The 55,740-nt window shown below is 66.7% G+C and carries 62 protein-coding genes and 2 pseudogenes (2 of these 64 running past the window's edge); 35 read left to right on the top strand and 29 right to left on the bottom strand.

What is annotated here, in order from left to right; translation table 11 throughout:
* The 3 genes from G341_RS0118205 to G341_RS0118215 all read right to left on the bottom strand — a co-directional run.
* A protein-coding gene (locus G341_RS0118205; RefSeq protein ID WP_187329191.1) for an extracellular solute-binding protein crosses the window boundary here: on the bottom strand, positions 1-979 show its 5' portion. The gene continues 467 nt to the left of window position 1, outside the view; the window shows 979 of its 1,446 coding nt (coding positions 1-979); its start codon is at positions 977-979; the stop codon falls past the left edge of the window.
* Positions 980-1,192: 213 nt separating this feature from the next.
* Positions 1,193-1,681 carry a YflT domain-containing protein gene (locus tag G341_RS0118210; RefSeq protein WP_018180603.1) on the bottom strand — a complete coding sequence of 163 codons (489 nt, stop codon included), beginning with the start codon at positions 1,679-1,681 and terminating at the stop codon, positions 1,193-1,195.
* 126 nt (positions 1,682-1,807) lie between these two features.
* Positions 1,808-2,134 (bottom strand): hypothetical protein, encoded by a 327-nt coding sequence (locus G341_RS0118215; RefSeq protein ID WP_155827063.1) that lies wholly within the window; start codon positions 2,132-2,134, stop codon positions 1,808-1,810.
* 271 nt (positions 2,135-2,405) lie between these two features.
* Here G341_RS0118215 and G341_RS22515 point away from each other — a divergent pair, with 271 nt between their 5' ends.
* Both G341_RS22515 and G341_RS0118225 read left to right on the top strand, forming a co-directional pair.
* A complete protein-coding gene (locus tag G341_RS22515; protein ID WP_018180605.1) occupies positions 2,406-3,545 on the top strand; it encodes a lytic transglycosylase domain-containing protein in 1,140 nt (379 codons plus the stop codon).
* 58 nt (positions 3,546-3,603) lie between these two features.
* Complete coding sequence (locus tag G341_RS0118225; protein WP_026303857.1) at positions 3,604-4,749, top strand: Mrp/NBP35 family ATP-binding protein; 1,146 nt, start codon at positions 3,604-3,606, stop codon at positions 4,747-4,749.
* A gap of 31 nt (positions 4,750-4,780) precedes the next feature.
* On the opposite strand, the gene G341_RS0118230 is transcribed toward G341_RS0118225, so the two are convergent.
* From G341_RS0118230 to sigE, 7 genes and pseudogenes are all read right to left on the bottom strand, one after another.
* On the bottom strand, positions 4,781-4,978 hold the full coding sequence (locus tag G341_RS0118230) for a type II toxin-antitoxin system antitoxin (protein ID WP_018180607.1): 198 nt from the start codon (positions 4,976-4,978) through the stop codon (positions 4,781-4,783).
* Between the two features lie 104 nt (positions 4,979-5,082).
* The gene (locus G341_RS0118235) at positions 5,083-5,964 is read right to left on the bottom strand and encodes an SPFH domain-containing protein (protein WP_018180608.1); all 882 of its coding nucleotides are present in this window, start codon (positions 5,962-5,964) and stop codon (positions 5,083-5,085) included.
* Between the two features lie 89 nt (positions 5,965-6,053).
* Positions 6,054-6,536: a Sec-independent protein translocase protein TatB gene (tatB, locus tag G341_RS0118240; protein WP_018180609.1), complete on the bottom strand. Its 483-nt coding sequence runs from the start codon at positions 6,534-6,536 to the stop codon at positions 6,054-6,056.
* 4 nt (positions 6,537-6,540) lie between these two features.
* Positions 6,541-7,824 carry a lipase family protein gene (locus tag G341_RS0118245; RefSeq protein ID WP_018180610.1) on the bottom strand — a complete coding sequence of 428 codons (1,284 nt, stop codon included), beginning with the start codon at positions 7,822-7,824 and terminating at the stop codon, positions 6,541-6,543.
* Positions 7,821-9,299 (bottom strand): S1C family serine protease, encoded by a 1,479-nt coding sequence (locus tag G341_RS0118250; protein ID WP_018180611.1) that lies wholly within the window; start codon positions 9,297-9,299, stop codon positions 7,821-7,823. Before G341_RS0118250 ends, G341_RS0118245 begins: the two co-directional genes overlap by 4 nt.
* Positions 9,300-9,450: 151 nt before the next feature.
* A complete protein-coding gene (locus tag G341_RS24000) occupies positions 9,451-9,897 on the bottom strand; it encodes a hypothetical protein (protein ID WP_018180612.1) in 447 nt (148 codons plus the stop codon).
* 125 nt (positions 9,898-10,022) lie between these two features.
* A pseudogene (gene sigE, locus G341_RS0118260) lies at positions 10,023-10,622 on the bottom strand (RNA polymerase sigma factor SigE); the annotation flags it as partial.
* Between the two features lie 240 nt (positions 10,623-10,862).
* Here sigE and G341_RS0118265 point away from each other — a divergent pair.
* Positions 10,863-11,537 (top strand): O-methyltransferase, encoded by a 675-nt coding sequence (locus tag G341_RS0118265; protein WP_018180614.1) that lies wholly within the window; start codon positions 10,863-10,865, stop codon positions 11,535-11,537.
* A gap of 11 nt (positions 11,538-11,548) precedes the next feature.
* Here the strand turns inward: G341_RS0118265 and G341_RS0118270 are convergent, their stop codons facing one another.
* The 4 genes from G341_RS0118270 to rfbD form a co-directional block, all read right to left on the bottom strand.
* The gene (locus tag G341_RS0118270) at positions 11,549-12,325 is read right to left on the bottom strand and encodes an SGNH/GDSL hydrolase family protein (RefSeq protein WP_043452073.1); all 777 of its coding nucleotides are present in this window, start codon (positions 12,323-12,325) and stop codon (positions 11,549-11,551) included.
* Between the two features lie 49 nt (positions 12,326-12,374).
* Positions 12,375-13,460 (bottom strand): mannose-1-phosphate guanylyltransferase, encoded by a 1,086-nt coding sequence (gene manB / locus G341_RS0118275; RefSeq protein WP_018180616.1) that lies wholly within the window; start codon positions 13,458-13,460, stop codon positions 12,375-12,377.
* Between the two features lie 10 nt (positions 13,461-13,470).
* Positions 13,471-14,340, bottom strand: a complete 870-nt coding sequence (locus G341_RS0118280; RefSeq protein ID WP_018180617.1) for a glycosyltransferase family 2 protein — start codon at positions 14,338-14,340, stop codon at positions 13,471-13,473.
* 89 nt (positions 14,341-14,429) lie between these two features.
* A complete protein-coding gene (gene rfbD, locus G341_RS0118285) occupies positions 14,430-15,311 on the bottom strand; it encodes a dTDP-4-dehydrorhamnose reductase (protein ID WP_043452075.1) in 882 nt (293 codons plus the stop codon).
* A gap of 92 nt (positions 15,312-15,403) precedes the next feature.
* Here rfbD and G341_RS0118290 point away from each other — a divergent pair, with 92 nt between their 5' ends.
* On the top strand, positions 15,404-16,927 hold the full coding sequence (locus G341_RS0118290; protein WP_018180619.1) for an LCP family protein: 1,524 nt from the start codon (positions 15,404-15,406) through the stop codon (positions 16,925-16,927).
* 92 nt (positions 16,928-17,019) lie between these two features.
* Positions 17,020-17,721 (top strand): TIGR03089 family protein, encoded by a 702-nt coding sequence (locus G341_RS0118295; protein ID WP_018180620.1) that lies wholly within the window; start codon positions 17,020-17,022, stop codon positions 17,719-17,721.
* A gap of 13 nt (positions 17,722-17,734) precedes the next feature.
* Here the strand turns inward: G341_RS0118295 and G341_RS0118300 are convergent, their stop codons facing one another.
* Positions 17,735-18,895 carry an acyl-CoA dehydrogenase gene (locus G341_RS0118300; protein ID WP_018180621.1) on the bottom strand — a complete coding sequence of 387 codons (1,161 nt, stop codon included), beginning with the start codon at positions 18,893-18,895 and terminating at the stop codon, positions 17,735-17,737.
* Positions 18,896-19,096: 201 nt separating this feature from the next.
* Between G341_RS0118300 and G341_RS0118305 the strand changes: the two genes are divergently transcribed.
* From G341_RS0118305 to G341_RS0118315, 3 genes are read left to right on the top strand one after another with little or no spacing between them, the layout of a single operon-like run.
* Positions 19,097-19,474 (top strand): nitroreductase family deazaflavin-dependent oxidoreductase, encoded by a 378-nt coding sequence (locus G341_RS0118305; RefSeq protein ID WP_018180622.1) that lies wholly within the window; start codon positions 19,097-19,099, stop codon positions 19,472-19,474.
* 7 nt (positions 19,475-19,481) lie between these two features.
* Positions 19,482-20,312 carry a dienelactone hydrolase family protein gene (locus G341_RS0118310; protein WP_018180623.1) on the top strand — a complete coding sequence of 277 codons (831 nt, stop codon included), beginning with the start codon at positions 19,482-19,484 and terminating at the stop codon, positions 20,310-20,312.
* 1 nt (position 20,313) lies between these two features.
* The gene (locus tag G341_RS0118315) at positions 20,314-21,009 is read left to right on the top strand and encodes a GNAT family N-acetyltransferase (protein WP_018180624.1); all 696 of its coding nucleotides are present in this window, start codon (positions 20,314-20,316) and stop codon (positions 21,007-21,009) included.
* Between the two features lie 23 nt (positions 21,010-21,032).
* Here the strand turns inward: G341_RS0118315 and purE are convergent, their stop codons facing one another.
* Positions 21,033-21,569: a 5-(carboxyamino)imidazole ribonucleotide mutase gene (purE, locus tag G341_RS0118320; RefSeq protein WP_245557052.1), complete on the bottom strand. Its 537-nt coding sequence runs from the start codon at positions 21,567-21,569 to the stop codon at positions 21,033-21,035.
* A complete protein-coding gene (locus tag G341_RS0118325; protein ID WP_018180626.1) occupies positions 21,562-22,788 on the bottom strand; it encodes a 5-(carboxyamino)imidazole ribonucleotide synthase in 1,227 nt (408 codons plus the stop codon). The genes purE and G341_RS0118325 overlap by 8 nt, the downstream gene beginning before the upstream one ends.
* Before the next feature lie 142 nt (positions 22,789-22,930).
* On the opposite strand from G341_RS0118325, the gene G341_RS0118330 reads away from it, so the two are divergent.
* Positions 22,931-23,488 carry a GtrA family protein gene (locus G341_RS0118330; RefSeq protein WP_026303863.1) on the top strand — a complete coding sequence of 186 codons (558 nt, stop codon included), beginning with the start codon at positions 22,931-22,933 and terminating at the stop codon, positions 23,486-23,488.
* An 82-nt stretch (positions 23,489-23,570) separates the two neighbouring features.
* On the opposite strand, the gene G341_RS0118335 is transcribed toward G341_RS0118330, so the two are convergent.
* The 3 genes from G341_RS0118335 to G341_RS0118345 are packed head-to-tail and all read right to left on the bottom strand — an operon-like array spanning position 23,571 to position 26,186.
* Positions 23,571-24,845 carry a sensor histidine kinase gene (locus G341_RS0118335; RefSeq protein WP_245557053.1) on the bottom strand — a complete coding sequence of 425 codons (1,275 nt, stop codon included), beginning with the start codon at positions 24,843-24,845 and terminating at the stop codon, positions 23,571-23,573.
* A 39-nt stretch (positions 24,846-24,884) separates the two neighbouring features.
* Positions 24,885-25,568 (bottom strand): response regulator transcription factor, encoded by a 684-nt coding sequence (locus G341_RS0118340; RefSeq protein WP_018180629.1) that lies wholly within the window; start codon positions 25,566-25,568, stop codon positions 24,885-24,887.
* A 36-nt stretch (positions 25,569-25,604) separates the two neighbouring features.
* Positions 25,605-26,186: a PH domain-containing protein gene (locus G341_RS0118345; RefSeq protein ID WP_018180630.1), complete on the bottom strand. Its 582-nt coding sequence runs from the start codon at positions 26,184-26,186 to the stop codon at positions 25,605-25,607.
* 93 nt (positions 26,187-26,279) lie between these two features.
* Here G341_RS0118345 and G341_RS0118350 point away from each other — a divergent pair, with 93 nt between their 5' ends.
* Positions 26,280-26,918 carry a DUF6069 family protein gene (locus G341_RS0118350; protein ID WP_018180631.1) on the top strand — a complete coding sequence of 213 codons (639 nt, stop codon included), beginning with the start codon at positions 26,280-26,282 and terminating at the stop codon, positions 26,916-26,918.
* Between the two features lie 111 nt (positions 26,919-27,029).
* Here the strand turns inward: G341_RS0118350 and G341_RS0118355 are convergent, their stop codons facing one another.
* Positions 27,030-27,818, bottom strand: coding sequence for a biotin--[acetyl-CoA-carboxylase] ligase (locus G341_RS0118355; RefSeq protein WP_018180632.1), 789 nt, complete (start codon positions 27,816-27,818; stop codon positions 27,030-27,032).
* An 82-nt stretch (positions 27,819-27,900) separates the two neighbouring features.
* Here G341_RS0118355 and G341_RS0118360 point away from each other — a divergent pair, with 82 nt between their 5' ends.
* The 8 genes from G341_RS0118360 (at position 27,901) to G341_RS0118395 (ending at position 35,099) form a co-directional block, all read left to right on the top strand.
* Entirely contained in the window at positions 27,901-29,538 is a 1,638-nt protein-coding gene (locus G341_RS0118360; protein WP_026303865.1) for an acyl-CoA carboxylase subunit beta, read from the top strand.
* Positions 29,539-29,555: 17 nt separating this feature from the next.
* Entirely contained in the window at positions 29,556-29,816 is a 261-nt protein-coding gene (locus G341_RS0118365) for an acyl-CoA carboxylase subunit epsilon (RefSeq protein ID WP_018180634.1), read from the top strand.
* Between the two features lie 26 nt (positions 29,817-29,842).
* Positions 29,843-30,457: a Maf family protein gene (locus G341_RS0118370; protein ID WP_018180635.1), complete on the top strand. Its 615-nt coding sequence runs from the start codon at positions 29,843-29,845 to the stop codon at positions 30,455-30,457.
* A 49-nt stretch (positions 30,458-30,506) separates the two neighbouring features.
* Positions 30,507-31,409, top strand: a complete 903-nt coding sequence (locus G341_RS0118375; RefSeq protein ID WP_018180636.1) for a sulfurtransferase — start codon at positions 30,507-30,509, stop codon at positions 31,407-31,409.
* Positions 31,406-31,849, top strand: coding sequence for a SufE family protein (locus tag G341_RS0118380; RefSeq protein WP_018180637.1), 444 nt, complete (start codon positions 31,406-31,408; stop codon positions 31,847-31,849). Before G341_RS0118375 ends, G341_RS0118380 begins: the two co-directional genes overlap by 4 nt.
* 186 nt (positions 31,850-32,035) lie before the next feature.
* On the top strand, positions 32,036-33,826 hold the full coding sequence (locus tag G341_RS0118385; RefSeq protein ID WP_018180638.1) for an acetyl/propionyl/methylcrotonyl-CoA carboxylase subunit alpha: 1,791 nt from the start codon (positions 32,036-32,038) through the stop codon (positions 33,824-33,826).
* A 6-nt stretch (positions 33,827-33,832) separates the two neighbouring features.
* Positions 33,833-34,777, top strand: a complete 945-nt coding sequence (locus G341_RS0118390) for a patatin-like phospholipase family protein (protein ID WP_018180639.1) — start codon at positions 33,833-33,835, stop codon at positions 34,775-34,777.
* On the top strand, positions 34,764-35,099 hold the full coding sequence (locus tag G341_RS0118395; protein WP_018180640.1) for a hypothetical protein: 336 nt from the start codon (positions 34,764-34,766) through the stop codon (positions 35,097-35,099). Before G341_RS0118390 ends, G341_RS0118395 begins: the two co-directional genes overlap by 14 nt.
* Positions 35,100-35,152: 53 nt before the next feature.
* Here G341_RS0118395 and G341_RS0118400 read toward each other — a convergent pair whose 3' ends face one another.
* The 7 genes and pseudogenes from G341_RS0118400 to G341_RS0118430 form a co-directional block, all read right to left on the bottom strand.
* Positions 35,153-36,046 (bottom strand): LLM class flavin-dependent oxidoreductase, encoded by an 894-nt coding sequence (locus G341_RS0118400; protein WP_018180641.1) that lies wholly within the window; start codon positions 36,044-36,046, stop codon positions 35,153-35,155.
* A 58-nt stretch (positions 36,047-36,104) separates the two neighbouring features.
* Positions 36,105-36,203: pseudogene (locus G341_RS23880) on the bottom strand (acetaldehyde dehydrogenase (acetylating)); the annotation flags it as partial.
* Positions 36,204-36,233: 30 nt separating this feature from the next.
* Positions 36,234-36,992, bottom strand: coding sequence for an SDR family NAD(P)-dependent oxidoreductase (locus tag G341_RS0118410; RefSeq protein WP_018180643.1), 759 nt, complete (start codon positions 36,990-36,992; stop codon positions 36,234-36,236).
* A 33-nt stretch (positions 36,993-37,025) separates the two neighbouring features.
* Positions 37,026-38,480 carry an aldehyde dehydrogenase gene (locus tag G341_RS0118415; protein ID WP_026303866.1) on the bottom strand — a complete coding sequence of 485 codons (1,455 nt, stop codon included), beginning with the start codon at positions 38,478-38,480 and terminating at the stop codon, positions 37,026-37,028.
* A complete protein-coding gene (locus G341_RS0118420; RefSeq protein ID WP_018180645.1) occupies positions 38,477-38,674 on the bottom strand; it encodes a tautomerase family protein in 198 nt (65 codons plus the stop codon). The genes G341_RS0118415 and G341_RS0118420 overlap by 4 nt, the downstream gene beginning before the upstream one ends.
* A gap of 54 nt (positions 38,675-38,728) precedes the next feature.
* Positions 38,729-39,517, bottom strand: coding sequence for a 2-keto-4-pentenoate hydratase (locus G341_RS0118425; RefSeq protein ID WP_018180646.1), 789 nt, complete (start codon positions 39,515-39,517; stop codon positions 38,729-38,731).
* Positions 39,507-40,313: a 2-keto-4-pentenoate hydratase gene (locus tag G341_RS0118430; RefSeq protein WP_018180647.1), complete on the bottom strand. Its 807-nt coding sequence runs from the start codon at positions 40,311-40,313 to the stop codon at positions 39,507-39,509. The genes G341_RS0118425 and G341_RS0118430 overlap by 11 nt, the downstream gene beginning before the upstream one ends.
* Positions 40,314-40,451: 138 nt before the next feature.
* Here G341_RS0118430 and G341_RS0118435 point away from each other — a divergent pair, with 138 nt between their 5' ends.
* From G341_RS0118435 to G341_RS0118445, 3 genes are read left to right on the top strand one after another with little or no spacing between them, the layout of a single operon-like run.
* Complete coding sequence (locus tag G341_RS0118435) at positions 40,452-41,396, top strand: fumarylacetoacetate hydrolase family protein (protein WP_222836612.1); 945 nt, start codon at positions 40,452-40,454, stop codon at positions 41,394-41,396.
* Complete coding sequence (locus G341_RS0118440) at positions 41,393-42,559, top strand: oxidoreductase (RefSeq protein WP_018180649.1); 1,167 nt, start codon at positions 41,393-41,395, stop codon at positions 42,557-42,559. Before G341_RS0118435 ends, G341_RS0118440 begins: the two co-directional genes overlap by 4 nt.
* Positions 42,556-43,428, top strand: coding sequence for a VOC family protein (locus G341_RS0118445; RefSeq protein ID WP_018180650.1), 873 nt, complete (start codon positions 42,556-42,558; stop codon positions 43,426-43,428). The genes G341_RS0118440 and G341_RS0118445 overlap by 4 nt, the downstream gene beginning before the upstream one ends.
* Positions 43,429-43,485: 57 nt before the next feature.
* Here G341_RS0118445 and G341_RS0118450 read toward each other — a convergent pair whose 3' ends face one another.
* On the bottom strand, positions 43,486-44,244 hold the full coding sequence (locus tag G341_RS0118450) for a GntR family transcriptional regulator (protein ID WP_081622627.1): 759 nt from the start codon (positions 44,242-44,244) through the stop codon (positions 43,486-43,488).
* A gap of 103 nt (positions 44,245-44,347) precedes the next feature.
* On the opposite strand from G341_RS0118450, the gene G341_RS0118455 reads away from it, so the two are divergent.
* The 14 genes from G341_RS0118455 to G341_RS23195 form a co-directional block, all read left to right on the top strand.
* Positions 44,348-44,815, top strand: a complete 468-nt coding sequence (locus G341_RS0118455) for an SRPBCC family protein (RefSeq protein WP_018180652.1) — start codon at positions 44,348-44,350, stop codon at positions 44,813-44,815.
* Positions 44,816-44,879: 64 nt separating this feature from the next.
* Entirely contained in the window at positions 44,880-45,290 is a 411-nt protein-coding gene (locus tag G341_RS0118460) for a nuclear transport factor 2 family protein (RefSeq protein ID WP_018180653.1), read from the top strand.
* A complete protein-coding gene (locus G341_RS0118465; RefSeq protein WP_018180654.1) occupies positions 45,287-45,952 on the top strand; it encodes a class II aldolase/adducin family protein in 666 nt (221 codons plus the stop codon). Before G341_RS0118460 ends, G341_RS0118465 begins: the two co-directional genes overlap by 4 nt.
* Positions 45,949-46,860, top strand: coding sequence for a VOC family protein (locus G341_RS0118470; protein ID WP_018180655.1), 912 nt, complete (start codon positions 45,949-45,951; stop codon positions 46,858-46,860). Before G341_RS0118465 ends, G341_RS0118470 begins: the two co-directional genes overlap by 4 nt.
* Before the next feature lie 45 nt (positions 46,861-46,905).
* The gene (locus G341_RS0118475; protein WP_018180656.1) at positions 46,906-47,676 is read left to right on the top strand and encodes an SDR family NAD(P)-dependent oxidoreductase; all 771 of its coding nucleotides are present in this window, start codon (positions 46,906-46,908) and stop codon (positions 47,674-47,676) included.
* Between the two features lie 75 nt (positions 47,677-47,751).
* Positions 47,752-48,186 (top strand): RidA family protein, encoded by a 435-nt coding sequence (locus G341_RS0118480; RefSeq protein ID WP_026303867.1) that lies wholly within the window; start codon positions 47,752-47,754, stop codon positions 48,184-48,186.
* Positions 48,187-48,400: 214 nt separating this feature from the next.
* Entirely contained in the window at positions 48,401-49,027 is a 627-nt protein-coding gene (locus G341_RS0118485) for an FMN-dependent NADH-azoreductase (RefSeq protein WP_026303868.1), read from the top strand.
* 68 nt (positions 49,028-49,095) lie between these two features.
* On the top strand, positions 49,096-49,986 hold the full coding sequence (locus G341_RS0118490) for an alpha/beta hydrolase (RefSeq protein WP_043452000.1): 891 nt from the start codon (positions 49,096-49,098) through the stop codon (positions 49,984-49,986).
* Between the two features lie 51 nt (positions 49,987-50,037).
* Positions 50,038-51,108 carry a hypothetical protein gene (locus tag G341_RS0118495; protein WP_026303869.1) on the top strand — a complete coding sequence of 357 codons (1,071 nt, stop codon included), beginning with the start codon at positions 50,038-50,040 and terminating at the stop codon, positions 51,106-51,108.
* Positions 51,101-51,565, top strand: coding sequence for a nuclear transport factor 2 family protein (locus G341_RS0118500; protein WP_018180661.1), 465 nt, complete (start codon positions 51,101-51,103; stop codon positions 51,563-51,565). Before G341_RS0118495 ends, G341_RS0118500 begins: the two co-directional genes overlap by 8 nt.
* A 44-nt stretch (positions 51,566-51,609) precedes the next feature.
* Entirely contained in the window at positions 51,610-52,326 is a 717-nt protein-coding gene (locus tag G341_RS0118505; protein WP_018180662.1) for a DUF6081 family protein, read from the top strand.
* 60 nt (positions 52,327-52,386) lie between these two features.
* The gene (locus G341_RS0118510; protein ID WP_018180663.1) at positions 52,387-53,556 is read left to right on the top strand and encodes a 3-hydroxybenzoate 6-monooxygenase; all 1,170 of its coding nucleotides are present in this window, start codon (positions 52,387-52,389) and stop codon (positions 53,554-53,556) included.
* 45 nt (positions 53,557-53,601) lie between these two features.
* The gene (locus tag G341_RS0118515) at positions 53,602-55,026 is read left to right on the top strand and encodes a M24 family metallopeptidase (RefSeq protein WP_018180664.1); all 1,425 of its coding nucleotides are present in this window, start codon (positions 53,602-53,604) and stop codon (positions 55,024-55,026) included.
* 60 nt (positions 55,027-55,086) lie between these two features.
* Positions 55,087-55,740, top strand: partial view of a Crp/Fnr family transcriptional regulator gene (locus tag G341_RS23195; protein ID WP_018180665.1) — the 5' portion only. It continues 48 nt past the right edge of the window; 654 of the gene's 702 nt are visible here — the first part of the coding sequence; it begins with the start codon at positions 55,087-55,089; its stop codon lies off the right edge, out of view.

Consider the following 55,740-nt stretch of genomic DNA (forward strand, 5'->3'; position numbering starts at 1 on the left):
CGATCGTCGCATCCGGAACGGTCGCCTTCTCATCCGCGAACTCCGGGAACTGCTTTGCGAACTGCGGCAGGAACGGCACCGAACCGGCGGCCGCGTTGGTGCGCATGCCCGCGAACACGAACGGCCAGTTCATCTCGAACGTGGCATTGCCGTCCAGCATCCCCTGTGCCGCTTGGCCCTCCATGTTGTTGGAGATCGACGGATCATGGCCGGGCGCGGTGGCGACCTGCTTGAGCACTTCGAGCGCCTTCACGGTGGCGGCGCGATGCTCGGGGGTGTCGTCCAGGGTCTGCCGCGTCGGGTCGGACGGGTCGACGACGCTGCCACCGGCCGACAGCAGCACCGAGTTGAACCACACCATCAGGCCCTCGTAGCGGGCGCCCATGGTGGCGATCCAGGATGGTCCGCCGGCCGCGGTGATCTTGGCGTTGTCCGCCAGCAGCTGGTCCCATGTCTGCGGCGGCGTGGCCGACCCGGTGTACTTCTTCAGCACATCCGGCCGGTACCAGAGCAATTGGGTGTTGGTCCACGCCGGGAACGCGAACACCTGCTCGGTGTCGGTGCCCTTCTTCTTCCATGTGGCCGTGTCCAGCGGGCCGGGCAGCGTGGTCGACCGGACCTCGTCCGCGTACTGCGGCGGCAGCGGCTCGATCCAGCCGGCATCGGCGAACTCGGCGGTCCAGACGACGTCGGTGGTCATCAGGTCGACGGCATGATCGTGGCCGGTCAGCCGCCGAGCCAACTGCAGCCGCTGATCGTCGGCCGACTTCGGCAGGCTCGACACCTTGATCGTGTACTCGCCGCCGGATGCGGCGTTGCAGATCGCCGCCGCCTTCTCGACATACGGCGCGCCGTCCGGCATCGAATAGATGTTGATGGTGCCCCGCGTGTATCCCGACCCGCACGCGGCGACTATCGGGGCCACCGCGAGAACGGCGACGGCCGCACTCGCCAGCTTGATCACTCTCGCGCGCTGCACACGCCCCTCCTCGTCGAACCGCTGGACTTCAACACCGGCCACCGGCCGACGAATACCGGCCTCCGGCCTGCCCCGGCCAAAGCTAGCGCCCACCGGTGTGACGTACGGCGCAATTGGCAAGATCGTGCCAGGTTCGTCGGGAACGAACAACGCGACCCACCGCTACGGGTCGCACAGAAGACGGCACGCCGCCCGTCGCGGCGCGCGTCGGCGTCAGATGTTCAACCGCGCCAACAGGTCTCGCGCCCGCTCGGCGCTCTTGGGATCGCAGATCACGTCGTAGCGCCCGGCGACCAACTGCATGGTCGACGCGAAGTCGCGCTGCCCGCGGGTCGCCGCGTACGGCAGCGCCGCCGAGATCAGGCCGAAGATCAGACCGCCGCCGAGACCGACGAGGATCGCGCCGAGCGGATTCGACACGAAGATTCCCATGATCAGGCCGAAGAACAATCCCAGCCAGGCGCCGGACACCAGGCCGCCGCCGATCACCTTGCCCCAGGTGAGTCGCCCGAGCACCCTCTCGACCTGCATCAGGTCGACGCCGACGATCGTGACGTCCTCGACCGAGAAGTGTTCGTCGGAGAGGTAATCGACCGCCCGCTGCGCCTCGGCGTAGGTGCCATACGAGCCGATCGGCCAACCTTTAGGCGGCATCGGCAACCGACTGCGGTTGCTGTTGCTCAGATTGCCACTTCCACCCATCGGTGTGCTCACCCTGACGCCCCTATCAACGCAGACTCCTCGATCGCCGCTCTCCCTCGATCATGTCACCGGATGCGCGCGATCGCCGGGAACCTCGGCGTCCTGTTTACGCCGTTCGCCGTCGGCTTATTGGCCACCGGCTCGCACCAGGTGGCCACGCATGTCGCCGGCTTCGTTGATCGAGCCCCGTTTGCGGGCACGTTCGATCATCGAATCGAGCTGGGCGAGCCACTCGGCGTCCGCGGCGCGGTCACCGGCCAAACCCTTGATCGCGGCGACCGAGACGAACGCCTCGGCACCGTCGAGGCCCGGACCCATCTTCGCGAGCGCGGCCACCACCTGCGGGCGCGGCACATGCTGGGCGATACCGAGCGAAAGCGCGGTGAAGTCGTCGGGATCGACCAGCACGGCCTGGGCGACGTGATTGTCACCGGCGCTGAAGACAATTTGCATGCGTCGAGTATCCCAGTGCCCCGCCGCGCACGCCGACCCCGGATCTGCGATGAAGAATTCTTCGACTCCCAGAACGAGATCGCGGATCACCAGTAAGCTGTGCCACATTGTGACGCTCGCGAACGACCGGTCACTCGCTTCGCGGGTGTCACACGTCCCGTGGTCCGCCCCGACCTGGAGGGAGTAGCGCGTGGTTGGTCAACGAGCGTGGGCTGCCCTGCGCGATGCAGGCAGCGTTGCCGTCGATGGCTTGCACACTCCTCGACTCACCATGCGAACGGTCGCCGTCGGGTTCGCCGGCGTCCTGGGGGTCGCACTGGTCTGCGGCACCGCGGCCGCGAGTACGGGCTTCGCCTCGGCTCCCCGGCCCGCGCCGATCGTGGCGACCCCGCAGGATCCGGGTGTCATCGTCCAGGCCGCTCCCGCCGCGTACCTGATCAAGCCGCCGGCCGAAGGCGCGGCACCGACCTCTGCGGTGCAACCCGCCGCGCTGCTCAACCTGCCATCCGGCCCTCTCGGCATCCCCGGCATCGTGCTGCAGGCGTATAAGATGGCGGCCGGTCGGCTGGCCGCCGAGCAGCCCCAGTGCGGGCTGCCGTGGTTCCTGCTCGCAGGAATCGGCAAGATCGAGTCGAATCATGCGGGCAACGGGAACGTCGACGCCTCCGGCACCGCGCTGACGCCCATCTCCGGCCCGGTACTCGACGGTCATCTCGCCGGCAACGAGGTCGTCAAGAACGCCGACGGCAGCTTCGCCCGCGCCGAGGGCCCGATGCAGTTCATGCCGGGCACCTGGGCCGCGTGGGGCGCGGACGGCAACGGCGACGGCAAGAAGGACCCGCAGAACGTCTTCGACGCGACGTATGCGGCCGGGCGGTACCTCTGCGCCGGGGTCACCGGCATCATGAACGGCACCAATCCCGTGAGTGCCGTTCTGCGCTACAACAATTCGATGGCGTATGTCGGCACGGTCCTCGCCTGGTCCACCGCCTACTCGACCGGTGTGATGCCTACCAACCCGATCCCGCAGCTGCCCACCCCCGCCGCCACGAGCTGCCCGCCGCCCGGACAGGTTCCGGGCCAGACGCAGGCTGCGACCACCACCGTCGCCCCGCCCGGCGGGCGCAACTCCGCCCCCGGCACCGTCACCAACCCGACCGCGCCACCGGGCGCCGCCGGCTGCAGCACCGCGCCGTCCGCCCCGTCGAGTTCCGCGTCGCCGACGCCGACGACCACCACGACGACGCCGACCCCGCCGCCGCTGTGCTTCATGAACCTCTGCCTGCCGGCACCGGCGGCCCCGGCTCCCCTGCCCGCCCCGGCGCCGCCGGGCCCGGGAGGCGCCAAGCCAGCCGCCCCGAAGACATCGGCCCCCGCGCCCGCCATCAGCAGACCCGCTGTACGCCCCTAGCGGTGTCTCTGCCCGGCCGAAATCACGGCCCTATCGCCCAGCGATAGAATTTGTGCTGATGACTAGCGCACAAGCCCCCACCGAATCTGCCGTTCGCGCGGCGCTGGCGAAGGTCGACGACCCGGAGATCGGCAAGCCGATCACCGAACTCGGGATGGTCAAGTCGATCAGCATCGCCGACGATTCGAGCGTCGACATCGGCATCTACTTGACGACCGCGGGCTGTCCGCTGCGCACCGAGATCTCGTCGCGTGTCACCACCGCCGTGGCCGATGTCGCCGGTGTGGGCGCGGTGCGGGTCGAGCTGGACGTGATGAACGACGACCAGCGCACCGAGCTGCGCAAATCGTTGCGGGGTGACCGCGCCGAACCGGTGATCCCGTTCGCCCAGCCCGGCTCGCTGACCCGCGTCTACGCGATCGCGTCCGGCAAGGGCGGCGTCGGAAAATCGAGCGTCACCGTGAATCTCGCGGCCGCACTGGCCGACCGCGGGCTGTCGGTGGGCGTGCTGGACGCCGACATCTATGGCCATTCGGTGCCGCGGATGATGGGCAACGACGCCAAGCCGACGCAGGTCGAGCGGATGATCATGCCGCCCTCCGCGCACGGCGTGAAGTTCATTTCGATCGCCCAGTTCACCAGCGGGAACACCCCCGTGGTGTGGCGCGGACCGATGCTGCATCGCGCGCTGCAGCAGTTCCTGGCCGACGTCTTCTGGGGCGACCTGGACGTGCTGCTGCTGGATCTGCCGCCGGGCACCGGCGACGTGGCGATCTCCGTCGCGCAGTTGATTCCGGGCGCCGAGATCGTCGTCGTGACGACCCCGCAGCAGGCGGCGGCTGAGGTTGCCGAGCGGGCCGGCGCGATCGCGCTGCAGACACATCAGAAGATCCTCGGCGTGGTGGAGAACATGTCCTGGCTGCAGCTCCCCGACGGCAGCCGGATGGATGTCTTCGGCGAGGGCGGCGGCGAGCTGGTGGCCCAGCGGCTCACCCAGTCGGTGGGCGCCGAGGTGCCGCTGCTCGGTCAGGTGCCGCTCGACCCGGCGCTGCGCGAGGGCGGCGACGCCGGCACCCCGCTGGTGCTGTCAGCGCCCGAGTCGGCGGCCGGAAAGTCGTTGCGCGACATCGCCGGGAAGCTCGCGGTGCGCAAGCGCGGTCTGGCCGGCATGAGTCTGTCCATCGACACCACGCGCAACCTCTAGCTGATCACCAGCTAGCAATAAGGTGACAGGCCTAACTCTCGTCGGCCTCCCCCGGCGGCGTGGCCGGCCTCCCCCGGCGCCGCGGCTCCGACAGGCCAGCGGGGAGCCGCCCGTGTTCACGCAGCGCATCCCGCAGCACCTTCTCCATCTGCGCATTGACGCTGCGTAATTCGTCATTCGCCCACCGGGTCAGCGCCGCATGCACGGCCGGATCGAGCCGCAGCAGCACCGACTTGCGGTCGGCGGCCGCCGATTTCCCGACTTCAGCCGACTTCCCGGACCCAGCCGACCTTCCAGAACCAGCCGACTTTCCGGACACGGAGTCCATCGGCCTCAGTGGTAGAGCGAGCCGGTGTTGACGATCGGGGTGGCGCGCTGGTCGCCACACAGCACGACGAGCAGGTTCGACACCATGGCCGCCTTGCGCTCCTCGTCGAGCTGGACGATCGATTGCCCCTCGAGGCGGTCGATGGCCATCTGCACCATGGTGACGGCGCCCTCGACGATCCGCTCGCGGGCCGCCACGACCGCGCTCGCCTGCTGGCGCTGCAGCATCGCCTGGGCGATCTCCGCGGCGTACGCCAGGTGGCTGACGCGCACCTCCAGGATCTGCACGCCGGCCAGCGCGATCCGCTGCGCGACCTCGCGGGCGAGCTCCCACGACACCTGGTCGGTCGACCCGCGCAGCGAGGTCGCGTCGGGAACGTTGGTGTCGTACGGGTGCGAGGTGGCCACGTGCCGGAGCGCCGCCTCGGCCTGCACCTCAACGAAATTGGAGTACGACTCGACCGCGAAGGTGGCCTTGGCGGTGTCCTGCACCTGCCACACCACGATCGCCGCGATCTCGACCGGGTTGCCGTCGGCGTCGTTGACCTTGAGCGCGTTGGTCTCGAAGTTGCGCACCCGCACCGACACCGACCGGCGGGTCGTCAGCGGCAGCACCCAGGTGAGCCCGGTGCGCCGCACCGTGCCGACATATCGGCCGAAGAACTGGACCACGCGGGTCTGCCCCGGCTGAATCACCACGAGCGGCTGAAACAGCAACAGCGCCACGATGATCGCGATCACCCCGACCGCGGGCTGTTTATTCACGAACCCGACCACCGCCAGGACCACGAACACCAGACCCAGCAGCAGTGCGAGGAACCCGTTCATCGACCAAGCGCGGTGTTCGGTGATTCCGGGGGCGGCCGACTGCGGTTGCGGGATGCTCATGGCCGAACCATATCAAAGTGATATCTATTTTGGAGGGCTTTTTGCGAGCTTTTGACGGCGTCACCACCGGCGGCTTGGTCGAAATGAATCTAGGTCGCGTCCCAGTCGGCGACATCCGGCGCGGCCGCGGGCGAGGACTGCGCAGCGGGCGACGCCGGGCCCGAACTCGCGGGCGGCACATCGTCCGCACGCGGCGGCATCCTGTTCGGTACGGCATCGGTGCGGCCATTCGCCGCGCGCGTCACGGAGTCGAACTCCGAACGCACCGACTGCATCGACGAACTGACGTCGCGCAGCATCGAATCATCGCCGTCCAGAAGATGTTTGGTGATCATCGCGCGCGGGGTCATCCCCCGCAGCTCGTTCAGCTGCGCCAGCGGTTCCCGCAAGTCGTCGAAGTCGGTGCCGAGGTCGTTCTTGAGCTGATCGGTCGCGCCCGTCGCGTAGTCGCGCACCTGCCGGATCGATTTCATCGTCCACTGCATGGCACCGGGCAGCCGCTCGGGCCCGAGGATCACCAGACCGGCGATCACCAGGATCCCGATCTCACCCCAACCGATGCTGCCGAACACCCTGTCAGAGTACCGCCGCGTCCTGCCGGCCCTCGAGTGCGCTCCGCATCCATCGGAGCACACCGGGCATCGCCCAGCCGGCCGCGATCAGGTGGTCACCCGGCACCGGTCGGTAGTCGACCTGTGCCCCCTGCGAACGCCAGCGCTCGGCGAGCTCCAGCACTCCCTCCTCGGGGATGAACTGGTCGCCCAGGAATCGATCCTTGGTCCCGTGGTACAGCAGGACCGGCATCGTCGGCGCGACACCGCCCGGCTTGTTGGCCGCGACCACCCGCTGGGCGATGTCGGATTCGAACGGGTTCGCGACGGCCGCGAGCACGTCCAGGTCGATGCCGACGATCCCGGATGCCGCCAGCGGCGGCTGCGGCAGGTCCTTGATGAGGGTCGTCAGGTAGAACGCGAAGTCACCGAAGAGCTCGACCATTTCCGGATACTCCCGCGCCTGCCCGATGGTTGCGGCGGCGAACAACCCCGACCCCAGGGCGCCATTCATGCTGCGGTAGAGCAGGGCGTAGTCCGTGGGCGTGCCACCCGCGACGGCGCCGTTGAAGCGCAGCTCCGGCGCATACGTCGGCTGTTCCTGCGCCGCCCATGCGGTGGCGATCGCGCCGCCGCTGTAACCGTCCATCACCATCGGCGAGTCCGCGAGTTTGTCTCGGACGCGGTGCATTCCGCGCACGGAATCCAGGACGGCGTGCGCCGCCATCACGCCCGCCGAGTAGGCCATCCGCGGCCCCTCGTGGTCCGGGACGAGCACCGCGTAGTTCCGGGCCAGCAGAATCGGTAAGAACGGCGGCACGTCGGCATAGACGCCGCGCGCCACCCGGTACGACGGCGCGGCCCGCAGCCCCAGCGAATTGATGGGTTGATTGCGCACCACCACAGGTCGGCTGCCACGGCCCTGCCAGGGGCGCCGCGGCTCGAAGAGCGTCGCGGTCACCGGGACAGCCGCGCCCACGGTGTCGGTCGACCGCACCATGAAGCGCCGGACCACCACCCCGGGAATCGGCAGACGCGGCGACACCTGTTGGCTACGAACGACTTCGCCGTTGTCGAACGCAGCGAGATCGCCAGGGCTGGAATAGAAGCCCTCCCCCACGATCGGTGTCGGCAGGATCGCCGCGTGGCGATCGGCCAGCTGTTCATCGCTGAGTCGGCCGGCTGCCCAGCCGTTGAGCCGCCGCACGATTGCGGGATTGCGCAACGCGGTGGCCGTGCCGGCGATCCCGGCGACCGCGGCACCGGCTCCCGCCAACGCCGCAGCCGCCGGAGCCCGCACGAGCCTCATCCGGCGGTCAGCGTGACGCTGCCGTCCAGCGACCTGCCGTCGCGCCAATAGGTGAACGGGATGCCCTTGCCGGTGGGCGACTTCCGCACCGCCACGGCCAGTCCCGACGAATCCTCCGTGCTGCGGCCGTTGAAGCTGGTGATCACGTCGCCCTCCTTGAGGCCGGCGCGGTCCGCCGGTGAGCCGCTGACCACGTTCTTCACCTGCGCGCCGCTGACCGCCTTGTTGGCGACATCGGCGACGCTCGCGCCCAGCTGCGGATGCGTGATCTTGCCGTCGCGGATCAGCGCCTGCGCCACGTCCGACGCCTCGTTGGACGGGATCGCGAAGTTCAGGCCGATCGACCCGCCGTCCTGGCCGCCCATCAGCCCGGCGGTGTTGATGCCGATGACGTGCCCGTCCATGTCGACGAGCGGACCGCCGGAATTTCCGTGGTTCACCGCGGCGTCGGTCTGGATGGCATCGAGCACCGCACCGGGCTGATCGCTGTCGGGATAGTTGCCCTCGGAATACGGCCGATGAACGGCGCTGACGATGCCGCTGGTGACGGAGTTGCGCAGGAATTCGGGCTGACCGAACGCCACGACCTCTTCGCCGATCTGCAGCTTGTCCGAGTCGCCGAGCTGCGCCACCGACAGATTGTCGACGTCGTCCACCTTGACGACGGCCAGGTCGGTCGCCGGATCGGTGCCGACGATGCGTGCGGGCAGTCGCGTGCTGTCGTACGTCAGCACCGACAGCACCGCCGACTTGTCGGCCGCCGCGGTCATGACGACGTGGTAGTTGGTGAGGATGTAGCCGTTCTTGTCGATGACCACGCCCGAGCCGCCGGCCAGGGCGTCGTCGGTGCGCACCTCGATCGACACCACGGCCCGCGACATCGCGTTCACCACCTGAGTGACGCGGCTCTTCGGATCGCCCGAGTTGGGCTCCTTCGTCGAGATCGACACCTTCTTGGAGTGCAGCGGATCGGTGACCTCGGCCGTCCAGCGCCCGACGAACCCGCCGATCACCGCGATGACGACCGCCGCGACCGCGATCGCGGCCAAAGCCCGCCACGACACCCGGTTGCCGAACAGCAGCTCGCGGACGCCGATCTTCGGCCCGTAGGACTTCGGTGCGGCCTCCTGGGCGGCTGCGACCGCCGGATCGGTCAGCGTGGCAGGGGCCTGCGGATCCCGCCACGGATCGGGATCGGCCTCCGGCTCGGTCGACTCGCCGTAGCGGGCGTCCGGGTCGCGCTGCAGGGACTCGCTGTCGCCGGGTGCCCGGCCGAACGCCTCGGCGAGGACCGGATCGGGATCGGCGATCTGCGGAGCCGGACCGCGCGCGGCCGATCCGCCCTGGGGACCGCGGGGCGCGAAGGCGCCGTCGACCCCGTCGGGACGGCCGAAGACCGTCGAGGTCTCCGGCGACACCGGCGGACGATGCGGCGCACGCGGCTGCAGCCGCGGCGGCTCATTCGGGGTGCTCACGATGTCGACTCTTCAACGAGGGTCGACTCTTGCACGGGGGTCGCCTCTTCCACGGGGGTCGAATCTACCCAACGGCATGGACGGTCCCAACCGGCAAACCGGCCGTGTCGTTCGATGCTCTGTCGTTCGAACCGCCGATGGCCCCGGATGATCAGCGTGACTTTCGACGGTGAATCGGGAAACCCGGCGCGTCCAGCGGCGACGCGGGCCTGCGCATCCGCTTGCCTGCGGCCTGCCCGTCGCGACGCAGATCGATCTCCTGCGTCGGGATGCGGCCGAGCGCGCCGAGCAGGTCGGACGGGATGGAGATCTCGCCGGACTTGCGCAGCGCCGCACGCGCGGCGCGCTGCTGATCGACCTCGGTCGCACACTCGCGACACACGCTCAAATGATGCGCCGCCCGCATGTGCGCGGACATCCGCAGTTCGCCGTCGACGAATGCCGAGATCGCCTCCGGTGCCAGATGTTCGGTCGGCTGAAACGGGCGGCCGCCCTCGGTACCCGGCGCACGGTAGTGCGGGTTCGATGAGAACACCCCTGAACTGCGGAAATTCATCCGCCCACGCATTCCGCGCGGCGTCTGCTCGCGATCGGCCATCTGTCCTCACCTCCGGGTTGCACCGTTTCCCATGCTATCGGCACTCGCGATGGTCAACGGCCGACAACGGCCAGAAGTTCCGACCCGAGCTATGCCTCGTTGTCGGCGAGCACCGACTGCCCACTGTGATGGCCGGCCGTCGCCAGCTCGCGGCGAATCGTCTGCCGGCCGCGGTGGATGCGGCTGCGCACGGTGCCGAGCTTGACGCCCAGCGTCGCGGCGATCTCCTCGTACGAGAGACCTTCGATGTCACACAGGACGACGGCGGCACGGAACTCCGGCGCGAGCGAGTCGAGCGCCCGCTGCAGGTCGGGATTGAGATTCGCGTCGTGATAGATCTGCTCCGGGTCCGGATCGGTCGCCGGCACCCGCTCGTAGTCCTCGGGCAGCGCTTCCATCCGGATCTTGTTGCGGCGCCGCACCATATCGAGGAAGAGGTTGGTGGTGATGCGGTGCAGCCAGCCCTCGAAGGTGCCCGGCTGGTAGCTCGACAACGACCGGAACACCCGGATGAACGTCTCCTGGGTCAGGTCCTCGGCGTCCTGCGCGTTGCCGGACAGGCGGTAGGCCAGCCGGTAGACGCGGTCGGCATGCTCGCGGACCAGTTCGTCCCAGGACGGCATGAACGCGCTGTTGCCCGTCGCGTCGAAACGCGCAGTCCCCGCCGTGCTCTCGACGGCCTCAGGGGCCTCCGGAGCCTGGGAAACGTTCGGTTGGCCGTTCATCAAAGGGCACGCTGCCTTTCACTCACCCGGATCGGCGAAATCGGAAGAATCCCTATGACAACCCGGCGTGACCCCGGCTTGTTCCCGACATCACGGTCTATTCCTCGCATTGCCAATAACCCTGGTCGATCGGGTTGTGCCAGCCATATGAGCCGCCTGAGGTTTGTCTGAGAAGGTTTACGTTCCTCCTCCGGGCGCGCTTCCGCCGATTGACCTGGTCGTCCGCGCTAACCTCTGAACGTGTCCGACTCACCCAGCACCTCCGTAATCGATGCCGGCAAGCTCTCGCAGTACGCCGAATCGGCGATCGTCGAGGACGATGCGCTGGTCGCCGCGCGCGAACGGGCCGACGAGCTCGGCGCCACGTCGGTCACCCCCGCGGTCGGAGCGATGCTGGCGCTGCTGTCCCGGCTGGTCGGCGCGCGCACCGCGGTCGAGGTCGGAACCGGCACCGGCGTCAGCGGGCTCTGGCTGCTCGCCGGCATGGCCGACGATGCCGTGCTGACCACCATCGACGCCGAATCCGAGCATCATCGCGCCGCCAAGTCAGGATTCGCGGCCGCGGGTATCGGGCCGTCGCGCACCCGCCTGATCAACGGCCGCGCCCGCGAGGTGCTCCCCCGCCTCGCCGACGCGTCCTACGACCTGGTGTTTCTGAACGGCGATGTCACCGACCAGCCGATGTTCGTGGGCGAGGCGCTGCGCCTGCTGCGTCCCGGCGGACTGATCATCGTGCACAACGCATCCGCCGACGGCCGCGTCGCCGATCCCGCACAAGCGGGCGAGGCCGTCGTCGCGGCCCGTGAAGCGGCCCGGCTCATCGCCGAGGACGACGAGCTGCTCCCCGTGGTGATCCCGCTCGGCAAGGGACTGCTGGCCGCGGCCAAGGCCCGCCAGACCGACGCCGACGAATAGTCCCGCGCCGCCTACAGCTTCGTGTCGATCGGCATGAGCTGCGTCAGCTCCGGATACTTGGGATCGAGCGCGTCGCCCGACGAGACGCCCCGCAGTCGTCGACCGACCCACGGCAGCGCGTACTGATGCGTCCACTGCCGGGTGTTCTTGCGGCGCTGTGCCGCTGACACCGACACGCCCAGGGCGAATTCGATCGGTTCCAGCTCGTGCTCGACGCCGAGCGCGTCGAGCACGCCGATCGCCATCCGTTGATGTCCGGCGGCCGACAGATGCATCCGGTCGAATTCCCACATGCGCCGCTCGGCGTATTCGTGCATCCGCCAGAAATCCACGAGCACGATCCCGCGCCGGTCGACTACCTCGCGCAAGAGCTCGTTGTAAATCGCGAGCCGGCCGCGCAGCGCGCCGAACACGGGCGTCCCGCCGGTGTCGTACGCGGTGAAGCTGACCACGGTCGCACCCGAATCCTGCAGCCGGCCGATCGCGTCGTCGTACTGCGCGATCAGCGCGTCGATGTCGACGGTCGGCCGGATCAGGTCGTTCGCGCCCGCGCAGATCGCGACCAGGTCCGGCTGCATCGCGATCGCCGGCTCCAACTGCTCGTCGATGATCGCCGGCATCAGCCGACCGCGCAGCGCCAGATTGGCGTAGCGGAACTCCGGGTCGCGACGGGCCAGCACCTCGGCGACCCGGTCGGCCCAGCCGCGGACGCCGTTGGGGCACCGCGGTTCCACGTCGCCGACGCCCTCGGCGAAGGAGTCACCTACCGCCACAAAGCGTTTGAACATCGGATCGCTCACCACGCGCCTCGCTTCACCTCACCCGCCGGTCGGCGGTTCACACATCGGTCGAGAACCGGATACCGCCCTCGGGAATCGCCACCTGCGGCCATACTCGCGCACCCCGCAGCAGCTCGCAGCGGTTGCCGACGTCGGCCCGGTCCCCGATCACGCCGTCGCGCACCAGGGCCCGCGACCCGATCCGGGCGCCGAAGCCGATGATCGATCGCTCCACGACCGCACCCGGTTCGATGATCGCGCCGTCGAAGACCACCGCCCCGTCGAGCCGGGCGCGTGCCCCGACCTTCGCGCCGTGCCCGACGACCGTGCCACCGATGAGCACCGCCTGCGGATCGACACCCGCAGGATCGAGCACCAGCGATTCGCCGCGCGGACCGGGCAGCGCGGGCGACGGCGCGATGCCGCGGACCAGGTCGGCCGAGCCGCGCACGAAGTCTTCTGGGGTACCCATATCGCGCCAGTAACCAGCATCGACGTGACCCTGCACGTGCCGCCCCCGCGCCAGTAGCCCCGGGAACACCTCGCGCTCGACCGACACCGGCCGCCCCGACGGGATCTCCTCGATGACCGAACGCTTGAACACGTAGCAGCCGGCGTTGATCTGGTCGGTCGGCGGATCCTGCGTCTTCTCCAGGAAGGCGGTGACCCGGCCGGTCGAATCGGTCGGCACGCAGCCGAAGGCGCGAGGGTCGCCCACCCGCACCAGATGCAGCGTCACGTCGGCGCCCGAATCGGCGTGCGTGCCCAGCACCGCCGACACGTCGGTGCCGCCGAGGACGTCGCCATTGAAGACCAGCACGGTGTCGGCCGTCAACGCGCCCAGCACATTCCGGATCGCACCGCCGGTGCCGAGCGGTTCGGTCTCGGTGACGTAGGTGAGCGACAGACCCAGGTCGGAACCGTCGCCGAAATGCTCCTCGAAGACCTCGGCCTTGAAGGAAGTGCCGAGCACGATGTCGGTGATGCCGGCCGCACGGATCCGCGACAGCAGATGCGTCAGGAACGGAACGCCCGCGGTCGGGAGCATCGGCTTCGGCGCCGACAGGGTCAACGGCCGTAGCCGGGTCCCCTTGCCGCCCACGAGAATCACGGCCTGCACGGATGGATTGCCCACGTTCATCATTCCTGCCAGTTCAGAGCTCTTCGGCCCGTTCACGTTTCGCCAATGCCACCGCCACCCGCGACCGGGCGGCCAGCCCGACGCGCAGCACCAGCCGCAGCGGCGCGTACCGCAGCCCTGGGTGCCGGTCTGCGTTGAAGCGGTAGGCGCTGCGATGGTGCGCGGGCAGCATCAGTTCCGGATGACGACCCGCCGCATGGCCTTTCGTATGCACGATCTGCGCCGTCGGCACGAAGACGTTGAGCCAACCGGCCTTTCCGAGCCGGTCGCCCAGATCGACGTCCTCCATGTACATGAAATACCGCGGATCGAAGCCGTCGATATCGTCGAATGCCTTGCGCCGCACCAGCAGGCACGAGCCGGACAGCCAGCCCACCGAGCGTTCGGTGCGGTCTTCGTCCTCCTGGCGGTACCGCCGGGTCCACGGATTCGACTTCCACACCAGGCCCGCCACCGCGTGCCCGATGCCGCCGATCAGGTCCGGCACCCGCCGCGCCGACGGATAGACGGTGCCGTCCGGCTCGAAGATCATCGGCCCGAGCGCCCCGGCCTGCGGCCAGCGCTCGGCCGCGGCGAGCAGCTCGTCGATCGATCCTGGTCCCCATTCGACATCGGGGTTCGCGATGACCAGGAATTCGATGTCGGGGTCGAGGGTCGCGACACCGCGATTCATCCCGCCGCCGTAGCCGAGATTCGCGCCGGTCGGCAGGAAGGTGACGTGGTCGTACTTCGCGGCGGCGGCCTCGGGCGCGCCGTCGGTCGATCCGTTGTCGGCCAGCACCACCTGCGGCTGCAGGGTCGTCGCCTTCTCGAGGGACTCCAGGAATCCCGTCAGGTAGTCGCCCGGGGAGTACGTGACGGTGACAACGGCCAACCGCGGCACAACTGCCGACCGAGGGGCATCTGCCGACCGTCGCCCCTCAGGAGGCTGCGCATCGTTCACGCGCTTAGGGTAACGGCCCCGGCACGCCGTCAGGCCAAGGCCGCCGTGACGGCCTCGCGCCACCCGCGAAGCGGCGTGAGTCCCGCAGCCGACCAGGACCGCCCCGACAACACCGAATAGGCCGGGCGCGGCGCCGGGCGCGGAAAGTCCGCCGAGCCGCAGGGCAGCACCCGCCCCGGGTCGGCGCCGATCTCCCGGAAAACTGCTCTGGCCAGGTCGAACCAGCTCGTCTGACCGCCACCCACGGCATGCAGCACCCCGCCGGGCCGGTCATCGGCTCGCAACAGGGCTGCCAGCTCCAGCAGACCCGCCGCCAGGTCGGCGGCGTAGGTCGGCGAACCGATCTGATCAGTGACAACACTCACGGTCTCGCGTTCCGATTCCAGCCGCCGCATGGTCGCGACGAAGTCCGAGCCGCCCGCCGCGCCGGTGTACACCCAGGCCGTCCGGACGATCGTGGCCCAAGGATCCGCCTCTGCCACCGCCCGCTCGCCGTCAAGCTTGGTCCGCCCGTACACGGTCGCCGGCGCGACCGGATCGTCGATGTCATAGCCGTCGGGCCCGCTCGCCTGCCCCGGATCGCCACTGAAGACGTAGTCGGTCGAGAGGTGAATAAGGCGGGCACCGGTCCGCGCGGTGTGCTCGGCCAGATTGCGCGGACCCGTCTCGTTGCCGGCTCGGGCGCCTGCCAGGTCGGATTCGGCGGCATCGACGGCGGTGTAGGCGGCGGTGTTGATCACGACGTCGCCGGGGCCGATCCCGGCCAGTACGGTCGACACCGCCTCCGGGTCGGCGATGTCCAGTTCGGCCCGGCCATAGGCCTCGACGGGTGACGCGGAACCCGCCTCGCCGAGCTGCACCAACCACCGCCCGACCTGGCCACCGGCACCCGTCACCACTGTCCTCGACACGGCCGTCAGCGTCCCCCAACCAGCCACGATCCGCAAGTAATCTGCAAACGATCGTCAACTCCGCGTCAGTCGCGAGAAAGGATCGGTGATTTTTGAGCCCGGACGCCCCCGATCGTCGTACCGGGGCCCGGCGGCCGCGCCCAGCGGCCCGCCGGACCAGATCCACCGGAACGACATCATTAGGCGATCTGCGGGCACAGATCACCCCGCAGCGCGGCACTCAGATCCTGATCGCGTTCGTCACGGTCGCGGTGCTGCTGGCGACAGGCTACGCCTGGCGCACGGTCAACACGCTCGAGGCCTCGGTTACGAAAATCGCGCTCGGCCAGCTCGGCGGCGGCGACGACGGTGCGGTCGACATCCTGATGGTCGGCATGGATTCGCGCACCGACGCCAAGGGAAATCCGCTGTCGGCCCAGGAGCTCAAGGCGATCCACTCGGCCGATGACGTCGGCTCCAACACCGACACCATCGTGCTGATCCGGATCCCCAATGACGGCTCGTCGGCCACCGCGATCTCCATCCCCCGCGACTCCTATGTGAACGTGCCGGGCATCGGCATGAGCAAGATCAACGCCGCCTACGGCGCGACCAAGGAAGCCAAGCGCCGCCAACTCGTCGAAGCCGGCGACAACATGGCCGACGCCGAGAAGCAGGGCACCGACGCCGGCCGCGAGGCGCTGATCCAGACGGTCGCGAACCTGACCGGCATCAAGGTCGACCACTACGCCGAGGTCGGGCTCCTCGGCTTCATGCTCCTCACCAACGCCGTCGACGGCGTTCAGGTGTGCCTGAAGAATGCTGTGAACGAGCCGATGTCGGGCGCGCATTTCCCGGCCGGGGTTCAGACGCTCAACGGCACGCAGGCCCTCAGCTTCGTCCGGCAACGCCACGATCTGCCGCGCGGCGACCTCGATCGCATTGTGCGCCAACAGGTGTTCATGGCATCGCTGGCGAGCAAGGTGCTCTCCACCGGAACGTTGACGAGCCCCGGAAAGCTCAAGTCGCTCGAGAAGGCGGTGTCCCGGGCGGTCGTCATCGACAACGACTGGAATGTCGTCAACTTCGTCTCGCAGCTCAAGGACATCACCGGCGGCGCGGTGCGCTTCTCGACGATTCCGGTCGTCACCGAACAGGGCTGGAGCGACGACGGCACGCAGAGCGTGGTGCAGGTCGACCCGACGGCCGTCCACAAGTACATGACCAGCCTGCTCACCTCGAAGAAGCCCGGCCAGAGCGGCTTCATCCCGAGCACGGTCACCGCCGATGTGGAGAACGGCAGCACCATCGACGGCCTCGCCGGAGCGGTCTCACAGGTGTTGTCCGGCAAGGGATACACCGCCGGGACACTCACCACCCAGGGGACCAACGACGTGAACAGCGCGGTGCACGCGCGGAAGGACCAGCCGGGCGCGCAGGAGATCGCGAAGGCGCTCGGCGGCTTGCCAGTCGTGACCGACGACTCGGTCCCGGCGGACCACGTCAAGGTGATCCTGACCAACACCTACGACGGGCCGACCGGCGACGGCGGCGCGCCCAGCGCCAGCCAGACGCCGACCAATCCGGCGCCGAACATCACCGCGAACACGACGAACGGCCCCAAGTGCGTGAACTAGCGACCGGTGCCGCAGATAACTGTCAGAGAATCTGCGGTTTGCCGACGATAGATGTCGACAGACCGCAGATTTCTGACTGATATTTTGGCCGCATGGCCGCAACCGTCACCGATGCCGCACTCGCCCACGCCCTGGGCACCGATCCCGCCCAGCCGCTGCTGACCTTCTACGACGACGCCACCGGCGAACGCACGGAGCTGTCCGCGCTGACCCTGGCGAACTGGGCAGCCAAGACCGCCAACATGATTCGCGACGAGTTCGGATTGGCGGCCGGGGACGTGATCGCGGTGGACGCGCCGGTGCACTGGCAGACGGCGGCGGTCCTGCTGGGCAGTTGGTGGGCCGGCACCGAGGTACGCATCGGCACCAACCCCGACGCCGCGCTGGCCTTCGTCTCGCAGGATCGGATCGACGACGCGCAGGCACCGGAGATCGCGGTGCTCTCGCTCGACCCATTCGCGCTCGGCGTCCGCGATCTGCCGGTCGGGATCACCGATTTCGCCTCGACGGTCCGCATCCACGGCGACCGCTTCGCTCCCTCCGACGCCCCCGGGCCCGCCCTGGCCGGCCACAGCCGCGACGAAACGATCGCTGCGGCTACGCAAGCGGCCGCGGGCATCGACCCCCGCACCCGACTGCTCTCGAACCGCGAGTGGGCGACCGCCGACGAGGTCGTCGCGAACCTGCTCGCCCCCTGGATCGGCGGCGCCAGCCTGGTACAGAACCGAAACGGCGATCCGGCACTGCAGGAGCAGCGCCGGATCGCCGAAAAGGTCACGCTCTCGTGGGATTAGCCCACGCTGGCGATCAACGCAGGAGCGCGCGCGACATCACGACGCGCTGAATCTGGTTGGTGCCCTCGTAGATCTGCGTGATCTTGGCATCGCGCATCATGCGCTCGACCGGGAAGTCACGGGTGTAACCGGCGCCGCCGAACAGCTGCACCGCGTCGGTGGTCACCTCCATCGCGACATCGGAGGCGAAGCACTTCGACGCCGAACTGATAAACCCGAGGTTCTTCTCGCCCCGCTCGGCGCGAGCGGCCGAGGTGTAGACCATCAGGCGGGCCGCCTCGACCTTCATCGCCATGTCGGCGATCATGAACTCGACGCCCTGGAACGAGCTGATCGACTTGCCGAACTGCTTGCGCTCCTTGGTGTACTCGATCGCCTTGTCCAGCGCGCCCTGCGCGATGCCGACGGCCTGCGCGCCGATGGTCGGGCGGGTGTGGTCGAGGGTCTGCAGCGCGGTCTTGAAGCCGGTTCCCGGCTCGCCGATGATGCGGTCGCCCGGGATGGTGCAGTTCTCGAAGTACAGCTCGGCGGTGGGGCTGCCCTTGATGCCGAGCTTCTTCTCCAGCGGGCCGACGGTGAAGCCCGGGTCGTCCTTGTGCACGACGAAGGCGCTGATTCCGTTGGCGCCCTTGTCCGGATCGGTCACGGCCATCACGGTGTACCAGGTCGACTTGCCGCCGTTGGTGATCCAGCATTTGGTGCCGTTGAGGACCCAGTCGTCGCCCTTGGCGGCGGCGCGCGTGCGCATTGACGCGGCATCCGAGCCGGCTTCCCGCTCGGACAGCGCGTAGGACGCCATCGCCTCGCCGGACGCGAGGGTCGGCAGCACCTGCTTCTTGAGCTCGTCGGAGCCGTTGAGGATCAGGCCCATGGTGCCGAGCTTGTTGACGGCCGGGATCAGCGAGCTGGAGGCGCACACGCGGGCGACCTCTTCGATGACGATGCAGGCCGCGACGCTGTCGCCACCCTGGCCGTCGTATTCCTCGGGCACGTGGATGGCATTGAAGCCGGACGCGGTCAGCGCGGTGAGCGCCTCCTCGGGGAAGCGCGCCTTCTCGTCGACGTCGGCAGCGTGCGGCTCGATCTCCTTCTCGGCCAGCGATCGAATCGCGGCGCGGAGCTCATCGTGCTCCTCGCCCAGCTTGAAAAGGTCGAAATCCGGGTTGCCCGCCATCGTTGTCTCCTTAAACCGCGACAGAACTCGTCAGCCGCGCCGGGGTTCGGTTGGACGTTTGTCTCGAAAACGATCCTATCGGGACCACCCGGAATTCGGTTAGTCACCGGTAACCAAACAAATGAGCGTCACACTGTGCCGGGGCACAACGGTCGTGGCACACTGAGGCTATTCGATACCGGTTCAATAGGAGCTTGTCCCATGCCCGTGCCCCGCGCCGTCGCGAATTTCAACCGCCGCGTCACCAACCCGATTCAACGCCTGTGGGCCCCCCACCTGCCACTATTCGCACTGATCGAGCACACCGGCCGTAAATCCGGCAAGGCGTATACGACGCCGGTCACCGCGTTCGTCGAGGGCGACAAGATCATCGTGATGCTCAACTACGGGCAGAAGTCCGACTGGGTCCGCAACATCCGCGCGGCCGGCTCGGCCGGCGTGATCCATCGCGGCACGCATTACAAGCTGACCGGGCCCCGGATCATCCCGAGCGACTCCCCCGACCTGCCGCGCGCCGCCAAGCTCGCCTTCGGCCCGGTCGCCGATGGCGCCCTCTACGCGACGATCACGAAGGGCTGAGAGCACGATGGCCGACGACGATCTCTCCGATTTCACCCGCGACACGTTCACCCACGACGGCAAGACCAAGACCGTCTACCGCCTCGGCACCGGACCCGCCGTCATCGTGATGGCCGAGATTCCCGGCATCACCCCGAAGGTCGCCGAGTTCGCCCGCAAGGTCGCCGGGATCGGCTGCACCGCGGTGGTGCCCAGCCTGTTCGGCGCGGACGGTCACGATATCCAGTCCAACGACCGCGGCATCCGCGGCACATTGTCGGATGCCGCCGCGGTGCTGCCGCAGATGTGTGTCAGCCGGGAGTTCACCCGGTTCGCCGTCGGCAAATCGTCGCCGGTGGTGGATTGGCTTCGCGCACTGGCCAAAGCAGAGCATGAGCGCTGCGGCGGACCCGGCGTCGGCGCGATCGGGATGTGTTTCACCGGCGGCTTCGCGCTGGCGATGGCGGTCGACGACCGCGTGCTGGCACCGGTGCTGTCGCAGCCCTCGATGCCACTGGGCATCACGCCCAGTCGACGACGCAACATCGACATCTCCCCCGCCGACCTGTCGGTGGTCAAGGATCGCTGCGCCGCAGGCGGTCTGCAGGTGCTGGGCATGCGATTCAAGAGCGATCGGCTGGTGCCCGGCGCGCGCTTCGAGTTCCTGCGCGAGCAGCTGGGCGATGCGTTCGTCGCGATCGAGCTGGAGGACGAGGACGCCAACCCGGACGCGCTGATCCCGCCGCATTCGGTGGTCACCGAGCATCTGATCGACGAACCCGGACAGCCGACGCACGATGCGCTGCAGCAGGTTCTCGATATGTTCGCCACCAAACTCGGGGTGTCGGCCGCCAAGTAACATGCGGCCGGTGATTGATCCGGCACCACTCGACGATCCGATCCGCAACTCGCTGACCGGTCCGCACCGCCAGTTCGCGCTCACTTCCGGGCCCATCAGCCGCTATCGGCCCGACGTCTCGGTGTTCTTCGGGCATCCCCGCGAAATGGACGCCGCTGCGTGGGCGGGACTCGCCGACCTGGCCGGCCCGGGCGGCCGCGCCGGACTGCGGGGCCGCACGGACCCGCTGCCCGACGGCTGGCGGATCCTGGAAACCTTTGAGCTGGTTCAGTATTCGGGTATCGATGTGGAGTCCGGGCCGGTCGAGGGCCTGGTACGTCTCGGATACGACGACGTGCCCGAGATGGCCCGGCTGGTGGAGCTCACCAAGCCCGGCCCGTTCCTGCAGCGCACCATCGACCTCGGCAGCTATCTCGGGGTGCGCGACGACGACGGCTCGCTCATCGCGATGGCCGGCGAACGCATGCGGCCGTCGACCCACTGGCGCGAGATCAGCGCCGTCTGCACGGCGCCGCAGGCCCGCGGTCGCGGCCTGGCGGCCCGGCTGATCCGGGGCGTCGTCGCCGGCATCCGGGAGCGCGGCGAGGAGCCGTTCCTGCACACCACGACCGACAACCCGGCCACGCGGCTCTATGAGTCGCTCGGCTTCACGCGGCGCAGCGAAGTGCCGCTGGAGATCGTGCGCATCCCCGACTGACGCCGGGTGCGGACCGATTCGCCTCAGCCGAGGAGCTTGCGGCGCAGCGCTTCGTCCTTCTCCAGGACCATCGTCTCGAGCCCCGCCTGAAAGTCCGACATCCGTTGCCGCAGGGCAGGATCCGATGCCGCCAGGATGCGGACCGCCAGCAGTCCGGCGTTGCGAGCGCCGCCGATCGAGACCGTCGCGACCGGCACCCCGGCCGGCATCTGCACGATCGACAGCAGCGAATCCATGCCGTCGAGATACTTCAGCGGCACCGGGACGCCGATCACCGGCAGCGGCGTCGCCGAGGCGACCATGCCCGGCAGATGCGCAGCGCCGCCGGCGCCGGCGATGATCACCGAGATGCCGCGGCCGGCCGCGTCTCGCGCGTAGTCGAGCATCCGCTGCGGCGTCCGATGCGCCGACACCACGCCGACCTCGAACCGCACCCCGAACTCCGCCAACGCCTCTGCGGCGGCCTCCATCGTCGGCCAGTCGGAGTCGCTGCCCATGATGAGACCCACCTGTGGCCCGGTCGGCCCCCCGGCCGGAACGGCCCGGTCTGTGTCAGCCATGCTCATTCCACCCATCCGTCCACTCGGCGTGCGACATCCAGTGCGCGGCCCGCTCGGCCCGCTCGCGTACCGCAGCCACATACCGCGGGTCATCGAGCGAACCGTCCTGCCCGCCGACGATGTTGATGTGCCCGATCTTACGGTCCGGCCGGGCGCCCTTACCGTAGAGATGCACCTTGGCATCGGGCATCCGGGCGCACAGATGATGCAGCCGCTCGTCCATCGACATCGCCGGTTCTGTCTGCGCGCCAAGGATATTGGCCATCACAGTGACCGGCGCCCGGGCGGCGGTGTCGCCGAGCGGATAGTCCAGGACCGCCCGCAGATGCTGCTCGAACTGGCTCGTGACGGCGCCGTCCATGCTCCAGTGGCCGCTGTTGTGCGGCCGCATCGCCAGCTCGTTGACGAGGACGTCGCCCGACACCGTCTCGAACAACTCCACGGCCATCACGCCGACCACACCGAGTTCGGTGGCCACCTGCAGCGCCAGCGCCTCGGCATGCCGCGCGAGATCGTCCGCGAGATCCGGCGCCGGAGCGATCACCACCGCGCACTGACCGTGCCGCTGCACCGTTTCGACCACCGGCCAGGTGGCTCCTTGCCCGAACGGCGACCGCGCCACCATCGCCGACAGCTCCCGACGCATGTCCACCCGCTGCTCGGCCAGCAGCGGCGTGCCCGCGGAGTCCGCCAGCACCCGCAGGGCTTCGTCGCGACCATCGACCAGCCACACGCCGCGGCCGTCGTAGCCGCCGCGGATCGACTTGAGCACGATCTGCCAGCCGTGCCGCTCGCCGAACTCGATGAGCGACGCCTCGTCGGTCAGCTCAGCGAAGTCCGGCACGGGTAGCCCGAGCTCGGACAGCCGCCGACGCATCCGAAGCTTGTCCTGGGCGTAGATCAGGGCGGTCGGGGGCGGTGACACGGTGATGCCCTCGGCGACCAGCGTCTCCAGATGCTCTACCGGCACATGCTCGTGATCGAAGGTCAGGGCGGCGGCGCCGGAAGCCGCGGCCCGCAGGTCGTCCAGGCTCTCGTGCGACCCGAAAACGACATCGGGAGTGACCTGCGCGGCCGGCTCGTCGGCGGATGCGGCCAGCACCCGCAGCCGCTGGCCGAGCGCCACCGCGGCCTGGTGCGTCATCCGCGCGAGCTGTCCGCCGCCGATCATCGTCACGGTGGGCATCCGCCCCGCATTGGTGGCGCGCACGCCAGCCATTGGCACCCCCGATCGATCAGTTGTCCCTGATTGTTCGACTGTCACGGCTTCAAATCGTCTCATGTCCTGCGGCGAACCTTCGACATGAGCAATGCGAACAAATTTGCAGTTCGTCCGACAACGGGACGTAGACTCGGCTCTTGTGTCTTTCATCGATGGGTTGATGGCCCGCGCACCGGGGCCCGCCCAGCGGCTCATGATGCGCCACCACGAGCTCATCAAGTTCGCCCTCGTCGGCGGCACCACCATGGTGATCGACATGGTGATCTTCTACAGCCTGGTGTGGACCGTGCTGGAGCAGAAGCCGGTCGTCGCCAAGATCATCTCCGGTGTCGTCGCCACCATCGCGAGCTACATCCTCAACCGCGAGTGGGCGTTCAAGCATCGCGGCGGCCGCGAGATGCATCATGAGGCCCTCCTCTTTTTCGTGATCAGCGGTATCGGCGTCGTCCTGCAGGCGGCGCCGCTCTTCGTGGCGAACAACATCTTCAGCAGCCGCGAACACCTGAGCCTGACCGCCACCGCGATCCTCGACTTCTTCCTCAACTACATCGTCGGCAATCTGCTGCAGATGGCGTTCCGCTTCTGGGCCCTGCGCAAGTTCGCCTTCCCGGACGAGCATCTGCACACCGGGCCGCAGCCGCCGCCGCCCGACGACCTATCGGACGAAGAGCTAGAAGACCGCGAACTCGGCCATTAGACGGCGCCAGCTGAACGACCGGCTGCGTGATGACCAAATCGTCCAGCTGATCGCCGGTTAGCCCGAACAAGACATGCCCTGGCTAGCGCGGCTCCTTGCTCATCGACGGGGCCTGGCTGCGACTGCCGTCATGTGCCGGCACCACGATCGCGAAGGTCGGCGGGCGCCGGGAAACCAGCTCGAGTCGTCCGCCGTCGGATTCGATCATGGCGCGGGCCAGCGACAGGCCCACACCGGTCGATCCGGCGCCGCTGTAGCCGCGCTGGAACACCCGCTGCGCATCCTCGTCAGAAACGCCCGACCCCTGGTCGGACACCGCCAGCCGGATCATCCCGCCGATCTCATGCACCTCGATGGTGCAGTCACCGCCGCCATGCCGCAGCGCGTTGTCGACGAGCACCGTGAGCGCCTCACGCAGCCGCGCCGGCGTCACCCGGGCCACCATCCGGTCGGAGACCTCGGCCCGCAGCTCCCGGCCGTCACGGGCGAATGCCGGGCCGAAATCGCCGACGACCGTGTTGACCTCCGACTGCACCACAATCGGGCCGGCCTCGCTGGTGCCCGATCCACGCGATGCCGCAATCAGCTCGTCGAGCTCCCTGCTGAGCCGCTCGACCTGGCTGAGCGCGGCCTCCGATTCCGTGACCACCGCGGGGTCCTGGTGCAGCGACAGCTCGTCCAGGCGCAGCTGGATCGCGGTGAGCCGACTGCGCAGCTGATGCGACACCTCGCCGACGATCTGCCCCTCTCGCTCTAGACGCAGCGCGATCTCGCGGGTCGCGGCGTCCAGGGCCGAGCTCACCCTGTCCAGTTCGGCCACGCCATAGCGGCGCCCGCCGGATCGCAGGTCGCCCCGGCCGATCCGCGCCGCCCGCTCGGCGACGTCGACCAGCGGGTCGGCCAGCCGGGACGCATTGACGGCCGCGACCACCATGCCGACCGCGATCGACGCGAGCACCGCCGCCGCGACCACGCCGATGGCGGTCCACTGCTTCTCGCGCACCTGCGAGCGCGGGATCTGCACGGTCGCCGACCCGGCGCGACCCATCGTCAGACTCTCGGACACCGACGGCTCGGGCAGGTCCTCGCGGCCCATGACGACCTGGTGATCGGCCTGCTCGGGGGTCGCGTAGCGCAGGATCAACCGGCCGTCATCCGGCACCAGCAGCCGCAGCCCGCCCTCCTGCAGATTGCCCGGCACGCTGCCGTCCGGGCGCTCCTGGGCGATCAACTCCTGCGAGACCCGCTGGAGCCGGTCGTCGAGGTCGTTGTGCGCCTGATCGTCGACCCACCACCAGGCGATGAACATCAGCGGCACCCCGAGCAGCAGGGCGATGCCCATGACCATCGCGACCATGGACGAGAGGATCCGACGACGCATCGACACGCGCTGCGGCTACTCGGGATCGAAGCGGAAACCGACGCCGCGCACCGTGACGATGTGTTTGCGGCGGTCCGACTGATCGTCGCCGATCTTCCGGCGCAACCACGAGATATGCATGTCGAGGGTCTTCGACGACCGCAGATCGGCCGATCCCCACACGTCGGTGAGCAGATCCTCGCGGCTGACGACCTGGCCGCGCCGCTCCATCAGGTACTGCAGCAGTTCGAATTCGCGGCTGGCGAGCGTGACATCGTCACCGTCGACCTGCACGCGCCGACCTTTCGCGTCGAGCCGGACGTCGCCGGCCTCGAGCACCATCTCGTCCGGGGTCTCCGGGGTGCGCCGCAGCAGCGCCCGGACGCGAGCGAGCAGTTCGGCCAGCCGGAACGGCTTGGCCACATAGTCGTCGGCGCCCGCGTCGAGACCGACCACGAAGTCCACCTCGTCGGTGCGCGCGGTGAGCATCATGACCGCGACCGGCGACTTCTCGGCTCGCAGCCGGCGGCAGACTTCCAGGCCGTCCATCTCGGGCAGGCCGAGATCGAGGACCACCAGCTCGTAGCGGCCGTCACGGGCGCGGGCGAGCGCGTCGGTCCCGGTCGCCACAACGTCGCAGTGATAGCCCTCGCGGGTCAGCGCACGCGCCAGGGGCGCGGCGATCGCCTCGTCGTCTTCGGCGAGTAGCACGTCGGTCATGGCGTCAATGTATCGAGGTCGGCTGTGATGTTGCTGCTAGTGGCCCGCGGAGGCCGGTCCCGGCGGCTGCTGACCCGGATACGGGCGATTCGGGTACTGGCCGGAACCGCCCTGCCACGGCTCCTGCCGGTCCAGGACCTCGTTGTAGAGCAGCTTGTGGACCTCGCGAACCTTCGGAATGTTCTTGAACTGCAACGGATCGACCGATGCCGACTCGATCTCCAGCGTGCCGGCGCGCAGGATCCTGTCGAGGATGCTCTCGCGGAACTCGACCGAATTGATTCGGGTGACCGGGATATCGATGCTGGACCGGCGCACGATGCCGTTGCGGTACATCACCCGGCGGTCGGTGACGACGAAATGCGTTGTCCACCAATTGACCAGGTTCTTGATGAAGAACCAGATGACCAGCACCAACCAAATGACGACGATGACGATCCAGAGCGTCGACTTGGTGCCCGACGACAGCGACGAACTCGACACGAACCCGCCGGCGGTGCCCGCGGCCGCGACCGAGATCAGGAAGATGACGCTCGGCATCGCGAGCACCACCCAGTGCGGATGCGAATGCAGAACTACGCGCTCACCTGGCGCCAAAACGTTCTCCGGAAACGGCATGTGTCAAAAGCTACACTGGTGAATCACACATAACGGCTACAACGAGACTCGGGCCGAACCGAAACTGACAACCCAGAACTGACAGGGGGTTCGATGCACCCGGATGATCCCAACCGTCCCCGCACCCGGCGCTACCAGCCGGGCGACTACGACTACCCGCAGCAGGCCTACAGCCAGCAGTATCCGCAGCAGCAGCCGTATCAGCCCGCGGACTACCGGGAGCCGTACGCGCAGCAGTATCAGCAACCCGAGTACCAGCAGCCCGCGCCGCCACCCGCCCGCGCTCCCCGTCCGGCCCGCCGCAGCAATCGGCCGATGGTCAACCCCGGCGTCTTCGTCGGCGGGGTACTGGCCAGCGCCGTCGTCACCGCCATCGCCGCGTGGCTCGCGGCCTGGGTGATCCGCGCCATCGTCGATCGGGTCAACGAGGCCGGCAAGTTCGGCGTGTGGAACCCGATGGCCAACGACGAATACTGGTTCGCCGTGGCCGGTTTCGCGTGCGCACTTGCCGCCGGGGCGCTCTGGTATGTGCTGCAGCTGGCCACGCCCGCGCCCGACCAGTTCTTCAGCTGGATCGTCGGCCTGCTGATCGTCGCGTCGATCCTGTTGCCGCTGCTGCTCTCTCGCGAGTGGGAGGTCGGGTTGACCACGGCCGTCATGCATCTCGTGATCGGCCTGCCCATCCTGTTCCTGATCCGCAACATGGGCTCCCGCAGTCTCGAGTACCGCTGACCGGCGCCAGCTGAACGGCTGGCTGCGTTATGACGAAGGCCCGCATAGAACCGCGCTATAGCCGGACCTCCGCCAACCTTGCCAGCTGCCCACCTGATCGCCGGTCAGGAACTAGACGGTCCGCAGATGCGTGACGTCCCCCGCGGCCACCGCGTGCTCGACGCCGGCGTCGTCCCGCACGACAACCCGTCCCTGCTCGTCCACCGTGACGGCCGTGCCGAGCAGTTCCGCCGCGCCCGGCAGCTCCACCCGGACCCGGCGACCGACCGTGTCGCAGCGCCGCCGGTATGCCTCGATGACCACCGGCAGGTCGCCCTCCCAGGCCGTCAGCCAGCGATCCAGGTTCCGCAGCAGCACCGGGGCCACCGCCTGCCGGTCGCCCACGCCGGCCGCCAGCAGCAGCGACGTCGCCGTCGGCACCGGCAGCTCGGACTCCTCGAACGCCACGTTCAGCCCGACCCCCACCACCGCCACCGGCGACGTCGACAGCGCGAGCTCGGCAAGGATGCCGGCCAGCTTGCGGTCCTGGATCAGTACGTCGTTCGGCCATTTCAGTTGCGCGGTCGCCACCCCGCCGGAGACCTCGGAGACGGTGTCGTGCACCGCGAGTCCGGCGGCCAGCGGCACCCAACCCAGGTCGGCCGTCCGTGTGGGCGGCACGGACACGCTCACCGAGACCGCGATCTGGGTACCGGCCGGCGTCTCCCAGTGGCGCCCCAGCCGCCCCCGGCCGTCCGTCTGCGATTCGGCGATCAGCACCCGATCCGGCTCGGCTGCCGCCACCAGGTCTTTGTTGGTCGATCCGGTCTCGGCGACCACCTCGATGGATCGCCAGCGCGATCCGCTGAGGTCGGCCGAAAGCCGGCCGCCGTCGATGGGAGCCCGCTGCGCATTGGTCATGACGCCCAGCCTAAAACATGAGAAATCCCTCATCTTTGGACCCTGATATGTGATCGCCGACGCACTCGATAACATCGAGCGCATGACCACAGCTGCTGACAACGCCGGGGCGGACACCTCGGCCCCGAATATCCACACCACAGCCGGCAAGTTGCAAGACCTGCGCAACCGGCTGGAGGAGGCCAAGCACCCGGTCGGCGAGGCTGCCGTCGAGAAGACCCACGCGAAGGGCAAGTTGACTGCCCGCGAGCGGATCACGCATCTGCTCGACGAGGGCTCGTTCGTCGAGCTGGACGCGCTGGCCCGCCATCGCAGCACCAACTTCGGACTCGCCGACAAGCGCCCGCTTGGCGACGGCGTGGTCACCGGCTACGGCACCATCGAGGGCCGCGAGGTGTGCGTATTCAGCCAGGACGCCACCGTCTTCGGCGGCAGCCTCGGCGAGGTCTACGGCGAGAAGATCGTCAAGGTCATGGACCTCGCGGTGAAGACCGGCCGCCCGTTGATCGGCATCAACGACGGCGCCGGCGCCCGCATCCAGGAAGGCGTGGTCAGCCTCGGTCTGTACGGCGAGATCTTCGGTCGCAACGTCCGTGCCTCGGGCGTGATCCCGCAGATCTCACTCATCATGGGCGCCGCGGCCGGCGGCCACGTGTACTCCCCCGCCCTCACCGACTTCGTGGTGATGGTCGACAAGACCAGTCAAATGTTCATCACGGGCCCGGACGTCATCAAGACCGTCACCGGCGAGGAAGTGACCATGGAGGAGCTGGGCGGCGCCCACACCCACATGGCCAAGTCGGGTACCGCGCACTACGTCGCCCACGACGAGGAAGACGCGCTGGAGTACGTCAAGGAGCTGCTGAGCTTCCTGCCGTCGAACAACCGCGCCGAGCCGCCGCGGCACGAGCCCAGCGACCCGATCGTCGGTTCCATCGAGGAGTCGCTGACCGCCGAGGATCTCGAGCTCGACACCCTGATCCCGGATTCGCCGAACCAGCCGTACGACATGCACGAGGTCATTCGCCGCATCCTCGACGACGACGAGTTCCTCGAGGTGCAGGCCGGCTACGCGACCAACGTGCTGGTCGGCTTCGGCCGGGTCGACGGCCGCAGCGTCGGCATCATCGCCAACCAGCCGACCCAGTTCGCCGGCTGCCTGGACATCAACGCCTCGGAGAAGGCCGCGCGGTTCGTCCGCACCTGCGACGCCTTCAACGTCCCGATCGTCACCCTGGTCGACGTTCCGGGCTTCCTGCCGGGCACCGAGCAGGAGTACAACGGCATCATCCGCCGCGGCGCCAAGCTGCTGTACGCCTACGGCGAGGCCACGGTCGGCAAGATCACCGTCATCACCCGCAAGGCCTACGGCGGCGCGTACGACGTGATGGGCTCCAAGCATATGGGCGCCGACGTGAACCTGGCCTGGCCGACCGCGCAGATCGCCGTCATGGGCGCCTCCGGTGCCGTCGGCTTCGTCTACCGCAGCCAGCTCAAGGAAGCCGCGGCCAAGGGCGAGGACGTCGACGCGCTGCGCCTGCAGTTGCAGGAGGAGTACGAGGACACCCTCGTCAACCCGTACGTCGCCGCCGAGCGCGGCTATGTCGACGCGGTCATCCCTCCGTCGCACACCCGCGGTCAGATCGCCACGGCGCTCAAGCTGCTCGAGCGCAAGCTCGTCAACATGCCGCCCAAGAAGCACGGCAACATCCCCCTCTGATCGGGAGCGAGAATCAGTTGAGCGACGACATCGACACCGCATCGGACGCGGCTGAACAGCCCGCCAAGGCCCCCTTGCTCAGGGTGGTCAAGGGCAACCCGACGCCGCATGAAATAGCGGCGCTGACCGCCGTGCTGAGCACGGCCGGCGGTGCCGGCGGCGACGAGGGCGCGCCCGAAAAGGGCCCGCGCAACCTCTGGGGCAACCCGATCGACAAGCTGCGTCCTTCAACCGGCCTGTCGCCGAACATGTTCTACAACCTGCGGTTCGACTACTGAGCCCCGCCGGGACTGCTCGACAGTTCGTGCTCGCCTCCGCATCCCCCGCGCGTCTGCGGGTGCTGCGCGGGGCGGGCATCAATCCCATGGTCCGCGTGTCGGCGGTCGACGAGGACGCGATCATCGACCGCCTCGGCCCGTCGGCGAACCCGGCGAGCGTGGTCACCACGCTCGCCGAGGCCAAGGCCCGCGATGTGCGATCGCGCTTCGCCGATGTCGGAGCTGCCGCGATCATCGTCGGCTGCGATTCCATGCTGCTGCATCATGGCACCCTGACCGGCAAGCCGCACACGCCCGACCGGGCGGCAGCCCAGTGGCGCGAACTTCGCGGCGGCACAGCCGAATTGATCACCGGACACTGCGTGCTCACCGAGACCGCCACGGTCGTGGCCACCGCCGCCACCACCATCCGGTTCGCCGACATCGATGACGCGACGATCGACGCCTATGTCGCTACCGGCGAACCCCTCGAAGTCGCCGGGGCCTTCACCCTCGACGGCCTCGGCGGCTGGCTGATCGACGGAATCGACGGCGATCCGTCGTCCGTCATCGGTATCAGCCTGCCGTTGATCCGGCAGCTCCTGGCACGCCTCGACGTGCGGGTCGTCGATCTCTGGCTAGGCTCGAACCAGGCGGGATGATTCGATCCGGCCGCACATAAGCCCGCAATACAAACCAAAGGGAACCTCCGTGACCGTCGAGAACGACCCCAACCCCGCCTTCGCCGACTACGTCCACCCGGAGCGCTTGGTCAGCGCCGATTGGCTCAGCTCCCACCAGGGCGTCGACGGACTCAAGATCGTCGAGTCCGACGAAGACGTGCTGCTCTACGACATCGGCCACATCCCGACGGCGCAGAAGATCGACTGGCATCTGCATCTCAACGACCCGGTCACGCGCGACTACATCGACGGCGAGAAGTTCGCAGAACTGATGCGCGCCAAGGGAATCCGCCGCGACGACACCGTGGTGATCTACGGCGACAAGTCCAATTGGTGGGCGGCCTACGCGCTCTGGGTCTTCACCCTGTTCGGCCATGAGGACGTCCGCCTGCTGGATGGCGGCCGCGACCTGTGGCTCGCCGAGGGTCGCGAAATCACCTTCGAGGTGCCCGAATACCCCGAGTCCGATTACCCCGTGGTCGAGCGCGACGACACCAAGATCCGTGCGTTCGCCGACCAGGTCCGCTCGACGCTGGGCACCGAGCCGCTGATCGACGTGCGCTCGCCGCAGGAGTACACCGGCGAACGCACCCACATGCCGGACTACCCGCAGGAGGGCACGCTGCGCGGCGGGCACATCCCGACGGCGCGGTCGATCCCCTGGGCCAAGGCAGCGGCACCGGACTCCCGGTTCAAGAGCCGCCCGGAGCTGGAGGAGGTGTACGGCGGCCTCGATCCGAAGCAGCCGACCATCGCCTACTGCCGGATCGGCGAGCGCTCGTCGCATACCTGGTTCGTGCTCACGCACCTGCTGGGCTTCGAGAACGTCCGCAACTACGACGGCTCGTGGACCGAGTGGGGCAACACCGTGCGCGCACCGATCGTGATGGGAGACGAGCCGGGCGTCGTCCCGAGCTCCGCCTCGGCATGACTGCGCCCACGCTCCCGCCGGCACTCGCCGAGATCGTCGACGATTTCGGCGCGCTGAACGATTCCGAACGCATTCAGCTGCTGCTGGAGTTCTCGGCGGAACTGCCGGAGCTGCCCGAGGACCTGCAGACCGAGGCGATGGAACCGGTGCCGGAATGCCAGTCGCCGTTGTTCCTGTCGGTCGACGCCGCGAATCCCGAAGCGGTGCAGCTGTACTTCAGCGCACCGCCGGAGGCGCCGACCACGCGCGGGTTCGCGGCAATCCTGGAGCAGGGACTCAATCGGCTGCCGGCCGCTGCGATCATCGCAGTGCCCGACGACTTCTATCACTCGTTGGGCCTCGACTCGGCGGTGAGCCCGCTGCGGCTGCGCGGCATGTCCGCGATGCTCGCCCGCATCAAAGGACAAATCACCAGACAATTGAATACATCCGCCGGGTAGAGATCCGGCAACTGAACAATTGCCCATAACAGTGGGCATTTGACCTTACCGACGAGTAACCGGGTCACAGGTTTGGGGCGCAGGCGGGATGCTTAAACTCCTTTGTGTCCGCCCGCACACCCAGCGGGAGCCAGACTGGTCAGCCACAGGTGGATGCCCCGTGGCCCGGTGGAAAACAGGAGAAGCATGCCGACACACGCCAACGCGCAAATCACGAAGGTTCTCATCGCCAACCGCGGTGAGATCGCCGTGCGCGTCATTCGAGCTGCCAAAGACGCCGGACTGGCCAGTGTGGCCGTCTATGCCGAGCCGGACGCCAACGCGCAATTCGTGAAGTTGGCGGATGAGGCCTTCGCCCTGGGCGGCACCACGGCCGCCGAGTCGTACCTGGTCTTCGACAAGATCCTCGACGCCGCCAAGAAGGCCGGGGCCGACGCGATCCACCCGGGCTACGGCTTCCTGTCGGAGAACGCCGACTTCGCCCAGGCCGTCCTCGATGCCGGGCTGATCTGGATCGGGCCGAGCCCGCAGTCGATCCGCGACCTCGGCGACAAGGTCACCGCTCGCCACATCGCCGAGCGCGCCAACGCTCCGATGGCCGCCGGCACCAAGGACCCCGTCAAGGACGCCACCGAGGTCGTCGAGTTCGCCAAGAAGTACGGCGTGCCGGTCGCCATCAAGGCCGCCTTCGGCGGCGGTGGCCGCGGTATGAAGGTCGCGCACACCATCGAGGAGATCCCGGAGCTGTTCGACTCCGCCACCCGTGAGGCGATCGCCGCCTTCGGCCGCGGCGAGTGCTTCGTCGAGCAGTACCTCGACAAGGCCCGCCACGTCGAGGCTCAGGTCATCGCCGACCAGCACGGCAACGTCGTCGTCGCCGGTACCCGCGACTGCTCGTTGCAGCGTCGCTTCCAGAAGCTCGTCGAGGAGGCCCCGGCGCCGTTCCTGACCGACGACCAGCGTCGTCGGATCCACGAGTCGTCGAAGGCCATCTGCAAGGAGGCCGGCTACTACGGCGCCGGCACCGTCGAGTTCCTGGTGCAGGGCGACACCGTCTCGTTCCTCGAGGTCAACACCCGCCTGCAGGTCGAGCACCCGGTCACCGAGGAGACCGCCGGGATCGACCTGGTCCGCCAGCAGTTCAACATCGCCAACGGCCTGCCCCTGGAGATCAAGGAAGACCCGACCCCGCGCGGCCACGCCATCGAGTTCCGGATCAACGGCGAAGACGCCGGCCGCAACTTCCTGCCGGCCCCCGGCCCGATCGTCGAGTACCGCGAGCCGACCGGTCCGGGCGTGCGCGTCGACTCCGGCGTGGTCGCCGGAGATGTCATCGGCGGGCAGTTCGACTCGATGCTCGCCAAGCTGATCGTCGTCGGCGAGAACCGCACGCAGGCGCTCGAGCGGGCCCGGCGCGCGCTGGCCGAGTACCACATCACCGGCCTCGCCACGGTCCTTCCGTTCGATCGCGCGATCGTCGACCACCCCGCATTCATCGGTGACGGCGAGAAGTTCGACGTCTACACCAAATGGATCGAGACCGAATGGGAGAACACCATTCCGCCGTACACCGGCGGCGAGGCGATCGAGGACGATTCGGTCCCGCGGCAAACGATCACGGTCGAGGTCGACGGTCGCCGTCTGGACGTGTCCCTGCCGGGCGATCTCGCCCTCGGCGGCGGTGGTGGTGGCGCAAGCAACGGCGCCATCAAGCGCAAGCCGAAGGCCCGCACCCGTACCAAGGGCGGCGCCGGCGCCGCCTCCGGTGATGCCGTGGCCGCGCCGATGCAGGGCACCGTGGTCAAGGTGGCCGTCGAGGAGGGCCAGGCTGTCGCCGCCGGCGATCTGGTCGTCGTGCTCGAAGCCATGAAGATGGAGAACCCGGTCAACGCGCACAAGGACGGTGTGATCACCGGCCTGTCGATCGAGGCGGGCGCCGCGGTCACCCAGGGCACCGTGCTGCTGGAGATCAAGTAACGGCATATGCCGACGGTCGCTGAAGTCCTCGCCGCGCGCCGGGATCACCTGGAGACCGACAACAATCGAATATTCGCCGACGGCTGCCGTCTCGCCCTCATCATCGAGGGCGGCGGCAGCCGCGGTGTCTTCGGCGGCGGGATGCTGCAGGCTCTGTCGGATGCCGGGCTGACCGGCGCGTTCGACGCGGTCTACGGCACGTCCGCGGGTGCATTGTGCGGCGCCTGGATGCTGTCGGAGCGCGTCAATTTCGGCATGGCAGCCTGGGTCGATCAGGCGAATCTGAATCGCACGGTCAACCTGGCCGGCATCCTGCGCGGGCGGCCACCCTTCGACCTCGAGTACCTGGTGCATGAGATCTACAGCCGCATCGCGCCGATGGACTTCGACGCGATCCTGAACTCCCCCATCGAGTTCCACCCGATCGCCACCGATGCGATCACCAGCGAGCCGACCGACCTGCGGCCGCTGTTCGACGATGTCGCCGGCCTCAAACAGGCCCTGGCCGCCACCTGCTGCCTGCCGATGGTCGCGGGATCACCGGTGGCGCTGGGTGATTCACGATTCCTGGACGGCGGGCTCACCGAGTCGGTACCGATCCGATCCGCTGTGGAACAGGGCGCTACCCATGCGGTCGTGCTGCGTACTCGGCGCCTCGATGAGCGCAGCGAGTCGGCGCCCGTGGTGCGCAGCGTCGTCGGCGACGCGTACATCCGACTCGCCGTTCCCGGCGCGTGGCGCGCCTGGCGCGATCGCGGCAAGCAGCAGGCACTGGAAGAAGCCGCCATCGCCGAGCTCGGCGATCACGTACTGGAGATCCGCCCGCCCCTGGATGCGCCGACCGTGCCGGGGTCCTCACGGGACAGCGATCTGATGACGCGTGCGATGGCGATCGGCCGGCAGGTCGCGCAGGCCGCGCTGGAGCAGGAGGTAGGCGTTGGAACCCGTTGAGATCAATGCCGGCGCCTGGTACCTGCGGGCGCTGCGGGATGACGGCCGGGTGACCGATCGGCCGGCGCTGGCCGACCTCGGCGTGACCGAACCGGCGGACTATGTGATTGCCGCACAACAGGGTTGGGCCGACGAGACCCGCTACACCTGGGCCGTATGCATTCCCACCACGGGCGAGCTGATCGCCGAGATCGTGGTGACGCCGTCCGGAGAGCTGATCGGCCGGGCTCGGTCCGGGCACGAGGAGGCGCTCGCCGAATCGCTGCCCGTGGTCCGCCGCTTCGCCGAAGGTGCCCTGGGCATCACGCTGGGGTCCACCTGAGAGAACTCGTGGCACGCTGTGCCATGTCCGGAACTCTGATGTGCCTGAGCGCGCTAGCTTCGCTCGGCGTCGACCAGTGCGCGAGTCGCCGGAATCAGCTCTCGCCCGATGTGCTCGATTTGCTGCTCGTCGTCGGTCGCAAAAATGAAGCCGCTGATCCCATCCTCAAGTGTGAGCCGGGCCAGGTGGGCCGCCCAGGCGTCGGTCGATCCAGACGAAAACCCCTCATCCGCGCCTCCGAAGCTGCCACCCAGGTTGAGGAATCTACGGATCGCGGACGGTTGCCGCCCGCTCGTCTGCGCCGCATCATCGATTCGGGCGTTCAGGCCCGCCAGATCCTTGATTCCGTTCGGCAGGTATGAAAGCGACGGGACCCAGCCATCGCATGATCTGCCTACGAGATCGAGCATGCGGGGCCCATACGCACCGATCCAGATACCAATGTCGTGGGCCGGACGTGGCCCCCGTTTTGCCCCATCAACGACGTACTCACTGCCCTTCACGTGGACCCCACCTCGTGCGTCGGTGTGCCAGATCTCGCGAATTATCGCGATCGCCTCCTCAAGCGCGCGCCGCGCTTGCCCGGGCGTACGGCGAGGCCCGCCCATGGCGGCTATCCCGTCGGCGAACGCGCCAGCGCCGAGAGCCAACTCCACCCGTCCGCCGGAAAGAAGGTCGAGACTCGCCGCGGCCCGAGCAAGCACCGCTGGGGGCCGCAGCGGCAGATTCAGCACATTACCTGCGATATGGACTCGATCGGTCTCCGCAGCTACATATGACATGAGAGTCCAGGCATCGAGGAACGCCGGTTGATAGGGGTGATCTTGGAAGGTGACGAGATCGAATCCCGCCCGCTCCGCAGTCTTGGCTATCTCGACGGACTGTTGCGGAACCGCGCTCGTCGGAGTGACGAATACACCGAACTGCAAGGGGTTTCCATAATCCATGCTGACTCCTATGGTGTGTGATCGGCCGCAAGGATGAGGTTCACACTCCTGCGTTCGCGTTGGCCGGCGGAACGACGACCGGGCCGACCGCGGCCGGAGTGAGGTCGATGGCGGTGGTACCGGCGGTCTCGTACTTCAGCGCGTGCTCGGCACGAACACATTCGACCGCTCCAACCTGGTGCATACCTCACACGGCGAGGAATCCGCCGTCGACAGCCAGTGCTGTCCCGGTGACGAATGAAGCCTTATCGGACAGAAGCCACTCGACAGCAGCGGCAATCTCGGATGGTTCTGCAAAACGGCCGATCACATGGTGCTCGCGAATCTTGTCGAAGAACGCGGAAAACTGCGGATCGTCGGTCAACCGTTTGACCATGGTCGTATTCGTGATGCCGGGCATAACAGAGTTGACTCTGATCCCCTTGGTGCCATAGTCGGTTGCCGCTGCAAGCGTCAGGCCGATGACGCCGTGTTTGGCCGCGATGTATTCACTGGCGTTCGGTATCGCGACCTTGCCCAACGACGAGGCGGTGTTGACGATGGATCCACCACCGGTCTCCAGCATCGCAGCGATCTCGTACTTGAGGCAGTGGAACACACCGGTGAGATCGACTCCGATTGCGCGATCCCACTGTGCCGGGTCAAGTTCGTGCAGAGAAAGATTGGCCTGCTCTACGCCGGCGTTGTTGAATGCCCCATCCAAGCGTCCGAACCGGGTAACCACCGCCGACACCATCTTCTCCACGGACGACGCGTCGGCGACATCGGTGTGAAAATACTCGGCGTCCCCACCATCGGCCGTTATCGATTCGGCGACTCGTTTGCCGTCTGGGCTGACGTCGACGACCGCGATGCGGGCTCCGGCCTGGGCCAGGTGCACCGCGGTAGCCTCGCCGATGCCGCTGGCGGCTCCGGTGACGATGATGGTACGGCTCTCTAGAGTCATCTGCGATTCCTTTTTGTAGTGCGAGACAGCGTCTTAGTGTGATGGTTGTTGTTGATCTATCTGCATGACAACGGCTTTGGGCTCAGTGAAGAACTCGCGGCTGAAGTTGCCTCCTTCGCGTCCGATACCAGAGTCACCCGAACCGCCGAACGGTGCGCGCAAATCCCGGATGAAGAAGCAGTTGACCCACACGCTGCCCGCGTTGAGTCGACTCGAAACACGATGTGCGCGTGAGAGGTTCTCGGTGAACAGCATTGCATTGAGTCCATAGCGGCTGTCATTGGCGAGCTCCACGGCCTCGTCCTCGGTGTCGAAGGGAATCGCTACCACCACCGGCCCGAAAATCTCATCCCGAGCGTGCCGGGAATTCTGACCGAGTCCGGTGACCACGGTTGGCGCCACACGCCATCCATCGAGAACGCCCCCCGTCTCCACATGCCCGCCATCCGGCTCGACCTCCGCGACGTATTGCGACACCTTGCCGAAGTGCTCCATGGAGGCCAGCGGTCCGATCTGGGTCTTGTCGTCTTTTGGGTCTCCGATAACCATGGCCGTTGCCTGCTCGACAAACCGCCGCATGAACTCGTCGTAGATCGCGCGATGGACATATAGCCGCGAGCCCGCAACACAGACCTGTCCAGTGTTGGTGAAGATTGCCCGAATGGACCAGCTGACGGCGTTATCCAGCTCGGCATCGTCGAATACGATATTCGCGCCCTTGCCACCGAGCTCCAGACTGACCGGAACAAGGTTGCGCGCGCCCGCTGCAGCGATCACCCGTCCAGTCCCCGACTCTCCGGTGAACGTGATCCGATCTACATCGGGGTGTTCAGTCAACGCCTGTCCGGCCGCATTGGGGCCAAAGCCGTGCACCACGTTGAAGACCCCGGGCGGAATCCCGGCTTCGATCGCCAAGCGCGCCATGATTGTCGCCGACGTCGGGGTGTCCTCCGCAGGCTTGAGAACGACGGTGTTGCCCCACGCCAATGCCGGAGCCACCTTCCACGACTCGAGCATCATCGGAAAGTTCCACGGCGCTACCGCCGCTACGACGCCGGCCGGATCGAATCGTGTGAACGCGTGATGCCCGGTATCCATCGGCAGTGTCTCACCTGTCGACAATCGAGCATGATCGGCAAAGAACCTGAAGTTCATCGCGGTGCGGGGCACATCATTGTCACGCGACTGGCTGATCGGCTTGCCCATGTCTCGCGTATCGGCCATCGCCAACTCGGTCGCATGGGCCTCGATGAGATCGGCAAAACGGTGAATCAGCCGCCCACGCTCGGCGAAACCCATACGCGGCCAACGCCCCTCATCAAAGGCCGTCCGGGCCGACAACACTGCACGTCGTACGTCCTCCGCGTCTCCCCGGGGGATCTCGGCCCACGCCTGCTGTGTATACGGATCGATAGAGGTGAAAGTCTCACCCGACGCCGATGGGACTTCTTTGCCGTCGATCACGTGGCCGAACCACTCGAGTTTCACTGCTGGGCCTCACGTTCGGCAATTGTGACGCCACCAGACGACCAGTGTGTGGAGGGAACTTCGCGTATCACCACCCTGATCTTCTCGTCTGGAACCGAGAGCGCACTCTTGACCGCCTCGTGAACCTGTCTCAATAGACTGCGGATCTCTTCCGGTGTGCGCTTCTGCGCGAGGGTGATCTCTACCAGAGGCATTGTCGGTCCTTTCGATTGATACCCGGTTGCAGTAGATGAGTAGGCCGCGCCGAGTCAACGACACGCAACAGTGACGGTTCCCAGATCGGCGAACCGCGCAGCAATGTGATGTCCGGGGACAGCCGTCACCGCGTCAGTCATTCCGCCGGTCAGGATCAGCCATCCGGGCTCGAGAGCGATCCCCCGCCGACCGAGATCGTTCGCGGCCAATGCCAGCGCCTCGGCTGGATGTCCTTGCACCGCAGCGCCGGTCGCCGAATCGACGACCTCTCCGTCGACCTCGACCAGGCAGCCCTGCAGCGACAGATCGAGGTGTTGGGGGTTTGCCGCAACCGGGCCCACTACGAATCGCGCCGACGAGGCGTTGTCAGCAATGACATCGGTGAGTGTGAAGCGGAAGTCTCGATAGCGGCTGTCGATGATCTCGACGCCACCATGCACGGCAGCGACCGCGCTCATCGCGCGAGCCGCCGTGATACCTGGCCCCTCGAGGCGTTTACCGAGGACGAAGACGATCTCGGGTTCGATGCGCGGATGAATGAGATCCCCGACGTTCAGCGGAACGCCATACGGCATCACCATGCCGTCGGTCAGCCACCCGGTCAGCGGCGAATCCACGCCCATGCGCTGCTGTTTCGCGTGCGAGGTCAAACCGAGCTTGATCCCGACGATGCTCTCGCCGGCTGCAACGCGGCGATTGACCACGAGATCTTGGACTCGGTACGCCGACGCAATATCGAGATCGGGCCATTCATCGGTGATCGGTCCGCGGTCGGTCCGACTTCTTTCTGCGGCGGCAAGTTCCCGCGCCGTTCGTTCGATCGTCCAATTCCTACTGGTCATCGGGCAGCCCCTGACGACCGAATCGCGCAGTGGCAGAACCCAGCCCGTCAAACGTCACAGTTGCGACATCGCCGGGAACAACGGGATGCGCGGCAGAAATGGAGCCCGGCAGGATCACCCCACCTGCCCGGAGGGTGACACCCCGCTCGCCCATGACGTTGGCCAGCCACACGAGAGCATTGATCGGTGAACCCAGCACCGCACCGGTGGCACCGGTATCGACGACGACGCCGCCGATGCTCAGAATTCCTCCGATACAACGCATGTCGATGGCCACTGCGGCCGTGCGGCGTGATCCCAAGACGACACCACCCGACGACGCGTTGTCTGCGACAGTGTCGACGATGCCGATCTCCCAGTCACGGATCCGGGAGTCGATGATCTCCAGCGCTGGCGTCACCCACGCGATCGCATTCATCGCGTCAGCCGCGGTGACCCCCGGACCACGTAGATCACGACCCAGGATGAACGCGATCTCTGGTTCGACTCGCGGGTCTATGAATCGATCCGCGGCGATCTCTGCGGCGTCGAGAAAGAACATCGTGTCGGTGAGGTGCCCGAAGTCGGGCTGCGAAACGCCGAGTTGCCGTTGCGTCGCTGCCGAGCTCAACCCGACTTTGTACCCCTTGACGGTTGCACCGTCGGATTCCCAGCCGCGCACCTGCGTCAGCTGGATCTGGTAGGCGTCATCGACCGTGAGATCGGGGTGCCGCACCGAGATCGGCGCGATAGGGCGCCCAGTGCGATGTGCATCAGCGATCGCCGACGCACATTCGACGATGGTCTGCGTGGCCATGTGACTCCTCACCTCGTGCGCCGCATGTTCGTCTCCAAAGTGTGTACAGTTTGACGGGCGAAGTCAAGCGTTGACAAGCCCAAAAACTGTATGCACTATTGGGAAACCGGCTGCATATCAAGAAGTGAAGCGGCATTGGTGACCGACCTCGAACGACAAGGAACGCTCATGTGGAGCTTGGTGACATGCTCATCCGACACCGACGCGCCGAAGGGCTCGGCGGACTCGTTTGTCGCCTTCGCAATGGATGACGGAACGTACTGGACGGCAGCGGAGGTGGCACCGTTTTCACACGTCGGACAAATGGTCGCGCAATGGGAGGTACTCGAGCCGTCGCTGCGGCGTGCGGACCCCACGGCCGGCTCGCAGGTGAACCCCGAACGGGTTGTCGCGCCCCTGCCGCAGCCGGGAAAACTGATCTGCGCCGGCGCGAATTATCGAGATCATCTTCGTGAGATGGGAATCGCCGAAGTGCCGCCCACGATGGAACCATTCTTCTTCCTGCTGCCGAGCACGTCGATCAGCGGACCAGGCGACCAGGTGACGATCCCTGCCGATCCTGCCGCCAAGGTCGACTGGGAAGCCGAACTCGGTGTCATCATCGGCGTGCCGGCGCGCAACGTACCTCCGGGCCGCGCACTGGACCTTGTCGCCGGCTATACGGTGGTCAACGACATCTCATCCCGCGGCCGACATCGGCGACCCGACCCGCTCGCGCCGCCATTCGCATTCGACTGGCTTTCATCCAAAGGCGAGGACGGCTTCACTCCGATCGGCCCGGGGTTGCGGCCGGCATGGTTCATCGACGACCCACAGAAACTATCGATTCGCCTGTGGCGCAACGATATCCTTGAGCAGGACGGCACCACCGCCGATATGATCTTCAATGTCGCTCAGCTGGTCAGTGCGGCCAGCGAGCGGATGACGCTCCAACCTGGAGACGTCATTGCCACCGGGACCCCTGCGGGCGTCGGCGCAGGCAAGGAACGCTTTCTCGCCGACGGCGACTCCATTCGAGTCGAGATCGCAGGCGTCGGCGCGCTGGTGAACGGGATTTCGGTCAGATCAGCGGTGTTGGCATGAGTACCGGTACGGCGGACCCCCTGTTCACACCGCTCGCGCTCGGTGGCGTGACCGCACGCAACAAGCTGCTGATGGCTCCGATGTCCGTCGGCTATGGAACACCCGCGGGAATGGTCTCAGACAAACAGATCGAGCATTACGCGCGACGTGCGGCCGGGGGCGTCGGCACCGTCATAACGGAGAACTTCGCAGTGAGCCTCGGTGGTCGGCAAATGCCGCTTCAGCCAATTGTCACCGAACCGGAACACATGGACGGCCTTACGCGGCTGGCGGTCGCCGTTCACGAGCACGGGGCGTTGGCTATGGTGCAACTCGTCCACGCTGGTCGCTATGGCGGCCCGTGGGAGGAATACGAGAGTCGACGTCGGCTCGCACCGTCTGCAATTCCCTTCGAACTGCTGCCGGGCCGCACTGTGACTCCGCAAGAGATCACTGCCGATGAGATCGGCCAGGTCGTCTCCGAGTTCGAGAACGCCGCGCGGATGTGTGAGGCCGCCGGCTTCGATGGCGTCGATATTCATGCCGCACAAGGCTTTCTGCTGTCCGGATTCCTGTCGCCTCGCCACAACAACCGCACCGACGGCTATGGCGGCGACTTCGACGGGCGTACCAGGCTTGTTCGGGAAGTCGTTCGAGCGGTACGGGCGGCCACTACCGAAGGCTTCGCCGTCGGTGTACATCTGATGTCCGACGAGCTCGTCGAAGGCGGATGGATCATTGATGACGCCGTTCGATTGGTTCCACTGCTCGAGGACGACGGCGCGGACTTCTTGTTCGCAATCCCCTCCACATTCGAGACACTGCGACTACCCGCCAACGAAGGCTTGCTCGGCCGACCGGGCTACTCGTTGACGGACACATCAGCTCTGCACGCGGCGTCTTCGGTGCCGGTGATCGCCAACGGCGGACTATCGGATCCGACGCTCGCCGCGGAAACCCTGGCGCACGGGACCGCGGACGGTATCGCGCTGGCCCGCGCAGTGTTCGTCGATCCCGACTGGCCTGAGAAACTCAGGACTCGACGCACGGACGAAATCCGTGGCTGCCCATGCCATCCGCCACTGTGCTTGCAGACTCAACTATCGGGCGCACAGTGCAGCCACTGGCCCGCCGATGCACGAGAACGCGGATACCTCGGCTTCAGTCAGGGGGCGCTGCGATGATCACGTTGACCGACATCGCTTACGTACGATCGGGAGTCTCCGATCTCGACGGAGCCGTCGACTTCGCCACGAAGATCGTGGGTCTTACCCCGGTGCCCACCGACGAGCCGGGCGTTGCGCACTTTCGCGCCGACGAACGCAGTCGCTGCCTGACGTTTGTCCAAGGCCCGTCAGGAGTCATCGCAACCGGTCTGCGCGTCGGTGGGCACGATGAACTCGCCGATGCCGAAACACAATTGGAGAAACGAGGGATCAGTGTCACACGTGGAGACGCGGCCGGCGCAGCCTCTCGCGGTGTAGGGGCCTTTATCGGCTTCAACGACCCGTGGGGCAACCGAGTGGAGCTGGTTTCGGGCCAGCACGTCACCGCGGAGCTGCTGGCGCCCGGCCGCAACGCGGGCATCACCGAGTATGGACACTCGTGTCTCGACGCACCCGACGTCGTCGAGGCTGGGCGATTCTGGACGACAGTGTTCAGTGCGAAGGTCTCGGACTGGGTGGGCGAAATGGCGTGCTTGCTGCGTGTCGACCCGATGCACCACAAGCTCGCGATCTTCCACGGGGAGGGCCCAGCGCTGTGCCACATAAACTTTCAGGTGGCCTCCTACGATGATCTGTTCCGCAATTGGCACTTCCTGGTCGACAATGACGTAGAGATCATCCAAGGGCCCGGGCGCCATCCAACGTCGGGCTCGGCATTCGTCTATTTCCGCGGACCGGAGAACCTCACCTACGAGTACGCGGTCGGCACCCGGATGATCACCGACGACAATGCATGGGTTCCACGCGTTTTCGACCCTGCGCTGCCTTCCTCAATCGATATGTGGCGCGGTCCGATCACTCCGACTACTCGTCAGAGACAACTCTGACGTCGCCCGATTCTTGATCGACGACCAAGGCCCTCGGTAGGCTCTCGATCCGGCCGTCTACCCAACACGTTCGGGCGACGCGTGCACAACAGCGAGCGCCTTGCGTACGCAGTGCGGGTCGTAGTCTGATGCGCAATCGGAGAGCACCTGTAGAGCGGTTCGCTCGAGGTGGTGCGCCATGAGCGCGACTGCACCTTCATCATCATGCGCCGCAACGGCATCGAGGATCGCCAAATGTTCGGCATCCCCGGCGGCCGCCCACGCCCGAGGGTCGAATTCCTGCGCGATGCGAATGTATCGGGTGCTCCGGTCCGCCAGCGAGCGCAGCTGTCCCTCGACGGGCTCCCCTACAGCGTGGCCGAGTATCCGGTGGAATTCCGCGTGGGCCACAAACCACGCGACAGTGTCATGGCGTTTGGCTGCACGACGCATCTCGGTCAAACGCGCCTTCGCTCGGCGGGCATCGGCTGCCGTGAACACATCCGCGGTCATCGAAACCGCCAGGCATTCCAATATGATTCGCGATCCATAGATCGAATCGAGCACCTTCGGGTCGAATCCCGACACCCGCATTCGCTGGTTCGGCTCGAAGTCGACGAGACCTTCCTCTTGCAGCATGCGCAGCACTTCACGCACCGGAGTGCGGCTCACACCGAGCTGCTCGCCCAGACCCACCTGAGACAGCTTCGTACCCGGGGGCAGCGTGCCATCGAGGATGCACTCCCGAAGATAGGCGTGGATTGGTGCGATCGACTGGCGCGCCTCAGGAATATCTAAGCGTTCGAGCCCGGGTACCCGCAGCGTTCGTTCTCCCATCGGCACATTGTGCCTCATTCCGACCTGAAACTGCATACAGGCTCTTGACGTCGACCAAAAAGTGCATACAGTTACAGGGGACCCGACAAGTGAGGAAAGCCACATGATCTTCGTCAGCCACGCCATCCCCGTAAACGCAGCCGGCGCCGTTCATCTCAACCGCAACGACGTCTGGGATGGCCTGGTACGCAAGGCGAACAACGCGCTGCCGTTCGTGCCGGCGATGAGCGACTGCACAGTCACGCAACGTCATAGCGGCACAGTCTTCGACCGCGACATCGCCATCCGGGGCGAGCCGTTCACCGAGCGGATCACCTTGGAGGAACCGCACCGCGTCGTGTTCACCAGGATGTCCGGCTCGGTGCTCGGCACCATCGCCAACGAGATTGTCGGCGACGACGACAGCATGCAGTTGCGCTTCAGCTTCGCCCTCGTCATCCACGGGGTGACCGGCGGTTCGCAGGAGGAGGCCGACTTCGCTGCTCGCATGACCACCGATTACCTCGGCGCCGTGACCGCCACCCTCGCGGCGATCCGCAAAGTCGTCGAGGAGGCAACCCAGTCCGCCTGACCGGATTGACCCCGTCGCCATCTGTAAACCCCATCCACCCATCGAATTCCACCGGAGAACCACCATGACCACCGCGCATACAACCGCCCCCACCTGGCTGATCGACACGTACGCCGACGTCGACGGGCAGGACCTCGACGCACTGCTGCTCCGCTTCGCCCCGGAGGCGGAGCTCATCTTCGCCAACAGCCCCGCTGCAGTCGGCCGGGACGCGATTCGGGAGACGCTCACTCAGTTCTGGGGAACGATCGGCGGCCTCCGACACGAGTTCCGGGCGCTCGCGGAGACCGATCGCAATGGCCTCGCCGTGGAGGGCACCTGCCACTACCGCACCCATGGCGGAGCCCAGGTCCCACTGCCGGTCGTCACCATGATCGACCGCGACGACCACGGCTTGATCACCTCGATGCGCATCTACATCGACTCTGCACCGCTGTTCGCGCAGATCGGTGCAGAAAGCTCCGCCCAACAATGAGGGAAGAGATCTGCGACGCCGCGCACGTACTCGCGGACCGAGGACTGGTCGGCCCGTTCGGCCACGTCTCGGCGCGCATGGACGAGTCGCAGATACTCATCACCCCCGCCGTCCCGCTTGCCACGGTGACGCCGGCCGAACTGCTGATGGTCGCGCTCGATGCCGACGTGCTGGCGTCCCGGGTGCCCAAGGAGGCCTGGATCCACATGGCGATCTATCAGGCCCGGCCGGACGTCGGCGCCGTGGCCCGCGCGATCCCGGAGTCCACATTCTCCGCGGGTGCCGCGTTCGACGAGTTGCGACCGCTGCACGGACAGGCCTCGTGGCTCGGTCCGGTGGTCCATGTGCATCCGGTACCGCGCCTCCTGCGTGACCGCTCCGCCGCCGAAGCCGCCGCACAGACTCTCGGACGATCGGACGCGATGATCCTTCGCGGCAACGGTGCTGTGACTGTCGCCGCCACACCCGGGCTCGCCGTGGCCCGCATGCATCTACTGGACACCGCCTGCCGCGTCCGGCTCGCCGTCGACGGACCCGTGCAGGAACTCGGAGCTGACGACATCGCAGCGTGGCGGGACGCGCAAGACCCTCTCCTGGAACGACTCTGGCGCAACCTCGCCGACGAATCACATATTCCGCACCGCCGAAAGGAAAACGCATGAGTGAGAAGAAGACCACTGCCGCCGCAGCGGTGACCAAGCTCGGCTACGTGGGTTTCGAGACTCCCGATCTCGACGCATTGGTGGACTACTACACGACCAACCTCGACTTCGTGGTCGTCGACAAGGCCGGCGACTACGCCTATCTGACGACGGGTTCCGAGCATCACAACATCGTCATCGAGAAGACGAAGGACCAGCCCCGGGGACGTACGTTCGTGGGCTGGCAGATCGAGGGCGGTCTCGACGACGCCGAGAAGCGTCTGCGCGATCGCGGATATCAGACCGAGCGCCGCACCGACATCGGTCCGGGCTCGCCGGACACGCTGATCCTCGAGGAACCCGGCACCGGCACCGCGCTGCATCTGTTCTCGGAGATCGATGCAGTGGAGGTCCCGAGCAGTTGGCTGCGCCCGACCAAGCTCGGCCACGTCGCCTCGTACGTGCCCGACCTCGATGGCGCACAGGCGTTTTACCAGGATCTATTGGGCTTTCGCTGGTCCGACACAATCGGGGACTTCTTCGTGTTCCTGCGCTGCGGGCACGATCATCACACCGCAAACTTCATGAAGAGCGCGAAGTACCGCGACATGCACCACATCGCCTACGAGGCCCGCGACCTCGATCATCTGCAGATGATGCTCGACAACCTGGCATCGAACAATTTCCGCCTCGAATGGGGGCCGGGTCGACACGGCGCCGGGCACAACATCTTCACCTATCACAAAGATCCCGATGGCAACGTGATCGAGCTGTTCACCCAGCTCGACGTGATGGCCGACGAGGACAAAGGCTACTTCGAGCCCCGGCCCTGGCATGAGGACCACCCCCAGTACCCGAAGACATGGGAAGTCGACGTGGCGGCGGCCAACAGCTGGGGACCCATCAACCCGGCCATGCTCGACCATTGAGCATCGCCGCGACCATGACTCGTCTACGCAGACAGGAGAATTGATATGTCCGAGATCAAGGGCCGACTCGCCGGCAAGCGCGTGCTACTCACCGGGACAGGTGGCGGTCAGGGCAAGGCGGCACAGGCGATGTTCGCGCGGGAGGGCGCACGGGTAGTCGGTTGCGACATCCAGCCAGGCCGCGCTGAGGCCACCGCCGGCGAGCTCTCGAAGGCCGGGTACGACGTGTGGGGAACCACCGCCGACCTGACTGACCCGGACGTCGCAGAAAAATGGGTCGGTGACGCCGTCGACCGCCTCGGGGGCGTCGACGTCCTCTACAACAACGCCGCCGGATTCGGATTTGCGCCGTTCGCCGACTTCACATACGAGCTGTGGACGTCGACGATGCGCAGCGAACTCGATCTGGTGTTCACGGTGACCCACGCGGCATGGCCGCACTTGACCGCGGGGGGCGGGTCGGTGATCAATGTCGGATCCATCTCGGGTATCCGTGGCGTGGCCCCGCTGGGCCAGGCGGCTCATGCGGCGGCCAAAGGCGCGATCATCGCATTGACCAAAACGCTTGCCGCCGAAGGCGCCGAGGACGGCGTGCGGGTCAATGCCATCTCCCCCGGTTTCGTCACCTCGCCGGCCACCGACACCGCGGTGCCCGACGAAGGCCGCGAATACATGGTGGGACTGCACCTTATCCGGCGACCCGGGACCGGCGACGACATCGCGGCCCTGGCGGTATACCTGGCATCGGACGAATCCAATTGGGTGACCGGACAAAACATCTCAGTGGACGGCGGATGGAGCGCCGGGTTCCGATGATGCACGTGATCGACGCCGCCCACCAGAACGAAACTGCACGCTGTCGAGCGCGGCGCGCCGGCGAAATGCATGCTGATGACTGAAGATTTTCGTCGGATCGCGTACAACCACAACAGCGGCTGGAGCCAGAGCTTCTTCACCGATGTAGTGGTGATCGACGGACCGCACCGAACGATTTACTTGTCCGGCATCGGAGCCGAAGACACAACCGCTGAAAATCCTGAGGACATGCGGGTTCTCGCAATCGGCGACTTCGCAGAACAGACGCGGATCGCGTACGCACGGATCAAATCCCTGCTCGAAACACATGGCGCGAGCCTTGCGGACATCGTCCGGATGAAGACGTACGTCCTGGATGCCGAGAACGTCTACCTGTATCACCAGGTGCAGCGTGAAGCTCTCGAAGGTCTGGCGCCTCCACCGCATACCTTCCTGCAGGTCGCCGGCCTCGCATCACCCGACATGTTGGTCGAGGTCGAGGTCACGGCCGTGGTTCCGCTGTCCTCATGACCGCCGCATTCGTCCCGTTGGCAGTCGGACTTCCACCCGCCGATTCCTAGCTGCAGTTGTGCCATGCGCGCACAATGACCAGCGATCTCCCGTCACGAGTGACTTCCGTCACACGCGGGCGGATCGAGGTCACTGACCCGGAATGGCCCTCGGATTATGTTCGATCCAGCGCGATGCGAATAGCATTGGCACACAAGACAACAGGAGACCCGCCATGGTTCGCGTCCTACACGTCAACAGCTCACCACGATCGTCGAACAGCCAATCGCTAACGGTAGCGAACGAATTCTTGGCGACGTTCCAGAAAGCTCATCCCGACGCCTCGGTCGACACGTGGGATCTGTTCGCCGACCCCCTCCCGGCGTTCGGGGTCCATGCTGCGGAAGCAAAAATGGCGACGTTCTTCGGCCAGGAGCAATCGGCAGAACAGCAGACGGCCTGGGAGTCGGCGCGCTCGGTATTCGAGCGAGTCCAACAAGCCGACTTCTACCTGTTCAACATCCCGATGTGGAACCACGGCCTGCCGTACGTGCTCAAGCAGTGGATCGACATCATCACGCAGCCCGGATGGGCGTTCGGATTCGATCCCGCCACCGGGTATTCGGGGCTGCTGAACAACAAGCGTGCCGTCTGCGTATACACAAGCGGCGTATACGCAGACGGTCGCCCGCCCGCATTCGGGACCGACTTCCTCACATCGTATTTCGGTGACTGGCTCAATTTCGTCGGCGTCACCGATGTCGCCGAGATCAAACTCCTCGGGCAAGTACTGAACCCCGACCCCGCAGCCGCCGCCGAGCTCGCCGTCAAGCAGGCACGAGAACTGGCCACTCAGGTCTGATTCGACGAACAGGACATCACGTGTACGCCAACCCATCACAGACGGCCAGAACTGCGCCCGATCCGCGCGTGACCGCTACGCCGGCAGAGTTCTATAGCGGCGGCAACCGGATCGCCGCGGTGGTCTACACGCCGACAACGGACACCCTGCCCGGATCGCAACGACCCGGTGTGGTCGTCTGCAACGGAATGCGCGGCGTCAAGGAATGGATCGTCCCACCCTTCGGGGAGTACTTCGCGGCAGCCGGCTACACCGCGGTCGTTTTCGACCATCGCGGCCTCGGCGAGAGCGACGGTGAGCGCGGCCGCGTTATTCCGCAGGAACAGGTCGAGGACGTGCGCAATGCGATCACCTTTCTTGCCGAGCGCGATGATGTCGATGCCGAGCGGATTGTGCTGTGGGGCACCAGCTTCGGCGGTGCCAACGCGATATCGGCGGCGGCGGCCGACTCACGCGCGAAGGCCGTTGTCACCCAGGTCGCATTCGGCGATTGGGGGCGAGTAATGCGCGAGACCCTGTCGGAGCCTGCTTATCGGACACTGATCGCGGAGATCGATGCCGACCGGTCAGAACGCATCCGAACCGGCAAATCCAAGCATGTCTCACCTGATCTGATGCTCGACAACGACGAATCACGCGCAGCCAAGAAGCGCTCGGCCCGCGACACCGGGCAGCGGCCCGAGCTCACCTTCACGGTCGAGTCGGTCGAGCGATCCTTCGACTACCGCCCAGAACTCGTTGCTGCGCAGATCGCTCCGCGGCCGCTGCTTGTCATCGGCTCGGCCGTGGACCAGGTGATCCCGTTCAGCGAATGCCAGTCGCTCTACGACCACGCCCTCGAGCCCAAAGAGCTGCAGTCAATGAACATCGGCCACTACGACATCTGCGAGCCCCCCGGCTCGGACGACGCCGCACAGATCGCCGTCGACTTCTTTGCGCCAGTCGCGTTCCCGGACTGAGCAGACACAGGCTCCATCTCCCCTACCGCCGCTCCACCCGAAGGAGGCACAATGTCCACCGAAATCGCCGCGGGCAGGCCCGCCGGCCCGCCACCCAATCCGCATCTGTGGAGCCGAGACGGCTTCAATGGCGATATCTGTGTCACATCACGGCCCTACCCGATCGTCGAGTACACCGATGTCCGCGGTCCCCACGTACCCCAACGGGTTGACCTGGCTTCAGTGGCGGCTGCCGACCACACCGATGCCGCGGCACCGCCCACCATCATCGCCCACAGCCGCACCGATGCCACAATCTCGGTTTCCAGGCGCATTGCGCCGACTCCGTTCCTGTGGCGGAATGCCGAAAATGACGAGCTGCACTTCATCCAGGAGGGCGAGTTCGATTACCTCACCGACTTCGGATTCATGCACTGCAGCCCAGGCGATTTCGCGTACATACCGCGCGCGGTCACCTACCGCGTCGTCCCCACCACGACGTCGGCGCTGCGGGTCATCGTGGAGACGCCATCGCAGGTAGCGCTGAAGCCCCCCGCTCCGTTCGGCATGATCAATTTTGCCCGCGACGTCGGTCGACCCGACCCAGGCCGCGCGCCCGCGCTGGACGGTCCGGTTCAGCTGCTGGTGAAGAGCTTCGACGGGGTCACCGAGTACACACTGCCCCGCGACCCGATGGCGCTCAACGCGATCATCGGGGGCAGTGTTCCGGTTTGGCGGCTGAACCTCGCCGCGATCCAGCCGCTGACCTATCTCACTCATGGCGGGCCGCCCGACTCGTTCGCCGAGACCGCCGATCGAGATCTGTTGTTCTACACGCTCAGCGCGCGTTCGGGCGATCGGCCACCGATGCATCACAATGCCGATTACGACGAGTTGATCTTCTACTTCCGCGGGCCCGGCGAGTACGGATCAATCACGGCCCCAGGGCAACTCGCCTGGGTACCGAAATCTATCGCACACTGGGGCCCCAATGAAGACGTGCCCGACGGTTACCTGGCCTGGCTGATCGAAAGCACCGGAACGATGCGGCTGACCCCCGATGGCGCCGCCGCGGCACAGTTGATGGAGACCGGCGAGTTCGGGGTCAGCAACGCCACCCGGCTACCCGGGGCGGGTGAGTGAATTGACCGGCGAAACCGACTCGCTGCAGAGGCTGCTGGACAAAGACGCCATCGGCGAGTTGCTGGTGCACTTCTCGTATGTCGTCGACGAAAAGGACTGGCGGGCATGGACAGATTGTTTTGGCGACAACCCCCACGTCGAGTTCCCGTTCGACAGCTTCGACGGCCGCGACGGGCTCGGCGACTGGGCGCAGCGTGCCCTGGCACCCTACCCCGTCACCCATCACCTGAACGGAAACCTGGAGATCGTCCTCGACGGCGATACCGCCCGAGCGCGCGTCAAACTGCTTGCGGCACACATGCCTTCGTCCGACGATCCCGGCACGCACTTCGACGTCGCGGGCACCTACCACTGGACCTTGTCGCGCACCCCGAACGGCTGGCGGATCAGCCGGCTGCGACTGGACGTTGCCTACACCAATGGCACCGACCCGAGCGGTCTCGCTCCCGCCACCTGACCCCGCCTTTCACCCCACCCCGGCCCAGAACACGAGGAGCCACCATGACCACCGAAATCGCCAGCACTTACGACGGATTCATCGGACCTGACATCGACCCCAGCAAGTGGTTCTATCTCGAATACCCTCTTCCGGATGGCTCCTCGTGGGTCTGCCGGGAACCGTCGACGATCATGACAATGGCCGACGGCCGGTTCACCGCCGACATCGGTCGGTTCGAACTCGAACATCCTGTGCAGGTCATCGACAACTGCAAGCTGGTTCTGCTCTCGACGCAGGCCTTTGAGATACCGGCGACCGGCACCCTCACCGTCAGCGCCGAACTGACCGCGACCAGCGCCGACAGCAACAGCGACTACCGCGACGGGTTCGCCTCGCTCATTGTGATCGAACCGTCGAGCGGCATGGTCTTCGACATCGCCGCGACCAGCGACGAGGTGTTCGCGATTCACGAGCAGCTGCCGATATCGGAGTCGGTGCGCAGCTTCACCCGCGTCACCAACGACCCGCTGGCAGGCGTCGCCACCGGCGCCGGCGTTCCGCACACCTGCGCGATGACGCTCAACGCCACCGAACGGTCGGTTCAATGGGCGGTCGACGGCACCGTGATCTTCGATGCCAAGCAGATTCCGATCCCGCAGCAGATCCATGTCGGCATGGGAATCTTTACCCTGCATCCGGTGTCCGGCGGGGCGAGCCATTCGCTGCGCGGCCAGGGCTTGCGGGCGTCATGGTCGGGCATTTCGGTTGTTCAGTCGTAAGAGATACGCGCGCAGCCGATTTCGATATCAGACTCAGAACGCATCACACGGAGACCTCCAATGAGCACAAGCGAACCCATCCTGATCATCGGTGGCGGAATCGGCGGTATGGCCACGGCGCTGGCGCTGGCGAACAGCGGGCGCGCGGTGCATCTCGTCGAGCAGGCGAGCGAGTTCGGCGAAGTCGGCGCGGGCATCCAAGTCGGGCCCAACGTCATGAAGATGTTCGATCGGCTGGGCGTGATCGAACCGATCAACGACATCGCGTTCTTCCCGGAGAACCTGATACTCAAGGACGCACTCGACTCGAGCGAGGTCGCCCGCATGCCCCTCGACCGGGACTTCCGGGAACGGTTCGGCTACCCATACGCCACCATCCATCGCGCCGACCTGCACTCGGTCCTGGTCGACGCGTGCGCCGGCAACGACCTGGTCAAGCTCGAAACCGGCCGCAAGATCGTGCACGTAGACCAGAACCCCGACGGTGTGAGCGTGCAGACCGAGTCCGGTGAGGAGCTGACCGGTTCGATCCTCGTCGGCGCCGACGGCATCTGGTCGGGCGTGCGCAGCCAGCTCATCGGAGACGGGGAGCCGCGGATCACCGGGCACATCGCCTACCGGGCGGTGCTGCCGATGGACGAGGTTCCCGAAAATCTGCGCTCGAACTCGGTCGTTCTATGGGGCGGGCCGGATCTGCATCTCGCCCACTACCCGCTGCGTCGCGGCGAACTATTCAATATGGGCGCCATCTTCCACAGTCAGCGATACCTGCAGGGCGCCAACGTGTATGGCGATCCAGAGGAACTCCATGCTCAGTTCGCCGGCGTCTGCGGCGAAGTCGACACCCTGCTGGGCAAGATCGAGGAGTGGCGCATGTGGGTACTGCGCGACCGCGACCCGATCGAGCATTGGTCCGACGGTCGCATCACCCTTCTCGGTGATTCCGCCCACCCGACGCTGCAATATCTCGCGCAGGGGGCCGGCATGGCGATCGAGGACGCCTGGACCCTCGCCGACCGTCTCGACCACACCGGCGACGTCTCGGCGGCCCTGCGTGAGTACGAGGCCCTACGAGTCGTGCGTACCGCACGGGTGACGCTGTTCTCTCGGCTGTACGGGGAGATTTATCACGCCAAGGGTGTCGGGCGCGCGGTGCGTGCACAGATGCTCGCCGGATGGACCCCGGCCGCGGCCCGCGAAAGCTTCAACTGGATCTATTCCGGCATCTGAACCAACCTCCGATCACCCACCCGACCGACCTCGAAGGCGCCCGATATGACCACCGAAACCGAACCCGCCTCCTCCGGCAACGCAGCCGACAACTACGAAGAGGTCACCGGTATCAGCGACGAGATCGGACCAAATGTCCGTGCGCTGCAACTTCTCCCACCGTTTCCGCCACACCGCATCCCGCGCGGGGCGCGGCCGCATCAGCTATCCGAGGACCAGTTCCCCCGGCTCTCGCACACCGAGAAGCGACGCCGCTGGGACGGACTGCGCAAGCGCATGCTGATGCGCGGCATCGATGCACTGATCCTCCTCGGCAACGACATCTACTGGGACATGGGCAACGCAAACCTGCGCTACGTCACGGGCATCGCGGCGAAGATGGGCTCGCACGCACTGTTTCTGCACGATGCGGACCCGGTGCTCTACAACGCGGTTCCGCACATGAGCCGGCCGTTCCACCAGCAGGCCAGCGTCCAGGACTGGGTCACCGACATTCGGATCGGGCACGGTGTGCCCGAACTCGCGGCCGAACTTCGTGACCGCGGACTGGATCGCGGCCGCCTCGGGGTAGTCGGGTTCAGCTCGACGATTCAGACGACGGCGACATTCCTCGACGGCGAACTGTCGGGCCTGCGGGCGATGTTGCCCGACGCCGACCTGGTCGACTTCAGCGATGCCCTGCAGCACATGCGAATGGTCAAGAGCGAGGAGGAGATCGACATGATGCGCCGCGGTGCGCGCATCGGCCGGAAGGTGCTCGACACACTCGTGGCGTCCGCCCGTCCCGGCGTCACCGAGGCGGAGGTGTATGCGGACATGATTCGCACCCAGATCGCCAACGGGGCAGAGCCCAACATCTTCAACCTCCTGGCATCCGGACCGGTCGAGCACCCGAGCGATGAGCTATGGCACCTTCTGCACGGCAACGACCAACCGGTCACTCCGACCATGCGCCCCCTCCAGCAGGGCGACCTCATCGTCACCGAATGGCACACCAAGTTCGGCGGCTACCTGGTGCACACGGAGTACACCGTGTACCTCGGCGACGCCGTTCCCCAACCGTTGCAGGATATCTGGGACGTGTCGCTGGAGTGTCTGGACGCCACACGCGAGGCGTTCCGGCCCGGAGTCACCCTCCGCGAGGCGTGGGAGGCCACCCGCAAACCGGCGGAACGGGCAGGCTACGACTTCGTTGAACTCGGCTTCCACGCAATGGGCTTGGCGTCACCTGAATTCCCCACCGTCATCTACCGACCCGGCTACGGCAGCCCAGCGCTCAACGGATCGCGTATCGGCGGCCTCGTCCTGGAGGCCGGCATGACCTTCGGCAACAACATCGACCTGCACAACCCCGCGTGGAAGCCCGATGTGGGAGCGATGCTGTCCGACTTCATGGTGGTCCGAGAAGGCGGCGCGGAGATGTTGGTGGGCACGCCGCGACACATTGGACTGGGTGGCGAATTGTCATGACACAACTCGGTATTGCCCCGCTAGAGTGGTGCTCACACCAACGTGAGGAGATGTTCTCCGATGTCGACTCCCGGTCGCTTCAATGGTGGGCCGCATCGACACCTGACGGCCGACGAGGCGTGGGATCTCAGTTTCCTCGGCGCGCTCCCGGCACACGTCCAGACAGACCTGCGGTCGAGCGCCTTGGGCATGACGATACCGCCCGGTCACATCATCTACCGCAACGACGATCACGCCCGGCTGGTGCTCATCGTCTCCGGCCGCGCCCGGATCGTGGCGTCGTCGCCGGAGGGCCGCAAGGCGACGATCCGCTACGCGCGCAGCGCCGATTGCGTCGGAAGCATGTCGGTGGTCACCCGGTCGCAGCCAGTGATGGCGCAGGCCATCACCGAAGCCGAAGTGCTGTTCATAAACGTGGACCGACTGCGCCGGTTCGCACACACCGAGCCCGAGGTTGGCTGGCAGCTCGCTCAGTTCGTGGGCACGGTGGCCACGCAGGTCATCGAGATGATGACGGCCGCTCTGTTCGGCTCGGTGCGGCAACGCCTGGCCCAGCATCTGCTGGATCTGTCGGTGCACTACGACGATCGGCTGATCGTCGTAGTGGATCAGCAGGAGATCGCCGACGCGATCGGCTCGGTGCGCGAGGTCATCGCCCGCACGCTCAAGGAATTCCGCGAGCGCAATCTGATCTCCCGTACGCCCAACGGGTTG

The organism is Jongsikchunia kroppenstedtii DSM 45133, from assembly GCF_000380485.1.
GTDB lineage: Bacteria > Actinomycetota > Actinomycetes > Mycobacteriales > Mycobacteriaceae > Jongsikchunia > Jongsikchunia kroppenstedtii.

Excerpts from the sequence above, each read along its gene's own strand:
- G341_RS0118295 (WP_018180620.1), top strand. The coding sequence starts at position 17,020 with ATGGCCGCAACCGTCACCGATGCCGCACTCGCCCACGCCCTGGGCACC.
- manB (WP_018180616.1), bottom strand. The coding sequence starts at position 13,460 with ATGATGAACGTGGGCAATCCATCCGTGCAGGCCGTGATTCTCGTGGGC.
- G341_RS0118360 (WP_026303865.1), top strand. The coding sequence starts at position 27,901 with ATGACCACAGCTGCTGACAACGCCGGGGCGGACACCTCGGCCCCGAAT.
- G341_RS24000 (WP_018180612.1), bottom strand. The coding sequence starts at position 9,897 with ATGGCCGATCGCGAGCAGACGCCGCGCGGAATGCGTGGGCGGATGAAT.
- G341_RS22515 (WP_018180605.1), top strand. The coding sequence starts at position 2,406 with ATGCGAACGGTCGCCGTCGGGTTCGCCGGCGTCCTGGGGGTCGCACTG.
- G341_RS0118300 (WP_018180621.1), bottom strand. The coding sequence starts at position 18,895 with ATGGCGGGCAACCCGGATTTCGACCTTTTCAAGCTGGGCGAGGAGCAC.
- G341_RS0118340 (WP_018180629.1), bottom strand. The coding sequence starts at position 25,568 with ATGACCGACGTGCTACTCGCCGAAGACGACGAGGCGATCGCCGCGCCC.
- G341_RS0118305 (WP_018180622.1), top strand. The coding sequence starts at position 19,097 with ATGCCCGTGCCCCGCGCCGTCGCGAATTTCAACCGCCGCGTCACCAAC.
- G341_RS0118460 (WP_018180653.1), top strand. The coding sequence starts at position 44,880 with ATGACCACCGCGCATACAACCGCCCCCACCTGGCTGATCGACACGTAC.
- G341_RS0118450 (WP_081622627.1), bottom strand. The coding sequence starts at position 44,244 with ATGGGAGAACGAACGCTGCGGGTACCCGGGCTCGAACGCTTAGATATT.
- G341_RS0118390 (WP_018180639.1), top strand. The coding sequence starts at position 33,833 with ATGCCGACGGTCGCTGAAGTCCTCGCCGCGCGCCGGGATCACCTGGAG.
- G341_RS0118410 (WP_018180643.1), bottom strand. The coding sequence starts at position 36,992 with ATGACTCTAGAGAGCCGTACCATCATCGTCACCGGAGCCGCCAGCGGC.
- G341_RS0118495 (WP_026303869.1), top strand. The coding sequence starts at position 50,038 with ATGTCCACCGAAATCGCCGCGGGCAGGCCCGCCGGCCCGCCACCCAAT.
- purE (WP_245557052.1), bottom strand. The coding sequence starts at position 21,569 with ATGGCTGACACAGACCGGGCCGTTCCGGCCGGGGGGCCGACCGGGCCA.
- G341_RS0118270 (WP_043452073.1), bottom strand. The coding sequence starts at position 12,325 with ATGTTCAAACGCTTTGTGGCGGTAGGTGACTCCTTCGCCGAGGGCGTC.
- G341_RS0118470 (WP_018180655.1), top strand. The coding sequence starts at position 45,949 with ATGAGTGAGAAGAAGACCACTGCCGCCGCAGCGGTGACCAAGCTCGGC.
- G341_RS0118430 (WP_018180647.1), bottom strand. The coding sequence starts at position 40,313 with ATGGCCACGCAGACCATCGTCGAATGTGCGTCGGCGATCGCTGATGCA.
- G341_RS0118310 (WP_018180623.1), top strand. The coding sequence starts at position 19,482 with ATGGCCGACGACGATCTCTCCGATTTCACCCGCGACACGTTCACCCAC.
- G341_RS0118385 (WP_018180638.1), top strand. The coding sequence starts at position 32,036 with ATGCCGACACACGCCAACGCGCAAATCACGAAGGTTCTCATCGCCAAC.
- G341_RS0118350 (WP_018180631.1), top strand. The coding sequence starts at position 26,280 with ATGCACCCGGATGATCCCAACCGTCCCCGCACCCGGCGCTACCAGCCG.
- G341_RS0118505 (WP_018180662.1), top strand. The coding sequence starts at position 51,610 with ATGACCACCGAAATCGCCAGCACTTACGACGGATTCATCGGACCTGAC.
- G341_RS0118440 (WP_018180649.1), top strand. The coding sequence starts at position 41,393 with ATGAGTACCGGTACGGCGGACCCCCTGTTCACACCGCTCGCGCTCGGT.
- G341_RS0118515 (WP_018180664.1), top strand. The coding sequence starts at position 53,602 with ATGACCACCGAAACCGAACCCGCCTCCTCCGGCAACGCAGCCGACAAC.
- G341_RS0118445 (WP_018180650.1), top strand. The coding sequence starts at position 42,556 with ATGATCACGTTGACCGACATCGCTTACGTACGATCGGGAGTCTCCGAT.
- G341_RS0118245 (WP_018180610.1), bottom strand. The coding sequence starts at position 7,824 with ATGAGGCTCGTGCGGGCTCCGGCGGCTGCGGCGTTGGCGGGAGCCGGT.
- G341_RS0118425 (WP_018180646.1), bottom strand. The coding sequence starts at position 39,517 with ATGACCAGTAGGAATTGGACGATCGAACGAACGGCGCGGGAACTTGCC.
- G341_RS0118215 (WP_155827063.1), bottom strand. The coding sequence starts at position 2,134 with ATGCAAATTGTCTTCAGCGCCGGTGACAATCACGTCGCCCAGGCCGTG.
- G341_RS0118225 (WP_026303857.1), top strand. The coding sequence starts at position 3,604 with ATGACTAGCGCACAAGCCCCCACCGAATCTGCCGTTCGCGCGGCGCTG.
- G341_RS0118345 (WP_018180630.1), bottom strand. The coding sequence starts at position 26,186 with ATGCCGTTTCCGGAGAACGTTTTGGCGCCAGGTGAGCGCGTAGTTCTG.
- G341_RS0118475 (WP_018180656.1), top strand. The coding sequence starts at position 46,906 with ATGTCCGAGATCAAGGGCCGACTCGCCGGCAAGCGCGTGCTACTCACC.
- G341_RS0118355 (WP_018180632.1), bottom strand. The coding sequence starts at position 27,818 with ATGACCAATGCGCAGCGGGCTCCCATCGACGGCGGCCGGCTTTCGGCC.
- G341_RS0118455 (WP_018180652.1), top strand. The coding sequence starts at position 44,348 with ATGATCTTCGTCAGCCACGCCATCCCCGTAAACGCAGCCGGCGCCGTT.
- G341_RS0118480 (WP_026303867.1), top strand. The coding sequence starts at position 47,752 with ATGACTGAAGATTTTCGTCGGATCGCGTACAACCACAACAGCGGCTGG.
- G341_RS0118485 (WP_026303868.1), top strand. The coding sequence starts at position 48,401 with ATGGTTCGCGTCCTACACGTCAACAGCTCACCACGATCGTCGAACAGC.
- G341_RS0118380 (WP_018180637.1), top strand. The coding sequence starts at position 31,406 with ATGACTGCGCCCACGCTCCCGCCGGCACTCGCCGAGATCGTCGACGAT.
- G341_RS0118315 (WP_018180624.1), top strand. The coding sequence starts at position 20,314 with ATGCGGCCGGTGATTGATCCGGCACCACTCGACGATCCGATCCGCAAC.
- G341_RS0118420 (WP_018180645.1), bottom strand. The coding sequence starts at position 38,674 with ATGCCTCTGGTAGAGATCACCCTCGCGCAGAAGCGCACACCGGAAGAG.
- G341_RS0118510 (WP_018180663.1), top strand. The coding sequence starts at position 52,387 with ATGAGCACAAGCGAACCCATCCTGATCATCGGTGGCGGAATCGGCGGT.
- G341_RS0118400 (WP_018180641.1), bottom strand. The coding sequence starts at position 36,046 with ATGGATTATGGAAACCCCTTGCAGTTCGGTGTATTCGTCACTCCGACG.
- G341_RS0118235 (WP_018180608.1), bottom strand. The coding sequence starts at position 5,964 with ATGAGCATCCCGCAACCGCAGTCGGCCGCCCCCGGAATCACCGAACAC.
- G341_RS0118335 (WP_245557053.1), bottom strand. The coding sequence starts at position 24,845 with ATGGTCGCGATGGTCATGGGCATCGCCCTGCTGCTCGGGGTGCCGCTG.
- G341_RS0118325 (WP_018180626.1), bottom strand. The coding sequence starts at position 22,788 with ATGGCTGGCGTGCGCGCCACCAATGCGGGGCGGATGCCCACCGTGACG.
- G341_RS0118465 (WP_018180654.1), top strand. The coding sequence starts at position 45,287 with ATGAGGGAAGAGATCTGCGACGCCGCGCACGTACTCGCGGACCGAGGA.
- G341_RS0118210 (WP_018180603.1), bottom strand. The coding sequence starts at position 1,681 with ATGGGTGGAAGTGGCAATCTGAGCAACAGCAACCGCAGTCGGTTGCCG.